Raw genomic sequence first — 57,671 nt, forward strand, 5'->3', positions numbered from 1 at the left:
ATTCCTTTAGACGGATAGCTAGAATGGTTGTATTGTTTCATGATTTTTACTCTGATTCTATTTAAAGATCGATTAATCAACTGGGTGATGTGAAAGCGATCAATAATGATTTTTGCATTTGGAAAAAGCTCTCTTATAAAGTACTCATAAGCTGCGTTCATATCAATCACGATGAGTTTTACCTGCTCTCTCACTTTTAGCGGATACTTTTGAAAGTGAAGTTTGAGATAAGCTTTTCTTCTATCAGGAAGGATATCGATCACCTCATGTGTATCGCCATCGGCGTAAATGAAGCTCATCGAACCTTTCACATTTTTGACTGATTTGAATTCATCGAAAAGCAAACAAGGCGGTAAAGATTGGAAGTCAGGGTAATAGACTTGGGCGAATGTGCTAATCACTCGCTTAACGGTGGAAGGTGATACCGTATGTTCTTCTGCTATATACTTCATAGAAAGATCTTCTCTTGATTGAAAGCCGATGTGTTGCTTTACTTTCTTAGAAATAAAACAATGTTCTTCGACTTCTGAGGAATGAGCAGAGAAGGTCTGTGTACAAGACTTACAATAGAAACGTTGTTTCTTTAGATAAAGGCGCGTTGGATACCCAGCCACCTTATTCCAGACCATTTTAGTTAGCTTGGTTCCGTACTTAATAATGTTATAATCGGCGTTTTTAACACCGCACTTAGGACAATAGCCTGGTGTATAAGTGATTGTCCCACTGACAATATTGGTTAAAGTTCCTTTTAGGGTTTGACGATCGATCTGAGTCAATGTGATCGATTCATCTTGGATATGAAGCAATTTTTTGATATCATTAGATTCAAGCAAGCGAGATTCCTCCTATAGATTTGGTGTGGTAACTATAGTCTATCAGAGAATCTCGCTTGTTTCATTTTACATAAAAATAGTGTTGGCGAATTCTCACCAACACCAAATATTATAGAACCAAAAAAACTAGTATACTGTTTCTTTACAAAAGCAATATCTCCAAAATATAAGAATAATAACTAAGACTATTAATGATCTTAGCTACTTGACCGATAGTATTAAGTGTAAGAGCCTTATCATAGAATTTAAACAAGTCTATTTGTACTATTATGCAGCTTTAATAAGTTGAAATCAGTTATGATCATTTATTCAAAACATATACCAGTTGGTTGTTTACGAGTTTATTATAGCTACATGTGTTGTTATTTATCTTTATTTACATAAAATATTTAGCTGGGAAAGATATTCACAAACGATCAATGATAAATGGTCATTTTTAAAATTTTAATGATGAGTAGACAGATAAGAAAGCTTATTTTTATTTTGATGAATTCTTGCTGTTTTAATTGAAGTACATAGTTGAAAACACTAATTCTAATAGGATTTACCTCTTTGAAATAGTTAACTGAGTAAGTATGCTTTTTGTCAGACAAAGAGTTATAGAGGAGTATGAAGTATGATGATGGTATTAATCAATAAAATGACGGATCAGCTATCTAGCGAAGTGATTTACTTCAGCTGGCTTATATTCATAGGGGTTTTTTTAGTAACTTTACTGTGGCATTATAGAGGTAAGCTGAATGAAAAAAAACTAGAAATAATCAGTTTAACGAAGGAAAAAACTGATTTTCAAAAAGTATTCAATAATGATCTTGCATTTGTTTGGGAAATCGATAAGAACAAGCAAAATTTATTGGCTTCTATAAACGTTTGTACAGTGCTTTGTTTAGATAAAGCGGCCTATCCAGGATTACTAGAAAATTGGAAAAATAGCGTACACCCTGAAGATCTGCCTAAGTTTATAAACTATATCGAACAATTGGAAGATAAGGTAGGTACCCCTTATGCCGTTAGAGTTTATGATGGTAACAAAGAAGTAAAATGGTTAGAAACATTTGTTAATATTATTTATAACGAAAAGGGAGAAATCAAGAAGTACATTGGAACAGCAGTTGATATAACAAATAGAAAAATTGAGGAAAAACGCCTTAAAGAAGCTAGTTATTATGATCACTTAACCGAGTTACCTAATAGGAAATTATTTTATAAGGTATTTGAAGAAAAAAAGACCAATTTGGGAACAGATTCTGAAATGTCTATCATCTTATTAGATATTGATCGTTTTAAAATAATTAATGAGCTCCATGGAAGAGAATTAGGAGATCAAGTTTTAATCACAGTAGCAGATAAGCTGAAAAGTATTTTAGGTGCGGAAACATTCATAGCCCGAGAGAGTGAAGATGAATTCATTTTATTGCTAGAGAATGCATCGGAGAAAGAAACAAAATTTTTATCTGAGAAAATTATTAATATGTTTAAAAAACCGATTTTAATCGAAGGTCAAGCTTTCTATCTATCTATCAGTATGGGAATCAGTCGTTATCCAGAAACTGCTCAAGATGTATTAGCGCTCTATCAACAAGCTGAAATTGCTATGTATAAAGTAAAAGAAAATGGCAAAAAAAATTATCATATATTTATGACTGATGATGCAGCATTGATTGAAAGAAAAAGAAGAATTGAATTTGGATTGAAAGAGGCTTTAGCTAGAAACGAGCTCTATCTTGTCTACCAACCTAAGGTTAATCTTAGTACAGGTAAAGCTTATGGAACAGAAGCCTTGATTAGATGGAACCATCCCATGTTGGGAACTGTTCCGCCTAGTGAATTTATCCCTATCGCTGAAGAGTCAGGCATGATCAGCGAAATTGGTTACTGGGTCGTATTTGAAGCGATTAGACAAAATAAGGTTTGGCATAAAGAAGGTATTTATATTGAAATTGCTGTAAATGTTTCAGCTCTACAATACGAAGACCCATTTTTTGTTGAGAGAGTGAAACAGACCTTGATTCATCATGATCTTGATCCAAAATATTTAGTGGTGGAAATCACTGAAAGTGTGATGCAAGATGTGGAACACTCAAATAAAGTCATACGAGAACTACACGAATTAGGCGTTAAAGTAGCGATTGATGATTTTGGTACAGGGTATTCCTCTTTAAGTGTGTTGAATAATGTATTTATCGATATTGTTAAAATTGATAAGTCATTTATTGATGGTATTATGACTACAGTTAATACAGCTTCACTTGTCAAAACAATGATTCAAATGGGGAAAAGTTTAAGTTTCCATATAGTAGCTGAAGGTATTGAATCGAAGGATCAAGCAGATTTTCTGAAAGAAAATGAATGTTCTTTTGGACAAGGTTATCTATTTAGTAAACCGTTAAATCCAGAAGACATTCCGACAAAAATTAGTTAATCCTATCGCTCTTTTAACAGTCTCGAGGTGGTGTTATTTACTTCGAATGTTAAAAGAGCTTTTTTCTTGAGCTTAATTTATTTTAAGTGGAGGTCAATGGCTCAGTTTCAATTACATTAATAAGAATTGAAACTAGATAAACAGTTTAACTTAATTTCTACTTAATGTTACAGTAGTAGTGTTGATGTATAAAAGATGTATATTAGTACGATTTTAACGGTTTTTATAAATATAAATTTATTTTATTGACATCATAATTTAATAAAGTTAGAATTATTAAGATGGCTTATCCGCTAATAAATTCTTATAACAAGAGAGAAGGTCTACAAATGTTATCGAAAAACAAGCAAATAATTACTTGGATAATTTTTTTACTAATCTATCCAACAATATTTGTCATTTCTTCCTTATCATTTCCTGTATCCTTTCTTACCGAATTTTCTTTTTACTTATATATTATCTTAGGTATGGTCGTCTCTTTTTTTCCTATAAATATAAGAGGTACAACGATCTTCATGATTAGTGCTGTTGCGATGGCTATGTTTATGTCTTATGGTATTTTTGCTGAGATGATATTAAGTTCTATCTCTATTCTAGTGGTCATGATAAAAATAGGCATTACAAAACAAGATCTGTTCAGAGTGCCTATAAATCTTTTAATATTTCAAATTGTTTCAATAACTTCTGGCTTGTTTTACTTCGCGATAGATCCTTTCGTGCCAACAGCCTTTAACCTTAGATTTAATTTATTGTCCTTAACGCTCTATTTGTTGTTCTCGTTGTTTATGAATCGAATATTAATATATATGTTAGAGAAATTTTGGTACAAAATTCCACGCACTAAGTTATTTGATTTCGAATTATCTTTTTCCATATTATCAATCTTCTACGCTACACCTATTGCCGTTATGTTGAATTACCTGAGAGACAATTACACATTTGCAGGAATTCTGATTGCCTCTTTACCCTTAGTTACCTTGTCTATTGTATTTAAATTTTACTTCATTAGTAAATCTCAAAATAATCTTCTTTTAAGAATTAATAGACTGGCTATGGAACTCACCGGAGAATATTCGCAGCAACAAATAATTGAAAAGTACTTGAAATCTTGGTCTGAAATTTTTTCTGCTCAGACAATCAGTTATTATGAAACAACCAAAGATCTACAATTGGTCAAATTATATGAGTACCAGAAAGCTACTAATTCGTTGGAGCTTATAGAACCTACGTATCTTTTATGCCCGAGTGTCATTGAAGAATCATGGTTAAGCAATAAAGTTGTCTGTTACAACTCCTCAAAAGAGTGGAAATTGGACTTTGAGATGAATTATACGGTAGAAAGCGTACTTGTATTACCGCTTAGAAGAGGGAAGAAAATTGTTGGATTCATTATGATGACAGACTCTAAACGTAATGCTTACAAAAATACCGATTTGCTGCCATTGATGACCGTTCTTCATAATTACTTCAATATTGCACTTGAAAATGCTTATAATTTTGAAAAATTACAAGTAAATAGTCATACAGATCATTTGACGGGCCTGACAAATCTCAGAGCTTTTGAAAGTGAACTGAATCAATTTCACACAGAGCATGTTAACGAAAGATTTTCAATAATTATTATTGATCTTGATCATTTCAAAAATGTGAATGATACTTATGGTCATCAAGCTGGTAATGAGTTATTAAAACAAGTATCCATTTTGTTAAGTACCTTTGTTTACCAAGAAGAACGATTAGCTAGATATGGAGGAGAAGAATTTATTTTTTTCCTTCCTAGAAAAACAACTAGTGAAACATTGGCTTTAGCCGAGGAAATACGTGGAAAAATTGAAGAGACTGAATTTAACACACATAATTACCTCTCAAATCGAGAATTAGTCCAAGTCAATATGACTGCTAGTATTGGTATTGCATCCTATCCAGATGAGTGCGAGTCAATTAAAGATTTAATAACACTAGCGGATAGGGCGATGTACATCGGTTCTAAACAAAAAGGAAGAAATCGGGTTGCATCCTTATATGAAGGAGAAAGTAAGAATCTAAAAAGTAATATTTAAAAATTTTTAAAAAAATAATCAGAAAATACACCGTCTACTAGTTAATAAGAGTATCTAACTATTTTGTTAGAAAGAGGCGTAAAAGCTTATATATCATACTGATTGTGTTGTATGACTTTATATGAGTACACGAAGCCTTATATATTAATACAGTTAGGAGGGAAAATTAGATTGAGAAAGCGAATGAAAAAAATTAGTATAAAAGAAGAACGCCTAACATTCTTAAAAATAGCCATCACGCCTTTTATTTTAGGCTTTATTATCCTGATTTTTGCTTTTTTTGTTCAAAATAAGGAAAAAGATGCAAAGAAAAAATCTTATAGAGCTGAAGAAATGCTCATGATTGATGCTGCAAGATTATATGACATTGAAAATAATATTGGGTCGGAAGGTGTTAGTGTTGCAGAACTTAAAAAAGCTGGTTATTTAAATTATAAAGAGAATGATTTCTTCTTTAGTGATAAAGTAATGATAACTGTTACTAAAGAGGGAAGTACTCAGAAGAAATACGTTATGTGTTAACTTTCACGAATTATACAGCCCGATAAAAGATGTAGTAGAATCTTTTCTATTGAGGAGCTCTATATAATGCACATGGTTACAATTTTTTTATTTTTTGTTTATGGTTTAGTATTTGGCTCTTTTTATAATGTTGTTGGGTTACGGGTGCCAAATAAGACATTTTTACTTACTAAGCACTCACATTGTTATATTTGTAAGCAAAAATTAGGCTGGATTGAGTTGATACCAGTTGTTTCATTCCTCTTTCAAAAAGGGACATGTAGAAGCTGTGGAAATCGTATTTCATCCCTTTACCCAATAATAGAACTACTTACAGGTTTCTTATTCGTTACGGCCTATAGTTTATATGGTTGGACAACAATGACAGTTTTTTGTTTGATTATCATTTCATTGATCATCATTGTCACAATATCTGATATCGTTTATCAAAAGATTCCAAACAAGGTTTTATTTTTTTTCCTTATCCTACTTATTGTGTATAATCATTTCATGAATATAACATCATGGAGAACATCCGTCATCGGTGCGGTAGTAGCATTTTTTCTGGTACTGGTCATTATTATTTTTTCAAAAGGCGGTATGGGAATAGGTGATTTGAAGTACTTCACTTTATTTGGTTTTGTTTTTGGTTGGTCATTATTTTTGCTCCTATTTTTCTTATCCACCCTATATGGCGCACTGATCAATGGTCTATTACTGGCAACAAAGAAAGTGAATCGAAAAACAAAAGTAGCTTTTGGCCCCTATATTGGAGCAGCCGCTCTAACCGTTCTCTTTTGTGGAAACAAATTGTTGGCTATCTATTTGTCCTTATTTTAGAGCCTTCTATTTCGGACAACTAAAAAGTGGCTTCAAAAGGTCTATAGTCTACTCTTTATTTTCACGATTATCTGATTTAAACAAGTTAATTTAAACGCCTATATTTTTAGGCGTTTTTTATTATGTAGAACCGAAGAGGGCATGACGAATGGCATGAGGTATGATAAGATAGGAAGAGTGTTTTTACAAGAAAAATTAGTGCCAATGATGGCATCAGGAGGAGAAAGCATGTCTTATTCTCAGAAAATGATTGATGCTTTACAAAACGAACAATTGAAAGAAGCCAACCAGTATCTTGAACAAGCAATCCAAAACGATAAAATTGATGATCTTTATCAATTAGCGGATTCTTTGTATCAACTTGGCTTTCTAGAAGAAACAAAACGTGTTTTACATCATTTACTTGATCAGTCGAACGATGATGAGATTAAAGTGAATCTAGCTGAAATCGCCATCGAAGAAGGTAATGAATTAGAAGCAATAGAATGGCTACAAGCCGTAGATAAAAACAGTGAAGTATACCCACAAGCATTGTTAGTTTCTGCCGATTATTATCAAGTTTTGGATCTACCAGAAGTCTCCGAGCAGAAGCTGCTTGAAGCACAACAAATCCTACCGAACGAACCGGTCATTTTGTTTGCTTTAGCTGAGTTACACTTTACAATGGGTAAGTATGCTCAAGCTATTAGAGAATATGAGCAGTTGTTGACAGATGGTGAAGACACTGTTGCAGGTATTCACCTTGTTACACGTTTAGGAAGCGCCTATAGTGCCTTAGGAGATTGGGAAAATGCGATTGGCTATCTTGAAGAAGCGGTAGAAGTAGATGACCAGATCGATACGCTTTTCCAATTAGGATTCACTTATTTCCAAATAAAAGAATTCCAGCGTTCGAATGAGTCTTTCAATAAAGTAAAAGAGATGGATCATTCTTATACTTCGGTCTATCCTTATCTAGCTAAAGGACTTGAGGAAGAGAATCAAATCGAGAAAGCTGCGGAAGTTGTTAATGAAGGCTTACTGCAAGATAAAACGAATTATCAACTCTATTTGATTGGTGCAGAAATAGAGATCAAACGAAATGATAGTGAAAAAGCTGAAGCTTATTATAAAGCTGCAATGGCTCTAGATCCGGAAAATGAATCTATCTCTTTGCAATATACAAACTTCTTGAACCATCAGGAACGGTATGAGGAAACGGTTGAATGGATACAAAAAGCTTTGACTGAATTGGATGCAGATCCTCAATTTTACTGGAACCTAGCTACAGCGCAAGACGCACTTGAAGAGTTCGAAGCTGCAAGCAGAGCTTTTGAGAAAGCTTATCCATACTTTGATACGAACGCTACATTCATGAAACAATACTTCTTTTTCTTAAGAGAAGAAGGAAAAATGACTGAATCTCGAAATATCGGAAGACAATACCTTGAATTAGAGAGTAATGATTTGGAAATTCAAGAAATCTTAAACAATGAACAGTCTGATTTAGAATGATTTTTGTTATACTGTAGATAAGCATTCCTTGACTATTTAATGCGTCTGATCTACAAGGAGGGAAGTCAAATTGAATAATCGAGTGCAATTGAAAGATAAGAAGAACTTTTTGAAGTGGTATTTACAGAGATACCAAATGAAGCGTAGGGAGTCTATGTGGATTTTAAACTATTTACTCAATCATGATATTGTTTTGAACAAGGCGAAGTTTGTAGAACATGCTGAAAAAACCCCTAGAGGGATAAAAATGGCAGCAGTTGGATCAGAACAAGAAGCTTTCAAATTTTACAAAGACGGTCATTCATTCGACAATCCAGAGCAAGCATTTCACGAGGTTAGACTCAACTGGCATACTGATCTTTATATTGAACTACTATTTTCCGATTCATGGATGTCAGCGGAATATTTAGCGGTTCTTGAGGATAATCCGTTTGCAAGTTGGAATGACACGATTTCTGACGAAATGAATGTTGAAGTCAATGATGCCATTGATTACTTTCAGTTAAGTGAGAAAAGAAATGAACTGATTAGAGAAATAGACCGAGCACTTGAAAACGATGAAAAAGAAGCATTTTTAGCATTAACAAAAGAACTCAAAGAAATTGAGGATCATATGAGTAGTGAAATGCATTACTAGTGGTTAAATAAAATGGTGGAGTACGATTTCAATGATCAATGAGTTGGTCGTACTCTTTTTTATTTTGATGGAGAGGTTGGATCATATGACAGATACAAAAGAAATGCAAAAAATAGTTGATACATATATTAGGCAGTTCAAATCAGGATATTTTTCACCTTTAGGTCAATTAGCAAGACTGACTGAAGAAGTCGGAGAGTTGGCGAGGGAAATCAGTCATACGCATGGTGAAAAGCCTAAAAAGACCACTGAAGAAGAGAAAAAAATCGAAGAAGAACTAGGGGATGTATTATTCGTTTTGATTTCACTAGCTAATTCACTTGAGATAGATCTTTCTGAGTCTTTTGAGCTTACTATGAATAAATTTAACACTAGAGACCATCATCGCTTCGAAAGAGTTGAAGAATAATCGATATGGTCGTGTTCAAAAAGGAGAGAATGGCTAAGCAGTTTACGCTGATGAAGGCCGTTAAACTATGAGGAAATCCTTACCATTGAGTGCCGTTTTTCTAGAAGCACTACCCGTATTAACTAAATTAACGCAAGCAGGTTACGAGGCATATTTCGTAGGAGGAAGTGTCCGAGATGCTTTACTAGGAAAGACTGTTAATGATGTCGATATCGCTACTAGTGCTTTTCCAAATGAAATTAAAGCATTATTCAATAAAACGATCGATGTCGGGATTGATCATGGTACTGTAATGGTATTATGGAATGATCTAACTTATGAGATTACAACTTTCAGAACCGAATCTACCTACCAGGACTATCGACGTCCAGATTCGGTAACATTTGTGCGCTCTCTTTCAGAGGATTTAAAGCGTAGAGATTTTACAATTAATGCACTCGCAATGGATAGTAATGGGAACGTTACTGATCTTTTTCAAGGCATAACCGATTTAGAAAAACAGACGATTCGCGCTGTAGGTAAAGCAGATGAACGGTTTGGCGAAGATGCTTTACGAATGATGAGAGCTACTCGCTTTGCAGCACAGCTGGGTTTTGAGATAGAATCTAATACCCATCAGGCGCTCTCTCATAATGCTCATCTTTTAAAGCATGTTGCTGTGGAACGTATTCAAGTAGAATTCATCAAAATGTGTTTGGGTCTATACAAAAATAAGGGGTTACCTTATTTCATTGAATCAAATCTTTACCAGTTTTGTCCGTCACTGCAAGAGAAGCCTTTAAAGCAACTGGCAGAACTAAAAACAATCATCGAAAACGAACGACAACTATGGTCTCTTTACTTACTATTTTCTGAATCCACTGACCAAGAAATCAAACAATTTATGAAAAAATGGAAATTGTCAAACAAACAAATCCAGCAAGTAACAGCCTTGATTTCTTCTGTTCGATTTAGACTTGATCATCCTGTAAGTAGACCCTATATTTATCATCTTGGGTTAGATCTCGCATTAGAATCAGAAAATCTTTTGCAAATGATTGGGAGAAGATCAGATAAAGAAAAAATTAAAGAAACGTATGATTTGATGCCCATCTATTCTAAACAAGACTTAGCAGTAACAGGAAAAGATTTGCTTCGACTGACAGAAAGTAAAGCTGGACAATGGCTAGGAGATGCACTTAATGCAGTTGAAGAGGCTGTTTTGTCTGGTTCACTCAATAATAATAAAAAAGACATTGTCGATTGGTTATTAAAACAATCATTCGTACCCAAACAGTGATAGTGTAAATTTATTTACTTTCGGAAAGGAGGCAATGATGAAAACAGATCAGATATATGCAGTAGTAGATATTGAATCAACTGGTGGCAGTATCGGTAAAGATAAAATGATTCAGTTTGCATGTGTACTTGTTAAAAATGGTGAAATACTCGAGAAATTCGATACGTTTGTTAACCCATCAAAAACGGTTCCTCAACGCATTCAAGAATTAACAGGTATTCATCCGAAAGAATTAAAAACAGCACCTTATTTCGAAGATATTGCGCCCTTATTACATGCTATGCTCGAACAGACCATTTTCGTTGCACACAACGTTGGATTTGATTTCCAATTTTTAAATGAAGAATTTCGTAACATTGGCTTACCTGAATTGACAATTCCAGCGATGGATACCGTTCAGTTAGCGCAAGTCATTTTTCCGACAGCTAGTAGCTATGCTTTACAGGAAATCGTCGATTGGTTAGGATACGATTTAAATCGACCGCATAATGCTTTATTTGATGCTGAAGCGACCGTTTTCCTGATGAATGAAATGAACCAAAAGTTGCGCACGCTACCCTTAACGACCATTGAAAAATTAGCTGAACTATCAAATTATTGTATAGCAGAAACTAACTTATTTTTTGGACATGTGCTAGAAGAGATGAAAGCTAATCCAGTTGATTTACGTGAGGATTTAATCATCTTAGATGGCGTAGCTATTAAAGACCCCTCCGCCACACGCAAAGCGACACAGTATCGTATGGATAAGCACTATCCATTGTCTTCTGATGATAAAGTAGATTTATTAGACGCCTCCTATTTAAAAAGAGAAGCGCAAGAAGAAATGATGAATCAGGTTTATCAGTATTTTAAAAAAGCTGCCCCTAATGCTGGATTGGCTATAGAAGCGCCACCAGGTTCAGGTAAATCACTAGGTTATCTTTTACCTGCTTGTTTTGAAGCGACGAATGAAGAGCCGATATTAATTAGTACTAAAACAACTGTATTGCAGCGACAAATGATGGAAGAAACGCTCAGTTATCTTGAACAGCTCGTACCATTTGAATTAAGTGTTGCATCTGTCAAAGGTAAACAAAACTACTTATCACTAGCTAACTTTGATTATAAATTAAGTCATATCGATACAGATGATATCGAGTCGCTTTTTAGCATGAGAGTGCTTGTCTGGTTAACTGAAACAGAAACAGGTGATATCGATGAAATGGGTGCTGGGGGAAATAGTAGTCATGAATTTTGGACGAATATTCGTACGGGGAGTTCACAACTATCGAGTCACTTTTTAGAAAAATGGTTATCCTTTGATTTTTATTTGCGAGCTGAAAAACAATTAGAAGCCGCAGCAATTATTGTGACAAATCATGCTTTTCTAGTGCAAGACTGGAAAAAAGAAGTGCCTTTATTTAGAAATGTGAAGAAGCTTATAGTAGACGAAGCGCACTTTTTTCCTGATGTTATTCAGCAAGCAGCGACCGTTTCTATCTCGTCATCAACTTTTTCAAAACAGTTAAAGAAAATAGGTAACTTAGAAAGAACTGATTCTATTCTGTCGACGTTGAATCAATTGGTCAACAAAGAATTGATTCGTCCTTATCAACTGAATGCTATTGAATCTAACAGACAATTGTTTGAATCCGAATGGGCGGATTTTATTGAACAGTGGATAAATAAACTTGGTATTGAAATGAATACTGATCCTAGCGTTTTGAAATGGCATGAAATTGAAGTCTCTTTAGCTAAACTAAATTTATCATTGAAAAAACAATTAAAGGAATTGACAACGTTAATTTACGAAATTGTTTATGTAGGCAATCATATTATTCAAAAAACCGATTTAGCGCATGAACAACTTTCTGTTAATGAAAGATTCAATTTAACTGTGTTTAAAGATATTCTTCAAGATATTACTAGTGACGCCCAGACATTGAAAGCTGTTTTCAATCAAAACGAACAAGCTGACTACTCATGGGTAAGTTATTTTTCAAAAAATCCACAGCTCAGTTTAACGTTTAAACGTGCTAGTTACTTTACGCAAGATATACTACAAGAGAAATTACAGCAATATACGCACACGGTTTTTACGAGTAGTTCATTGTCATATGATGGATCGAGTGACTTTTTCAAAAACCAAATAGGGGCGCAAGAATTAGAGTACGTTTCCCTAACAACACCCTATCAATACAAAGAGCAAGTGAAAGTATTTGTTCCGGATCATTCTTCTGCTTATACCGACTTTACAAAAGAAGAGTATGTTCAATATATGATTGAATCAATAGAAAAAATCGTCAAAGATACATCCGAGAATGCACTGATTCTTTTTAGAAGTAACGATACGCTACAAAAGGTTTATCGTGGCCTACAGAAAAGAAAAGGACTTGATAAAAAGTTGATTCTTGCGCAGAATCTATCGGGTACAAAAGCCAAATTGATCAAACAATTCAAAAAAAGCAAGAATGCCTTACTCTTAGGAGCAGATACGTTTTGGGAGGGAGTAGACTTGCCAGGTGACGCCCTTAAGATTGTGATCGTCACCAAGTTACCTTTTGATTCTCCTGACCAACCTAGTGTGAAATTGCGATTAAAAAAAATAGCAGATCAAAATCAAAATGCTTTTATTCATGATATGCTCCCTAGAGCAGTGATGAGGCTCAAGCAAGGTTTTGGTCGATTGATCCGGTCTGAAAACGATAAAGGTGTTTTTGTTATTCTCGATCATCGATTTGTCCATTCGAGTTACGCCAAGGCAATGAGGCAATCTTTACCGGATGAGTTGCAAATTGAAGAAATAAACTGGGACGAGATTTCTGATGAAGTACGTTCCTTTATAGAAAAAGAGTAATAAGAGATGATAATGTTAAGGCGGATATTTATTTCTATCCTTTAATTTGCTATACTAAAAGAGTTGAAAATCTAGACTGTGAGGACATTGCTGTGAAAAAATTTTTTATAGGGCTCTCTGTATTTCTCATTGTATTGATTGTCGGATCAGTTGTCATATACAGACGTTCGGTTGCAACATACAACGATACTGAAGAACAGGCGATTGCATTCGCAATTGATCATTCGGACATTGTCACTGCTAGCGAATTTTATTGGTACAATGATTCAGAAACTTATTTCACTGTAGTAGGTGAAACCGAACAAAATGAAAGACTAATTGTTATAAAAAATCAGGAAACTGAAGAAATAATTAGTTTGAATGAAGCAGATACTTTATCTAAACAACAGGCTGTTCAAATGACTCGAGAAGCAAGACAACCGAAAAAAATCTTGGAAGCTCGAATCGGCATTGATGATGATAGACCAGTATGGGAAGTTAGTTATCGTAATCAAAATGGTCGTTTAGGATATTACATTCTTTCATTAGAAGACGGAGAATGGATTCGCACGATTGATAATATTTAATTAAAAATTGTTTTTGAGGATAAGGAGATTGTACATTGAAAAACATTAGAATCATTGAAGCGGCAAAACATGTCGGTGAAACAGTTAAAATTGGTGCTTGGGTCGCAAATAAACGTTCCAGCGGAAAAATCGCTTTCTTGCAATTGAGAGATGGCTCAGCATATTTCCAAGGTGTTGTTGTTAAAAGCGAAGTTGAAGAATCTATTTTCGATCAAGCAAAAAACTTAACACAAGAATCCTCTGTATGGATCACGGGTACGATTCAAGAAGACACCCGTTCAAAATTCGGTTATGAAATTCATGTGACTGATATTGAGGTGATTGGAGAATCTAAAGATTACCCGATTACACCTAAAGAACATGGTACTGAATTTTTAATGGATCATCGTCACTTATGGTTACGTTCATCCAAGCAACATGCCATTATGCAAATTCGTAACGAAGTGATTAGAGCGACATATGAGTTTTTCAATAAAGAAGGTTTTCTAAAAGTAGATCCACCAATTCTAACAGGTAGTGCTGCAGAAGATTCTACAGAGTTATTCCATACTCAATATTTCGAATATGATGCCTACTTATCTCAAAGTGGTCAGCTGTATATGGAAGCTGCCGCAATGGCACTCGGTAAAGTATTCTCATTTGGACCGACATTTAGAGCTGAAAAATCTAAAACACGTCGTCACTTGATCGAGTTTTGGATGATTGAACCTGAGATGGCTTTCATGAATCAAGACCAATCATTAGAAATTCAAGAGCAATACGTTGCTTACCTTGTTCAAAATGTGTTAGATCACTGTGACATGGCACTAGATGTGTTAGATCGAGATAAGGAATTATTGAAGAAATACACGGCCTTACCTTATCCTCGTATTTCTTATGATGAAGCAGTTGAACTACTTCAAAAAAATGAATTCGATACGACTTGGGGAGAAGATTTCGGATCACCTGAAGAAACCTTTATTGCCAATCAATATGATCAGCCAGTATTTATATTAAACTATCCTAAAGCCATTAAACCATTTTATATGAAACCACATCCTGAACGTGAAGATATCGTTTTATGTGCTGATATGATTGCGCCAGAAGGGTATGGCGAGATCATTGGAGGAAGCCAGCGTGAGGATGATTTTGAAGCGCTAGAAGCAGAGCTTGAAAAACATCATTTAGCGATCAAAGATTATGAGTGGTATTTGGACTTACGTAAATATGGTAGTGTACCTCATTCAGGATTTGGGTTGGGACTTGAACGTGTAATCACTTGGTTATCTGGAACGGAACATATCAGAGAATCAATCCCATTCCCACGTCTATTGAACAGAATTTACCCGTAATAAGCATCGAAAGGGTGTAAGCAGTGAATGAAGCATTAATGAAAAAGTGGTTAAAGTCAAAAAATGTTTCGATTTCTACCCTTTTACTCGAGAATTACAAAAAAATCGGATTAAACAATGATCAATTGCTCTTCTTGATTCAATTGAAATCTTTCGTCGATATAGGTGAGCATTTTCCAGATGTATCTTTAATCGCGGAACGAATGCAAATGACTAGAGAAGAAGCCTTTAAACAAATTCACGCTTTAATCAATAAAGGGGTATTATCCATTAATACACTTACTGATGATGATGGAAAAAGCCAAGATGAACTATCTTTTGATCTCTTATGGGAAAAAATTATGTTATCTATGAAACAAGAAGATGAACGTGAGACACAAGAAAAGGCTGAACTTTCTTCAAAAGATTTGTACAGTTTATTTGAACAAGAATTTGGCAGACCCTTGTCTCCTATTGAGATCCAGACGTTGAATATGTGGATCGATGACGATCATTATGAACCTGAATTAATCCAAATGGCTTTAAGAGAAGCCGTTTTAAGCCAAGTGTATAGTTTAAAATATATTGACCGTATACTATTGAGTTGGGAAAAGAAAAATATTAAAAGTAAAGATCAAGTTCTTAAAGAAACACAAACCCATCGCAACGCTCAGCATAATGCTAGTCAAACTAATCGTGAAGAAAGTCGTTCATCTAAACCAGTGCCTATGTATGATTGGTTAAAAGAATTTAAAGACTAATACTATCTAATTGTTTTAAAGAGGAGTGGACCATGGCTGAACAAGAAGTGTTATTGAATAGCAAAGAGACTACCAAATTAATAGAAGCCATGGGGAAATTATTTCCAAATGCTAAGGCTGAGCTTATCCACCGCAATTCATTTGAATTGTTGATTTCTGTTATCATGAGTGCTCAAACGACTGATGTTGCAGTCAATAAAGTAACCCCTGCTTTATTCGAAGCATATCCAACACCAGAGTTGATGATGGAAGCGCCGCTTGAAGATATTATGGAAAAAATCAAAACCATTGGTTTGTACCGTAATAAGTCTAAATTTATTAAAAATTGTTCTCGGGAATTGATTGAACGCTTTGATGGGGTTGTTCCTTCCACACATAAAGAATTAGAAAGTTTACCTGGTGTCGGCAGAAAAACGGCTAATGTTGTTATGAGTGTGGCTTTTGATAAACCTGCCATCGCAGTCGATACACATGTAGAGAGAATTAGTAAGAAATTCAATATTTGTTCTCAGCAAGCAACTGTCAGACAAGTAGAAGATAGTTTGATGGAAAAGCTGCCAGAAGAGTTGTGGAGCATTGCACATCATAGAATGATTTTCTTCGGTAGATATCAATGTCCTGCTAGAACGCACGATCACAATTTATGTATTGCTAAAATAAAAGAATATTTATAAATGCAAGGTAGAGTATTATATACTCTACCTTTTTTCATTCAGTTTTATCTTTCAAAAACGTTTACATGATAGTTGATTATACGCTATACTTAATGTATTATTTTGCTATTTAAGGAGGATTTTCATGCAAGACGAACCCTATACATCTCGACTAGAACAAGTACGTGAACAATACAAGGCCTATGAGAGTAGACCTTTTGATATTACGATTGCACGTGGAATTCCTTCTCCGAAACAGTTGGAACTGTCAAAATCACTTTTAGATACAATGGAACAAACAGACTGGATGAGTGAAGATGAGCAAGACATAAGAAATTATGGAGGTCTTTTAGGCATTCAAGAAGCCCGTGTACTATTTGGCTCGTTGCTTGGTACTACGATAGAAGAGACACTGGTTGCTGGAAACGCAAGCTTACAAATGATGTATAGCGTGCTCATCATGCAAATGTACACTGGAAAGGCAAATTGGCACAGTGAAGGCGAGATTAAGTTCCTTTGCCCAAGTCCTGGTTATGACCGCCATTTCTCTATGTTAGAACGCTTAGGTATCCAAATGATTCCAATTGAGTTAACAGGTTCTGGCCCCGATATGGAAACAGTAGAGAAGTTGGTTTCTCAAGATTCATCAATCAAGGGAATCTTTTGCGTTCCTACGTATAGTAATCCAACAGGTGAAACTTATTCAGATGAAGTTGTAGAAAGACTGGCCGATATGCATACAGCTGCTGAAGATTTCATCATTATGTGGGATAACGCTTATGTCGTTCATCATTTATATGAAGAACAAGAAGAAGTTTTAAATATACTGGAAGCCTGTAAAGAAGCTGGTGTACCTGATAGGCCCTATATGTTTGTCTCAACCTCTAAGATGACTTTCCCTGGAGCAGGTGTTGCGGCAGTAGGTGCCTCCGAAACAAATATCTTAAGATTAGCTGAAGAATTAAGTAAGCAGATCATCAGTTTTGATAAATTAAATCAGAAACGTCACGTAAACTTTTTGAAAGATAAAGAAACGATTCATCAGTTAATGGCGCAACATGCAGACCTTTTACGTCCAAAATTTGAATGGATTCAAGCCATCCTAGAAGCATACTTTGGAGGCGAGCGAGGTAAATTTTTACAATGGACTGAACCAAAAGGTGGATACTTTGTTCACCTGACAACTGCAAATGGTTGTGCAACCGAAATAGTGGACAAATTGAAGCAAGTTGGCATACAATTAACACCAGCGAATGCAACTTATCCGTATGGAATCAATCCACTAGATAATAGTATAAGACTAGCACCAAGTTTTATTGGATTAGATAAACTGGAGGTTGCTTTGGAAGCCCTATGTACTTGTGTTGAACTTGTAACACTAGAAAAATACGGGGAAGAATTTTAGGAGGCGGAAAATAATATGTCAAAAGGAAGTTTTAGTTTAGGAATCATTTTAGGAAGCGCAATAGGTGCTGCTTCAGCTTATTTATTAGCCCAAAAATCTGGAGAAGAACTTCAGGGAGATATTAAGGATAAAGCTACTGAGCAAAAAAATAAAATGATTATTAAGCTAGATGAGATGATAGAAGAAGCAGAAATCAAGTTAGATGAAAAACTGACTGATGGAGAGTTTTACAATCCACCTGTTGCTTATGAGGTGACACCAGAAACTGTCGCTGCGCCACCCGAGCATAATGCGTTAGAAGACGATCCGATTGTAGTTCCCGATGTAAAAATTTAACGATAAATAGTAGTTCTTTTCGCAATGTTTAATTGATTAAACAAAACGGAAAGAACTATTTTTTGTTTAAAATTACATTTGAATGTATATAAATCCATTTTCAGTAGTTTTTATTGAATCTTTTACCAATTGTTCTATTTGATTGTTTTTCTTGTCTAAAGGCTTTATTATAAGGGTTGCGACTACTGATAACTGGAGGATAAAAAATGAGTATGATTTTCGATGTTAAATCCGAAATCAGCAAATTAAATGCTGTATTATTAAAACGACCCGGTAAAGAAGTAGAGAATTTAACACCAAACACGATGCATGACTTGTTGTTTGATGATATTCCTTATTTACCAATTATCCAGGAAGAACACGATGCCTTTGCTGATGTTTTACGTAATAATGGGACAGAGGTACTTTATCTCGAAAAACTTGTAGCAGAGGCGATAGATGCCGCTGGGATCAAAGAAAATGTGATCAAAGATTTCATTGCTGAATCGGGATTGAATGTACCGGATATAAAAACTGAATTAACGAAGTATCTAATGACTTTTTCATCTGAAGAACTCGTGGATAAAATTATGTCAGGTGTTCGTAATGATGAATTTGATATTCATGCGCGTTCATTATCTTGGCTCGCAGATCATCAAAGTAACTCTTTATTTTTGATGCAACCCATGCCAAACTTGTATTATACAAGAGACCCAGCAAATATACTGGATAACGGTATATCCATCAATAATATGACGTACCAAGCTAGAAAACGTGAATCTTTATTCATGAGTATCATTGTTAAACATCACCCTTTATTCAATCACTCTAATCTAGAAGTGTGGAGAGACCGAACGGTATCAACTTCTATCGAAGGTGGAGATGTTTTGGTGTTGAGTGAAGACGTATTGGCAATCGGTATTTCTCAAAGAACTTCTGGTCAAGCTATCGAAGAACTAGCACAAACCCTTTTTGATAAGCACGCGACCTTTACAAAAGTTATCGCGATTGAAATTCCTAGAGTTAGAGCAATGATGCATTTAGATACTGTATTTACGATGATCGACTATGATAAGTTCACGATTCATCCTGGTATCCAAGGAATGGATGGTGAAATGTCTGTTTATGTACTCGAACCTGGGAAAGAATCTGGCGATATTCGAGTCAAACATCATACTGATTTAACAGAAGTGCTCAAACAAACATTGAATTTGCCTGAAATTGCGATGATACCTTGTGGAGGGGGAGATCCAATCGCTGCTCCTAGGGAACAGTGGAATGATGGATCTAATACTCTAGCTATTGAGCCCGGAGTGGTAGTTACCTATAATCGTAATTACGTTTCTAACCAACTGATGAGAGAACAAGGTGTAAAAGTTCTTGAAATTCCATCAAGTGAACTATCTAGAGGTAGAGGCGGACCAAGATGTATGAGCATGCCCTTAAATCGCTCTTAAAAAAATAAGCGCAGTGCTGGGAAACAGCATAGCGCTTATTTTTTATTGTCTTTTACCTTCTTTGGTATAAGTGATTACAGACGACTCTTTATTCGAAGCTATCGCTTTTGCTCTGTCAATCGCTTCTTTCTTGGAATGATAGGTTGAATCTGGCTTTTGTGCACCTTTGGTTTCAACTTTCCATTCATCATCGGCATAGTAAACAATCACATCATTGTCTAATAAATCACTGTTAGTATTGTTATCGTGGGCATCATGCTTAGTCGGTTTCTTTTGATACTTAAAGGAATCAATCTCGCCTGAATCAGATTTATCGTACCAATCCTCAGCTTGACTAATGGCGATCGGTATCGCTCTGTCTTCAGGATAATCATTATCAAGTAATGCATTTCCAATATCAATTGCTTTTTTACGAACCACATTGTCTAAATTTTTCATTGCTGCTGGATAGTCCTGTGTATCCCATGGCATATAAATCATCCTTTCATAATTTCTAATTTCGTTATATCATGAATATAGATTAATGACGAAGATTAAGACTTGTTGATCTAAAATAATAAATGCGTTAAAGAAGAGGTTAAGATGAAAAAAATTGAAAAATCTGCGCAGTTTCTCGAATCAAATCGAATGCTGTTCCAATGCCCAGTTTGTGGTAAAGGATTTACTCAAGTAAACAACAATCAATTTATTTGTGAATCAAACCATTCGTTTGATTTATCAAAAAAGGGCTCTATACATTTCCTATTAAAACAGCCTCATAATGACTATGATACAGATATGTTAAAATACAGAAGAATCGTTGCACAAGATGAACTATGGCATCCGATGTTGGCAGAAGTAAGTAAGTACATCACTAATCAGTCAGGGGTGCATCTTGATGTAGGTTGTGGAGAAGGGTCCCACTTGCATCATCTACAAGCGTTAGGATTAAAAGGCACTAGTATAGGATTTGACATTTCTAAGGATGCCATTCAACTAGCCGCTGCACTATATACGGATGTTTTCTGGAGTGTGGCGGATTTAGCGCAATCTCCTTTTGCTACAGCATCATATGACACCATCTTTAATATTCTATCTCCATCTAACTACAGTGAATTCGATCGTTTATTAAAAAAAGGGGGACAGGTGATAAAAGTTATTCCCTCAGAAAATTATTTGATTGAAATCAGAGAACTTACGGGTAAAAACTTGATACCTTATTCGAATCAAGATGTTATTGAAAAATTTTACGAACACTATCCAAATGCTATTAGAACGAGCGTTTCATATAAGCATGAAGTCAAAGCGTCTATCGTTCAACCATTGCTGAACATGACACCGTTGAGTTGGAACAGTAAGCAAAGCTTGGAAGAAATACAGTTGGAAGAAGTATCAATCGATATGGACATTTTGATAGGGAATAAGGGTTGAAAAATCAAGGATTGTACCTTAAAAAAGAAATGTTCAATACTTGTAAACTTTTTTTACAAAATGTTCACAATATTGTTGAACTTTAGCTTAATTTCGAGATTAATTCTGCCATAACCTTGCATATACTATGGTCCAATGTTATTATATGGAACATAAGCTGATTTGATTCATTGGTTTTTATCAGTCAACCCATCAGAAGCTGATAAAAAAATGTGAAATAGCAACGGCTTAATTAACGTATCGCTTCGCAGTGCTTGACACCGAGGCGATACGTTTTTTTGTGTCCAATTAAATAGGGAAAACGATATTTATGTTTTTCAATAAATAGGTTATAATCGATATCGGTAGTTTACATAGAAGAGTAAGGAGGGCTGACCCATGTCGCAAGCTCTGAAAGAAAAGATCAAAGTAAAAGCGCAAGAAATTGGCATTGATAAAATCGGTTTTACACATGCTGAGCCTTTCTACGATTTAGAAGAGAAGTTGTATAAACAAAAAGAAAAGGGTCATACTTCGGGATTTGAGCATGATGTCATCGAAGAGAGAATCTATCCTGAAAAGATTTTTTCGGAGCCGAGATCTATCATTGCGATCGCTGTGGCATATCCTTCTAAGATGGGTACAAAACCGCCTAGAGAAAAAGGTGTGCGACGTGGTGAGTTTGCTAGAGCTTCATGGGGTACAGACTATCATGATGTCCTCAGAGAGCGCATGGATCGTTTAATCGACTATATCAAAGAAGAAACGAGTTCTGAAACGAAGTTTAAGCCAATGGTTGATACAGGCGAGTTGGTCGATGTCGCAGTTGCTCAAAGAGCCGGTTTAGGATTCATTGGAAGAAATGGTCTGCTTATAACCGAAGAATTTGGTTCTTATGTATATTTAGGTGAAATCATCACCAATTTAGAGTTTGATGCGGATGAAGAAGTGGCATTCGGATGCGGAGACTGTACTAGATGTGTCACAGCCTGTCCCACAGGTGCTTTACTTGGTGACGGACGTATGAATGCACAAAAATGTTTATCTTTTCAAACGCAAACCAAAGGCTATATGCCTAAAGAGTATCGTCGACGTATGGGACACGTTATTTATGGTTGCGATATCTGTCAGATCGTCTGTCCCTATAATAAAGGTATTGATTCCCATTTTCATGAGGAAATGGAACCAGATCCTGAAAAAACAATGCCACTTTTAAAGCCCCTTTTAACGATATCTAATCGCGAATTCGAAGAGACTTATGGAGAAATGTCTGGTTCTTGGAGAGGTAAGAAACCATTACAACGTAACGCGATTATTGCATTAGCTAATTATCGTGATAGATCAGCTATTCCAGAACTACTCAAAGTCGTAGAACAAGATCCTCGTCCCATGATAAGAGGTACTGCTGCTTGGGCCATATCAATGATTTTAAAAAAAGATTCAAACCAAGATATCATTGCCTTTTTAGAAGAAGCGTTAGATAAAGAAACTGATCCAGAAACCATACAAGAATTTAAAGATGCTATTTATTTAATGAAAGACAATTTATAAATCAACTAATCTATTTAATCACTAAAAAAGGAGTTTCACATGCCAAATCACATCGTATTATATGAACCATTAATTCCCGCAAACACAGGGAACATCTCTAGAACTTGCGCAGGTACAAATACTCATTTACATTTGATCAAACCGTTAGGATTCAGTACAGACGATAAGCAATTAAAAAGGGCTGGATTAGATTATTGGAATGAAGTAGAGATTACTTATCATGATAATTTAGAAGCCTTTATTGACTATGCAAAATCTGGGAAATTTTATCTGATTTCAAAATTTGCTAATAAAGTTTACGCTGATGAAGATTTCTCTGATACGACCACGGATCATTTTTTTATATTTGGAAAAGAAACAACCGGTTTACCAGAAGCGTTTATGCAGGCTTATGCAGATGACTGCTTGCGTATTCCTATGAACGATGAACATGTTCGGTCACTAAATTTATCCAATACAGCTAATATCTTAATATATGAAGCACTTAGACAACAGAAATTTCCGAATTTGGAATTGACGCACACTTACGAAAACGATAAATTAAAGTAACTGGTCGTGTGGATGGTTGAATAAAACGTGGTCTATAATATTTAGTGTTGGTGAGCATTCGCTAGCACTATTTTTTATCAATTAAAATAGATAATTTCAATGCTATTTTTGAAAGTTTTAGTCATTTGAAATGAACAGGTCATGATACACTGCGGCTCTTAGTGAGTCACGTTAGATTAGACTTGAGTAATAAAAATCAAAAATGAGTAATCGATATGAATATAGTGGAGGAAGAATGATGTTAAGTAGTATCAAAAATGAGTTATTCATGGGGTATGATAAAACCCAAAAAATATTTTATCCAGCATTAATATTGTTACAGATTGTAGTCTTTTTTATAACTAGGGATAATCCAATTGGTGTAATAACAGGTCTTGCCGGTATTATAGCAGTGATTATGGCTGCCAAAGGAAGAATCAGTACTGCTTATTTTGGATTTGTTCAAGTATCAGGCTATCTTTACCTAAGTATTCAAGCCAATTTACCTGGTGAAGTAATGTTAAATATTTTTTATCTAGTAAGTCAGTTCGTTGTTTTCTATACTTGGAAGAACAATCGGAATAAAGCTGAATTGACAGATAAAGCAGAGGAAGTAGAGTCGATCAAGATTACGAGGTTACAATGGGTGTATAATATTTTAGGAATGGTTGTTACCTGGATCGTTTTTACGAAGTTTTTAGAATTCATGGGTGGAAGTAATCCACCAGTTGATAGCATTACGACTACGATGTCTGTATTTGCTCAAATTCATATGATCAAGCGATTAAGCAGCCAATGGGTGTTATGGATCTTAGTTAATGGATTCACAGTGTACCTATGGTTTCTACAAGGAAATGTAACGATGGTTGCTATGTGGACAGGTATGCTATTGAATAGTATATATGCATGGTATATATGGGATAGAAAAGCTAGAAAAGGTAACTCGCAAATGGACAAAGTGATTGAAGCAGCCTAAAGTTTGACAGGTTATTGAATTGGTGGATGTGTAGAAAGCAAGTATAGTAACTTTAAGATTAGCATTCACTATAAGTTGTTAGACCTAAATTAAAATGAATAGCGTATTGAACTTTATGGAGAATATAGTTTGCATTGATTTTTATCGGTAACGATCGTTCATCTACATGATTTGAAAATAAGCAAAAAAGCGTCCCCTTGAGCAGGTAGAAAACCGACTCTAAGGGGACGCTTTTTTTATTTAACAAATTACATCTGATCAGGTGTCTCAACACCTAATATACTTAAATCCTGTTTTAATAATTCCGTTACTGCAAATACTAAGGCTAATCTCGATTCTTTTTCTTCATGTTCATCCAACACACGTACATTAGCATAGAACTTGTTGAAAGCTTGAGACAAGTGAATCGCATGTTTTGCTATAATCGATGGTTCGTATTGTTTATATGCACGAACTAATGTCTCTGGGAATTCTTGAATCAGTTTCACAACTTCCCAGCTATATTGATCCGTCAAACTGTAACTTTCAGTAGCAGGGAAAGCATCTTTTCCTGCTTTTTTCAATATACTTAGTGCTCTTGCACGTGTATATTGAACGTAAGGGCCCGTTTCACCTTCGAATTGAACCACTTCTTCAATGGTAAAATCAAAGTTGTTTAAACGATCATTTTTCAAATCGTGGAAGACTACGGCACCAACACCAACTTGTTCAGCAACCGTTTCTTTATTTTCAAGTGATGGATTTTTTTCTTCGATTTGGTTCAAGGCTAAACTAGCTGCTTCATTAAGCACTTCTTCTAAAAGAACCACTTTTCCTTTACGAGTAGACAATTTCTTGCCGTCTTTAGTGATCAACCCAAATGGAACGTGGTGGATATGATCTGCCCATTCATAACCCATTTCACTCAGGACTGCTTTCAGCTGTTTGAAATGGTTTGATTGCTCTTGCCCAACTACATAAAGTGCTTGAGAGAAATCATAGTTTTCTTTGCGGTAAAGCGCTGCAGCCAAATCTCTCGTCATATAGAGCGTTGCGCCATCTGATTTTTTAATAAGAGCAGGGTTTAAGTTGTATTTTTCAAGATCAACAATATGTGCGCCCTGATTTAAAGTTAATAGGTTCTTTTGATCAAGCAAAGATACTACTGAGTCCATTTTGTCATTATAAAAAGCTTCACCTTTATAAGAATCAAATTGGATATTCAAGCGATCGTAAACGTTCTGGAATTCAGCAAGTGATTCTTCTCTAAACCAAGTCCAAAGGGTGATTGCTTCTTCATTACCGTCTTCTAATTTTTTAAACCATGCACGACCTTCATCTTCAAGAGAAGGGTCTTTTTCTGCTTCCTCATGGAAAGTTACATATAATCTAAGCAATTCTTTGATAGGATTTGCACGAACATCTTCTTCAGATCCCCATTTTTTGTATGCGGAGATTAGCTTACCAAATTGTGTTCCCCAGTCACCTAAATAATTGATGCGAACCGGTTGATAGCCTACGCGCATAAGAATATTGGATAGGGCATTACCAATAACGGTTGATCTAAGGTGACCCATAGACATTGGTTTAGCAATATTTGGTGATGACATATCAATGGGTACATTCTGTCCATTTCCGAGATTGACTGAACCATATTGATCTTTTTGTTCTAATATTTCTTTTAAAACCAATTGACTAATTTGATCTTTTTTCAAGAAAAAGTTCAAATAGGGGCCAACTGTCTGTGTTTTTTCAATAATGGGTGAAGCTATTTTTTCTTCAATATCTTTAGCGATCTGTGCAGGGCTTTTACGTAAAACTTTAGCTAATTGAAAAGCTGGAAAAGCAAGGTCACCGTGTTCTGCATATTTTGGTTTTTCTAACAGTTGATTGATCTCGTTTAATTCTAATTGATCTTTTAAGACGTCGTGTAGCGATTCAGCTACAAGCATTTTGTAATCCAAAAAAATCCTCCTAATTCTATTGTCCTATTTAATGTTCATACACAAATGAGTTGGATGGTTATTCATTAAACTAAATAAATAGTATGAAAGACCGACATTTACGTTTACACATAAGCATTTGTATTATAGCAAAGCTCGATACACCTAGCAACAAGAATTGGCTCAGAAGTGTTTCGAAAGCGTTTTAATACAAATATAGTGAATTTCTATACGCAATCAGTTATAGTAGATAATGACGACTTTATTGAAAATATGTACAAGTAGGAGTGTAAAGATGAAAAAGTCTGAAAGACAGATGATGATCAAGCAAATGGTTCTAAATGAAGAAATCGGTACACAAGATGAGCTCCTGATCAAATTAAAAGAAAAAGGCTTAGAAGCGACTCAAGCGACGATTTCTAGAGATATCAAAGAATTAAATTTAGTGAAAACCCCAAGCTCTAGAGGCGGCACCAAATACACTATCTATCAAAACAATCAATTGACGATGGAAGATAAGCTATCATCGACGCTAAAAGAAGTGGTCGAATCGATCACGAGAGTACAGTTTATGAACGTTGTGAAGACTATACCCGGGAATGCGCATGTAGTCGGTGCCTTAATGGATGATATTAGCTTTTCGGAAGTCGTTGGAACGGTTGCTGGAAATGATACGATTATGATTATTTCAAAAGACGAAGACACTTCAATCAATATGTATAATTATTTAGCTAAACGTGCAAATCTTAATAAAGAATAAATTAAAAAAACCACCGAAAATCAAGAGCCATTATGCTCTCGATCGTCAGCGGTTTTTAAATATGACTATTTTGGATTCCATACCCATTCATGGCCATCTTTAGCTAATAACTCATTCGCTTCTTCTGGTCCTACTGTGCCCGCTTCGTATTGCGCCAATTTCTCGTTAGATTGATCCCAAGCTTGTCGAATGGCATCAACGTATTTCCAAGAATTGGAAACTTCTTCCCAATGTGCGAAATGTGTTCTGTCACCATTCAAACAATCTAATAGTAATTTTTCATATGCTTCTGGGCTTTCTTGAATCGTTCCTTCTGATCTTAAATGATCAAGTTTCATGATTGTTGTATCCATGCTCATACCAATTTTCTTTTCATTCAATGTCATTGAAAATCCTTCACTAGGTCCAAGGTAGAGTGTAATAATATTTTCTGCAGTTTCTTCAGTATCGTAGAGAGGTGACGCTGACTTTTTAAAAACGATACTAATTTGTGCTTCTTTTTTTGCCATACGCTTACCAGTTCTGACGTAAATAGGCACACCAGACCATCGATCGTTCTCTAATTCTATTTTTCCAGCAATATATGTTTCAGTACTAGAATCTTTATCGACATTTTCTTCTTCTAAATAACCATTTAAAGATTTTTTATTTGAATGAGCATATTGCGCGCGAACGAAATTTGCTTTTACATCTTCTGCTGATAATTGTTTTAAAGAAGTGAGCACATTCATTTTCTTCTCTTTCACTTCTTGAGAATTAAATGAAGCGGGTGCTTCCATTGTTAATAAGCTAAAGATTTGCATAATATGGTTTTGAACCATATCTCTAAGGGCACCACTCGTATCATAATACCCCGCACGTTCTTCAACCCCTAATTCTTCACTAAGTGTGATTTGGATATTCGAGATAAATTGTTTGTTCCAGACCTGTTCAATAAGTGGGTTAGAAAATCTAAATGCCAGGATATTCTGAACCATTTCTTTCCCAAGGTAATGATCGATACGATATAATTCTTCAGATTCAAATGCTTCAAGAATTTCGTCGTTCAATGCTTTAGAACTTTCATAATCCGTTCCGAATGGTTTCTCGATGATGACTCTATTAAAACCTTGATCATTGACAAGATTTTGACTTTTTAAGTGACTGGTAATCGTTCCAAAAAAGTTAGGGGACATTGACAAGTAGAAGATACGATTGCCACCGATATCATATTTTTTATCTAAATCATCTGAAAGATCTCTGAGTGTATTATAATGCTCAGTATCTTTTACATTATGAGATTGATAGTAAAAGTGACGAGAAAATGCCTCGACTTGTTCTTCAGAGCCACCCAGTTTCTTAACCGAGTCTCTAACGATTTCTTGATAATGTTCATCTGACCATTCACGTCTTGCTGTACCAATAACTGCGAACTGTTCTTCTAAAAAGCCTTTGATATATAAGCGATATAGCGAAGGATATAATTTACGCTGGGCTAAATCCCCAGTACCTCCGAAAATAATGAAGAGTGCTTTATTCGACTGAGACATACTTTCCCTCTTTTCTATTTATACAAGTACGTATAAAGGTTACTGTATACTATTTTACTTTTTGTTCCTAATTCAAGCAACTATATTGTTGGAAATACAATAAAATTGTTTTTAAATCGCACTATAAATGGAATAGTTTTTGATTCAAGTTCATTTGATTTACATAAAAATGATTTAGTAGATTTTAATAAATCATTTCAATTTCATCAGAAATGTGCCAATATTAAGGATATTTAATGAGAATGATAGCATAAATCTAGATTGAACTACTGTGGTTTGGTACAATATCCTAGAATTAAAGAAAGAGGCGAGAAAATGACACACCCATTTGAACAATACAATATAAAAAATTTCTTGATTGAAGCAATTAAAGAAATTGGATTTGATGAACCAACTGAAATACAGAAAAAAGTCATTCCTGAAGTAAAAAAAGGAAGAGACATTATCGGTCAATCACAAACAGGGTCTGGTAAAACACATGCATTCCTGTTGCCTTTATTTAATAAAATCAAACCAGAATTAGAGCAAGTTCAAGTTGTTATTACAGCTCCGAGTCGTGAATTATCTGATCAGCTTTTTCAAGCGGCCAGCCAATTAGCATCGTTTTCGGAAGAAGAAATTATCGTCCAACAATTTATCGGTGGAACGGATAAGCAAAGACAAGTCGATAAACTTGCACAAAAACAACCGCATGTCGCTATTGGAACGCCAGGACGTATGTTTGATTTAATCAGCCAAAATGCGTTACTGACACATACTGCTCATTATATGGTTGTCGATGAAGCTGATATGACATTAGACATGGGGTTTTTAGAGCAAGTTGACCAAATCGCTGCTCGTTTACCTGAGAAAGGGCAAATGCTTGTTTTCTCTGCAACGATTCCTCAGTCATTACAGCCTTTCTTGAAAAAATACATGAAGAGCCCAATCGAGATCAAAATTGAGAATCAACAAATCATTTCTGACACAGTTGAGAACTGGTTGATTTCTACTAAAGGCAAAAGACGAATCAATGTTATTCATGAATTGTTGACGCTCGGTCAACCTTACTTGGCACTTGTATTTGCGAATACGAAAGATAAGGTCGATGAGATCGCAAAAGGTCTTAGAGATAAAGGATTGGATGTCGCAGTTGTTCACGGTGGCATTTCATCTCGAGAACGTAGAAGAGTCATGAGACAGATCCAAAATCTTGATTATCAATATGTCGTAGCCTCTGATTTAGCTGCTAGAGGTATTGATATCAAAGGCGTCTCTCACGTGATTAATGCTGAAATTCCACATGAATTAGACTTTTTCGTTCACCGAGTGGGCAGAACAGGCCGTAATGGTATGGACGGTATCGCTGTGACGCTATACTCACCTGGAGAAGAAAAAGAGATTGAAACGTTGGAAAGCATGGGAATTACATTCCAGCCCAAAGAAATTAAAAATGATGAAGTGATCGATACGCATGATCGTAATCGTAGGGAACAAAGAAAAGACCAGAATAATAAAGAATCATTCGATTCTGAAATCCATGGTATGCGCAAAAAAGCTAAAAAGAATGTTAAACCTGGATATAAAAGAAAAATTGAACGTAAAAAAGAAGAAAAAAGAAAAAAAGCAAGAAAACTTACTCAAAATAACCGTAAGAGTCGTAAGTAGCAAAAACCACCGAGCCTATGAGCTTGGTGGTTTTTTTTCTTATTTTTCTTTTACAGTAGGTGCCATTTTTTTCATATCTTTAATTGCGAGATAGAATAGATAGAGAGATAATCCGATTTTTAATTCGAAAGTATAGGCTGATAAAATACCGAAAAATGTAGCGAACTCAATTGCGATAGTAGGTAAAATAGAAGCTAATACTGCAATTCTAAGATTTTCTTTAAATCTTAGTTGAGATCTTAAAATTTTAGAAAGTAAATTAGCAAACAATAGGATAAAAATCAATTCAAATAGTGTAATTAGTCCGATACCCAAATACGTAAAAATAAAAGTAAATACATAAGTCAGAATGGAAAATGAGCCAAAACTATTTAAGAGTGTTCTGAGAGACTCTCCAGTAAAAGTACCTAGTTGATCGTAGGGTGTTTCAACACCGTAACCTTGAAAACTTATATAGAAGTCGTTTTGCAGTAAACCAATTCCCACAGGAACCGTTAGACGCGTTAAATTTTTATCAATCTCTTCAGTTGTAAATTGATTGTCTGGTGCGAAGAACAACAAGAAAGAATCAGTTTGATGGATATAAGATTCTTCATCAGGAGCACTGAGCATACCGTCTACTATTTCAAAATCCGGAATTTTTTCTGCTAATTCCTGTCCGTCTGTCTGTATGGAGGAAATAATAGGGACAACACGCAGAATACTAATAGCGGTAATAAATAATGTAATCACTGCAATAACTAAAGCAACCTGCCTTTTTTTCATTGCTCTTCCTCGATGAATTTTCTTCGGGTTAACAAATGCTTGTTTCAAATAATACATGAATAACATTCTTCCTTTATAATGAATTTTACAATTAATCGCAACTCATTTCATTTTACCTTTTAAAGTATGAAAATACAACGCTTGCTTTTTATGAGATTTTTAACTTATTTACAATCATTCTCACTGTTCATTTAGATGTGTACAAGAATTGAACACATCTTGTCTCATTTCCTTTAATAAATTTCACTTCAATGGTAGAATAAAGGAAGTAAATAGAATATCAACAGGAGGAATGTTTAAAATGGCTTATACTTTGCCTGAATTACCGTACGCATATGATGCACTAGCACCACATATTGATGAGGATACTATGCACATTCATCACGATAAGCACCATGCGGCTTATGTGACTAAAGTGAATGCTGCTTTAGAAAATCATCCAGAGTTAGCTGAATTAAGTATCGAAGAACTAATGATGAAGTTAGATTCAGTTCCTCAAGATATTAAATCAGCCGTTCAAAACAATGGTGGTGGACACGCAAACCACTCTCTATTCTGGGAAATTTTATCACCAAATGGCGGAGGACAACCTTCTGGAGCTTTAGCTGAAGCGATTGATTCAACATTTGGAAGCTTTGAAGATTTCAAAGAAAAATTTAGTACAACTGGCGCGACTCGTTTTGGTTCTGGTTGGGCATGGTTAGTCGTTACTGATGGTAAACTTGAAGTAATGGATACTTTAAATCAAGACTCTCCATTATCTGAAGGTAAAACACCTATCTTAGGGTTAGACGTATGGGAACATGCTTACTACTTGAACTACCAAAATAAACGTCCAGATTATATTTCAGCTTTCTGGAACGTCGTTAACTGGGAAGAAGTAGCAAAACGTTACGAAGCTGCTAAGTAAATATGACTTTGAAGTGTCGGATAAATTTATCCGGCACTTTTTCTTTTGATAAGAAATACATAAGAATAACCTCTTTCACAGAATATTACTTTTTATGATATGGAAAAACGATCATCTATTTGGTAAACTAATGGCAGCATCCTAAACAGTAAGTATCGTATTAAAGTGTACGATTAATAAAAGCTCAACTTTCAACGGAGGTAATTATTTTTGAAAAAACCAACAAAAAAAGTAAAAGAAAGAAAAAAATCGCATATTCCTTTCAGACTAAATTTATTGTTCTTTATCGTATTTATCCTATTTTCTACATTAATTTTAAGATTGGGCTATTTACAAATCGTACGAGCTGACGAATATCGAGCTGAAGTTGAACGAACTGAGCGAACTACCCTAACGGGTGGTGTTCCTAGGGGTGAAATATTTGACGCGAACCTCAAGAAACTAGTGGGTAACGAAGCACGAAATACCATTACCTACACTAGAGGAAAAAATACATCAAGCACTAAAATGGCCGAATTATCTTTAAAGTTGGCTGACTATATAGATATGCCGAGTGTTTCACCATTCGACAGCGATAATAATCGCGATATTACGATCAGAGATATGAAAGATTATTATATTTCTATGCATTTAAAAGAACTTAATGATTCTTTAACAGCTGAAGAAAAGAAAGTGAAGGACGCTGACTCTTATCAAGTTCTGCTAGATAAGGTTTCTGAAGAAGATATTTCGACTTTTAGCGAAAAAGAGAAAACAGCTACTGCCATCTTCAAAAAAATGAATGCTTCTTATGCACTTAGTACAGTAAATATAAAAAATGAAGATGTCACCCAAGAAGAGATTGCCAGGGTAAGTGAGAACCTGTTAGAACTTCCCGGTATTGGTACAGGAACGGACTGGGTTCGTGTGTATCCCGAAGAAAATATGTTGAGAAGTATATTGGGTGCCGTGACTACCGAAGCTCAGGGTATTCCTAGTGATAAGGTCAGTAAGTACCTTGCTATGGGTTACTCTAGAAATGATCGAGTGGGACGAACTTATTTAGAAGAGCAGTATGAAACGGTTCTAAGAGGGACTAAATCAAGTATTGAAACGGAAACTGATAGTCAAGGAGAGATTATCAACCAAATCGAGAAGTATTCTGGAAGTAAAGGATCAAATCTCATACTGACTTCGGACATTGATTATCAGAGAACAGTAGAAAATATTGCTAAAGATTCACTGGCTAAACGTCAAGGTCGGAACAAAGAGATATACATTGCAGCTATGAATCCTAAAACCGGTGATATTTTAGCAATGACTGGGCAAAGGATAAATGATAAGGGAGAAGTTGTGGATGACGCTTTAGGGGTCGTTTCAAATGCATATATTCCTGGTTCATCTATAAAAGGTGCTACTATATTGTCAGCTTATATGGACGGAGTACTAGATTCTTCGAATAATTATATAGTGGATACACCATTGAAATTTAGAGGTTCTGAACCTATTCGATCAATTTTCAATCAAAATGGTTCTGTCGGCTTAGATGATATTACTGCATTAGAAAGATCGTCAAATGTTTATATGGCAAAATTGGCTATGAGAATGGGTGGGCAATTTGATACAGATCAGAAAACATTATCTTTTGATGGAGACGATATCTTAAAAAAACAAAGAGAATACTATGCTCAGTTTGGATTAGGTGTGCAAACGGGTATTGATCTTCCATTTGAAGGAACAGGCTATAAAGGAGTCAAACCGGAAGCTGTTAATGGTTTATTTAATGCTTTCGGACAATATGACACATATACAACATTGCAACTTCTACAGTACGTTTCAACCATAGCCAATGATGGTGTACGCGTAGCACCAAAACTCGTATCTGAAATTAGAGATACTGACCCTGAGACTGGTGGGGTAGGTGCATTGAAGACGGAAGTAGAAACTAAGGTATTAAATACGATTCCAGTCTCAGAAGATGCTATGAACCGTGTACATCAAGGTTTCTACCGAGTTGTAAATGGAACTCAAGGTACTGCGCGTTCATATTTTCAAGGAACCCCTTACGTTTCAGCAGGAAAGACTGGTACTGCGCAATCTGATTGGACTGACCCTGATACTAAAGAATATGAAAAAACTGTCAACCTGACATATGTTGGTTATGCTCCATATGATGATCCTGAAATTGCTGTAGCCGTAGTCGTTCCATTTCTACCTCTTAGTTCTTCTCAAAGAACAAACCACGAAAACACTGTAGCTGCAAGAAGAGTAATGGATGCCTATTTTAAAGTGGGAGAATTTGAGAATACTGATTCGGATAATGGTGAAACGGTAGAAGATGTTCAGTCTTCTGCTATGGAAGATCAAGGTGAAGAATAATAATATCAAAATGATAGTAAAAAGCCCCTCCGGTACCTTTATAAAGATACCGGAGGGGTTTTTTTTAGTTGCGATAAATAACATACAAAAAGCCAGAAGATCAACTTCTGGCTTTTAAAACGTGATTATTTAGTTTCACGGTGCAATGTTACTTTTTGCTCTCTCGGGCAATATTTTTTAACTTCTAAACGTTCCGCATTGTTACGTTTGTTCTTAGAAGTTAGATAGTTGCGTTCTTTGCAATCTGTACATTCTAAAGTTACGTTAACTCGCATTATGGTCCCTCCCAATCTTACCTGAATTAAAGACTAACTAAGGTGTCTAGTCTTTCGCCTTGACTAGGATACCATGTTTTTGAAAAAAATGCTATCCTTTTTAGAATTCAAAACGTATTTTATACTATAAATGTTACGTTTCAAAATAATCTTACTTTTCAATCATATTACATTCTGACGGAATAGGCAACGAGTTCTTCCTGTTTATTTAGGATTATGGTAGAATTTATAAGGCAAGAAATCTATAGGAGGATCAAAATCATGGAATTATGGATTATTATCGGCATACTATTTGGAGTATCGGCAATCTTAATGGTTGTTTCATACCTGAAGAAGGAAGAAAGAGACCAAACGTATAAAGAGTTAGAAGATGTATCATTAAATTTAGTACAGATCATATATGGACTGAATAAGCGCGTGCAACATTTAGAAGAAGAATTAAAAATGGAAAAACCAGAACAAACTTTTCCTGACCGCGTAACGAATATGACTCAGACTCATATTTTGACTTTATTTACACAAGGTGTGTCTGCAAAAGAAATTTCAGAGCACTTACATGTATCTGAAGCATCCGTTCAACATACTATTGATGCTTATATAGCTGATGGTATCAACTAAATTTAATTACTTACTGAAAGGAAGAACTCAATGTCTAAAAAAAATATCCGAATCTTAGCGCTAGGATTTTTCTTATCTGGACTCATTCTGGTACTCTCTATTTTAATTGTCCCTACTAACTCTGAAGCAGATGCTCAGAATCAAGAAGAAGTAAAAACATTAAAATCAGAAGTGTCCTATCTGCAAAATCAAATTGCGGAAATGGAAGTTGCACAAGCAGATACTCAAGAAGCGGCTGCGCCTGATGAAAAGTCAGAAGAAGAACCTGAAGCAACCAATGAGGATGCAGAAGACGAAAACGAAGAAGAGTCTGAAGAAAATCCAGAAGAAGATGCAGAACAGCCATCCGATGATGAAGAGGAACCTGTAATCAGTACAACAGTAACGATTGGGGACGGTCAACCAAGTAGTGTCGCAACAACACAATTAATGGAACAAAATATTATTGAAGATCGTTTTGATTTTGATAAATTTTTAGAAGATAAGGACTATGCACCATTGGTTCGACCTGGTACTTATGAGATTAATAGTAATATGAATTATGAAGAAATTGCTCAAGCGCTGATGGGTCGATAATTGTTTTAAAAAAATCGGGCATATAGTTTCTAATAAACTTTCTATTAGTATATGATTAACTTATCAATGATACGAGAAAGGTTGATTAGGAATGAGTAAAATGTCCAAAGTCAGTATGACAAATGGGGAATTATACATGATTCAGTTAACACCTCATGAAATCAAAGATGCCATTGAAGAAGCAAGTTCGGAATTGCCAAAATTTGAATTAAAATCCGGCGAAACGATTTACTTACACGCCGCACATATCGTTTCAATTGAAAGTACAGGGGAAACAACTAGTTTAACCGACTCGTTTGACACAGATCATGTAGCGTCAACGACGGAAGAGGATAAAAAAAACAAAGCCAATCAAAACCTTGAGGCTGCTAAAGCATTTAAAGATGACCTCGGAGGAAATATGGAATAAATATAATCTTGACCAAGACAGATCAAACCAATCTGTCTTGGTCATTTTTGTATGATACCGGTTTAATTTGTCCTCTCGAAAATGCTGAGAGTATGCTATACTGGTACTAAATATTTTAAAAAGGAAGATCAAGAGATGAATCCTGAAATGAAAATGTCACTAAGACGGTGGCAGAGAAAACCATATATAACCTATGGTCTGATACTAATAACGATTCTTATGTTTTTCCTGCAGACGATAAAGGGAGGTAGTCAGAATCCATATGTTCTTTATGAACTAGGTGCTAAAGTCAATCAATCGATTATTTTAGGAGAATGGTGGCGATTGATAACGCCGGTTTTTCTGCACATCGGTTTTGAGCATATTTTATTAAATGGTGTCATTATATACTTTTTAGGTATTCAAGTAGAGAGTATCGTAGGACATTGGCGCTATTTCTTATTATATATGCTTAGTGCACTTGCAGGGAATGCTGCTAGTTTCGCATTCAATGATGCTATTTCAGCTGGTGCGAGTACAGCTTTATTTGGACTTTTTGGAGCAACGCTTGCTTTACCAAAATTGTTTCCTAATAATTACCGTATAAAAGAGATGTCTCGCAGCTTTATGCTATTGATTATCATCAACTTGGCTTTCGGCTTTTTCAGTACTAGTATTGACATGGCTGGACATATCGGTGGAATAGCTGGTGGTTATTTATTGACTTTTGCGCTTTCAGCACCTAATGCTTGGATGAGCGGTTGGAAGGTTCAAGGGAAATATGGAGCCATCTATCTCGTCTGCATCATTGCTTTAATTGCAGTAGGTTTCATGACAACACGCTTATTTTAATATATTATTCGGAGGGTTAAAACATGCTTGAAAAGAAACTAATTGGAATTGATCTAGGCGGTACAACGGTTAAGTTTGCTATATTAACCACAGACGGAAAGGTCCAGACTAAATGGAGTATCGTAACAGATAATTCAGATAATGGGCAAAAAATCGTTCCGTCTATTATTGAATCAATCACGCATCACTTAGAACTTTATGGTATGAAAAAAGAAGATTTTTTAGGTATTGGTATGGGATCACCTGGAAGTGTGAGTCATGCTGAAGGGACAGTAATCGGTGCCTATAATTTAAATTGGCGTACAACTCAGAACCTCAAAGAAGCCATTGAATCGGGTACAGGTATTCCTTTCTTCATTGACAATGATGCAAACGTAGCTGCTCTTGGTGAACAATGGATGGGCGCTGGTAATAATGAGCCAAACGTAGTCTTTGTAACACTAGGTACCGGCGTTGGCGGTGGGATTATTTTAAATAACGAATTAACACGCGGAGCGTCTGGGGCTGCTGGAGAAATTGGGCATATCGTTGTTGATCCTCATGGTTACGATTGTACTTGTGGCAATAAAGGATGTCTTGAGACCGTTGCAAGTGCTACAGGGGTTGTTAGACTTGCTAGAAGTATGGCTGAATCTTATGCTGGAGATTCATCATTGAACGAAAGTATTGATAACGGTGATACGGTTGATGCTAAGACGGTATTCGATGCTGCAAAAAATGGAGATACCTTTGCAAATCGAGTAGTGGATGAAGTATGTAACTATTTAGCACTTGCGTGTGGTAATATCGCTAACACGCTGAATCCTTCTACAATTGTTATTGGTGGAGGCGTATCAAGAGCCGGAGAGTTTTTAGCTGAAAAAATTAGAGAATCATTTAAGACTTACGCGTTTCCGCCTATATATCAACATACTAAAATCAAAATTGCTGAATTGGGTAATGACGCCGGTGTAATCGGTGCTAGCTCTTTAGTATTGAATCAATCAACTGTGGAGATATAATACGTGATAATCAAACCTTTCTTGTGCTAGTATGTTAATATACTAATACTTGAGTAAAGAGGGTGATCAATATGCTGAGAAAAAATAGACGAATTTTTCGCTGTTTAGCTTTAGCATGTTTGATCATTCTTTTTTTGTCTGCTTGTAGTCCTAAGAAGGTCTCTGAAGATAGTACGCAAGAACCCGAAAAAGCAACGTTTCATCAGATTGACGGGTCAAAGGAAATGGTACAGAAAATTGTTGGGTGGTTAGATAATCAAACGATCCTTGTACATCTTGGAGATCAAAAAAAGCAAGCGTTAATTAAATTAAACGTTGTTACTGGCGATCAAGAATTGATTTACGAGACAAATCAACATATGTTAACCATTCAATTAAACACATCATTGGAAAAAATCATCGTGCAAGAAGGGGCGGAAACAGCTGTAGATCTAGTGTTGTTGTCAAGTAAGGGTAGTGAACTAAATCGTATGCCAATTGATTACGCTGGATACGTCAACTTGGATTGGAATGCTGTAGATGAATCCTTAGTTTTTATATCTCACTATCAATTTGATCAAGAAACAGAGATCGAGTCTTCGAAAGTGATGATTTGGAATTTAACGGATAACTCATTAATTGATTTTGATCTCGATGCGATTAAACCTAGTTGGTATTCTTCACACTTATACTTATATATCAATGAATTTGATGGCAATCTATATGTTGGTGATACAAGATCCGAAGAGGGAGATCAAATGATTAGTAATGAGACGATCGACTTCTATCTTCATAAAGACACTTTTATTTCTCTAGAAGAATCAGATATCAATGAATCTCAAGTTCATCTAATGAAAGATCATCCTTTTCTTGTTCACCAAGGTGTCTTAACGATTCCAAAAGTTATTCGAGGGGATTTCATTACGAAACCTTTCCTATCACAAAGTAAAAGAGACGGATTGGTAGTGGGGGTCATTGCCGATGAATCAGTAGACTTGAATAATGAATTGGGTCAGTTTAGCTTATGTCTTCTTGATTTCGATTATAATAAATTAGAGAAGTATACTCAATTACCTGATAACGCACCAATTTTGTTATCTCCTGATGAGCAATATGTACTCTATGGCTGGCAATTAGAATATATCATTGATTTAGATGAGCCAAATGAACTATTTCCTTTAATTTCTGACCCTGCTTAAATCTATACTAGAAAAAAACGCTTTTCTAATGTAAACTATATAGATGAGAAGAGTTAGAGAGGAAGTTTGAAGGGTATGCCGACAATTATTATTGTACTTTGGGTTGGATTAATCGCATGGGGGATTTGGGAGCTGATCCAGTACTTTAGACGGAAAAATGCAGCGACTATCGTTTCAAAGGAAGTTTTCAAAGAGAATATGCGTAAATCTCAAATCGTTGATGTAAGAGGTAAAGATGAGTTTGACGCCGGACACATCCTCGGTGCGCGCAATCTTCCATACTTGCAAATGAAGCAAAGAGGGAATGAATTGCGTAAAGACCAACCGATTTATCTTTATGATGAAAAGAAAACGCTCAGTTCCCGGGCAGCTATTGCATTGAAAAAACAAGGTTACACAAACTTGTACATTCTTAAAGGCGGTTATGCTGAATGGGATGGGAAAATCAAACGTAAAAAAAATTAAAACATAAAAAACAGCTGGCTATTTTATTTTAGCCAGCTGTTTTTTTAATGTTGTGCTTGAAATGAATTGACAATGATTGCAGCAGTCTCTTCAATTGATTTGTTTGCTACATTAATAATTTGACAATCTAGTTTTTTGTACAAATTCTCAGCATATCGAATTTCTTTTTGAATGCGTGCTGTACTTGAATAAGGGGTGTCAGGGTTCATGCCATAGGAAATCATTCTTTCTCTACGAATATTCGAAAGGATACTTTCATCATTTGTAAGCCCTACGATTTTTCTGGAATCTACTTTCCATAATTCTTTCGGAATTTCAGATTCAGGCATGAGTGGTAAATTAGCAACTTTATAATTTTGGTTGGCTAGATAAATACTCAATGGTGTTTTAGAAGTTCTTGAAATACCCAAGATAACAATATCAGCTTCTAGGAAACCTTTTGGATCTTTACCATCATCGTAAGTGACTGCAAATTCCATAGCGCCAATTCTATCAAAATAATTTTCATCTAATTTATGCATAGCGCCAGGTTTGGCTTGTGGTTCTAAGCCAGTTCTCGCACTAATCTCTCTAATAATCGGGTTTAAAATATCTAAACAAGTCATTTCGTTATCGCTGCAATAAGAATGAATTGTTTCAATAAGTACCTTATCGACAAAGGTATGCAGAATGAGCGCGTTCACTTCTTCAGCCTTGTCTAAAATACTCAGCAATTGCTTTTGCTCTCTAATAAATGAAAATATTTTGAAGTTACAGTGCAAATCGGGAAATTGCGAGAGGGCAGCATTGCTAATATTGCTGGCAGTACCCCCAACGGAGTCTGACAATACAAAAATAGCTAATGGTTCATGAGATGCCATATTTTTTCTTCCTTTCATATTTCTTTATCGTTAGTATACATGACAGTGTACAGTAACGAAAGTATCACATCATCTTGATATTTTAACAATTATTCGCTATGATTAACTAAACTAATTAAAAGGAAGCGATCGCTTGACTGCTTTTGAACAAGCCGTAACGACTTTAAAAAAGAATGGCTATAAAACGACTGGAAAAAGACAAAAACTTCTAGAATTACTTTATAATGAAGATAAATATATGTCTGCTAAAGAAGTTCAAGATCATCTTAAAGAACTTTTTCCTGGAATAAGTCCAGATACGATTTACAGAAACTTGAATACTTTTGTTGAATTGTCAGTAGTAGAAGAAACAGAGTTAAATGGCGAAAAATTATTCCGTTTCAACTGTGACATGTGTGGTCATCATCATCATCATTTTATTTGTACAAACTGTGGCAAAACGATTGGTTTGAAAGACTGTCCATTAGATATGTTTGCAGACCAATTACCGGGTTGTAAAGTTGTTTCTCATAGATTTGAGCTTTTTGGACTTTGCGACGAATGTGTTGCGAGTTAGGAGATAATAAACTACCTGAATGGAAACTAGTGCAAAAAAATTATTTTTTTTCTAACAATGTATTGACGTAAAATAGCATCTTGTATATAATGAGCAAGAACTGTTTTTATGCATGTACAATGTATATGAAATCAGTTACATCATTTATTGATAGGGAAGACCAATTGTGATTAATAAACTTACTCAACAATGGAACGCCCTGAACGTACGAGGGGAGGGGAAGAACGATGACTAAAACAGATATCAAGAACGGTGAGAGTCTTGATGATGCTCTTCGTCGCTTCAAACGTTCCGTTTCTAAAACAGGCACACTGAAAGAAGCCCGTAAACGTGAATATTATGAAAAGCCAAGTGTGAAACGTAAAAAGAAATCTGAGGAAGCTAGAAAACGTAAAACTCGTAAATTCTAATCATGAATACACGTATTTTATGCTAGTCCTACGTTTTTATTACAAGTAACACCACTTTTCTTTAAGAAGGTGAACTGTTTGGCTATACTAGAAGAACTGAATCAGGATATGAAGGTCGCGATGAAAGCTAAAGACCGTGAACGTCTGACAACTGTGCGCATGCTAAAATCTGCTCTACAAAATGAACAGATCAATAAAGGTGATGCACTTACTTCGGACGAAGAACTTACGATTATAGCTCGCGAGAAAAAGCAGAGATTAGAATCTTTACACGAATTTCAGGAAGCAAACCGCGAGGATCTTGTTGAAAAACTCGAAAAAGAATTATCTATTGTCGATAGCTACCTTCCAGAACAATTATCTGAGGAAGAGATTGCTCAGATCGTTCAAGACGCTGTGGCTCAGACAGGTGCTACCTCAATGAAAGATATGGGGAAAGTAATGGGTGTTGTTTTACCGAAAGTAAAAGGTAAAGCAGACGGAAGTCTGGTCAGCTCACTCGTCAAGAAAGAACTAAGTAATTAAAGAGCAGGAGTTGAGATATTAATCTTGACTCCTCTTTTTTTCGAATTTTTTATAGAATATTTTTTTAATACTTACTGTATCAAAGGTTTTAGTCAGCTAATATCCTTCTATTGATAGAGATTAGACTGTATTTATGCTATCATTTGTTTGAAGAGCCTGTACTATTAATATATTCAAAGGAGTTGGCATTTGTTTGACTGACAATGCACATAAAAAAATTCGCATTTTCGAAGATTCAGAAAAAGCGATCCAATTATTTGGAGCACAAAATATCCATCTTAAATTAATCGAAGATGAACTAGCTGTTATCATTAACAACCGAGGAAATCAGGTTGAAATTAGCGGAGAGACAGAAGCAGTTAATTTAACGGATCACATTTTGAGCGAACTGGAACAATTATCTGATCGTGGAAATAGAATCAAGCGCTCCGATATTCTTTCAGCCATAAGAATGGCCCAACAAGGAAAATTATCGCAATTTTTAAAAATGTATGAAGAAGAAATTGGAAAGGACCGAGATGGTCGACCAATTAGAATCAAAAATGTGGGTCAGCGAAACTATGTTCATTCCGTTAAAAATAATGATATCGTATTAGGGATCGGTCCTGCTGGTACAGGTAAAACCTATGTAGCAGTTGCAATGGCCGTTGCCGCTATGCGCAAAGGTGAGGTAAAACGAATCGTGCTCACAAGACCAGCTGTTGAAGCGGGCGAAAAATTAGGATTTTTGCCAGGCGATCTTAAAGAAAAGGTTGATCCCTATCTCAGACCGCTATACGATGCGCTCTACAGCATTTTCGGGACAGAGCATACGAATCGTTTGATGGATAGAGAAATCATCGAAGTTGCCCCCTTAGCGTACATGAGAGGACGCACGTTAGACGATGCCTTTGTTATTTTAGATGAGGCACAAAATACAACCGTCCAGCAAATGAAAATGTTTTTGACACGTTTAGGATTTGGATCAAAAATGATTATCAATGGGGATAAAACACAAATAGATTTGCCCGCTGGTACGACAAGTGGATTAATTCATGCTGAACGTGTATTAAGCGGCGTAACAGGTATTGGACATATTCATTTTGAAGCTGAAGATGTCATTAGACATCCATTAGTCGCAAAAGTCATTAAAGCATATGAAAAAGAAATGGATCTGAAAAAATAATGGAAATAATCTTATATGATGAAACAACTCGTTTGAAAGCTGAAGAAGAGCAATTAATTACAGAGTTATTGGATTTCGCAGCAGAGAAGTTGTCTTTAGAGCCAACAGCAGAAATTTCTGTAACTATCGTAGATAATAAGAGGATACAAGAAATAAATAAAACATATCGCAATAAAGATTATGCGACGGACGTTATTAGTTTTGCGATGGAAGATGAGCATGAGGATGAAGAAGCATGGATCATTCCTGATGAAGAAGCTTTCGATTTACCAAGGGTTCTTGGTGATTTATTTGTTTCGATAGACAAAGCGATTGAACAAGCAGAAGAATATGGTCATTCTTTCAAAAGAGAATTGGGCTTTTTAGTCGTCCATGGACTGTTACATTTAAATGGATATGATCATATGACAGACGCTGATGAAAAAGAGATGTTCGCTTTACAAGAGGAAATTTTAAAGGAGTATGGTCTTGAAAGATAATAAGCAACTACCTCAAAAAAACAGACGCTATAGCGAATCTTTTCGTTACGCATATCAAGGAATCAAAACGACTTTCCAGGAAGAGCGCAATATGCGCACGCATGTTATGGCTGGTGCTGTAGCGCTTCTTCTAGGAGTCTTTCTTTCGCTGTCTATTACTGAGTGGTTGTGGATCATTCTTGCATCCTTCCTAGTCTTTGTGATGGAGATTTTGAATACGGTAATCGAAAATCTTGTGGATCTTGTAACCCAAGATTTTCATCCTCTAGCAAAAAAAGTAAAAGACATGTCAGCAGCCGCCGTGCTAAGTACAACCGTGTTTTCTGTGATAACGGGTATACTTATATTTGCGCCTAAACTGTTCAACTTGTTTTTTTAACGAAGGGACTATTTTAATATGACAACTAATAATATAAAAGGATTGGTCCAGCAAGCTAACCAAATGTTGGAGCGGGCTTATGTGCCTTATTCACATTTTCCAGTAGGCGCAGCTCTTTTAACTAAAGAGGGCACAGTCTATACTGGTTGCAATATTGAAAATGCGTCATATGGTTTGACGAATTGTGCTGAAAGAACAGCTATATTTAAAGCTGTCTCAGAAGGAGAGAGAGACTTTGAATATATTGTCATTACTGGAGATACCGAAGGTCCCATTTCTCCTTGCGGTGCTTGTCGACAAGTGATGAGCGAGTTCTTTGCGCCAGAGATGAAAGTATTACTAACAAATAAAAATGGACTGGAACAGGAAACAACGGTAAAAGCGTTACTTCCTGGAGCTTTTCAATCAAAGGATATGGTTTAATAATGTCAGAAGAAAAAGTACACAAATCGGGATTCGTCTCATTGATCGGTAGACCAAATGTAGGTAAATCAACTTTGTTGAATCGTATGATTGGTCAAAAAATTGCGATTATGAGCGACAAAGCGCAAACAACTAGAAATAAAATCCAAGGTATTTATACTACTGACAACGAACAAGTCGTATTCATTGATACTCCTGGGATTCATAAACCAAAACATCGTCTTGGTGATTTCATGGTGGATTCTGCATTGAGCACGTTCAATGAAGTAGATGTTGTACTCTTTTTAGTCAATGTAGCTGAAAAACGCGGTCCAGGAGATAACTTTATTATTGAAAAGTTAAAGCATATCTCTACACCAGTATTTTTGATTCTTAATAAAATCGATCAAGTTCATCCTGATGAACTATTACCAATTATCGAAGATTATCAATCTCAATATGATTTCGACGAAATGATTCCTATTTCCGCTATTGACGGTAACAATGTAGACCGTATGTTAGATGTCGTCATTAAGTATCTTGACGAAGGTCCACAATACTACCCAGAAGATCAAGTTTCCGATCACCCTGAGTACTTTATCGTATCAGAGTTAATTCGTGAAAAAGTTTTGGAATTGACAAGAGAAGAAGTACCCCATTCAGTAGCTGTTGTTGTAGAGCGAATGGTTCGCGACGAATATGATAAAGTAAAAGTAGATGCGACGATCATCGTAGAACGTAAAAGTCAAAAAGGCATCATTATCGGTAAAGGCGGTAAGATGTTGAAAGAAATCGGGACTCGCGCTAGAAAAGATATCGAACGTTTACTTGGAGATAAAATTTATCTTGAGACATGGGTAAAAGTTCAAAATGACTGGCGAGATAAGCAAACTTATTTACAAGATTATGGTTATAAAAACGAAGATTATTAATGATAAAAAAAGAATGGACGTTTTCTATCAATTGATAGAGCGTCTATTCCTTTATTCAGGGGTGTAAGATGGCTCATTTAGAAGAGGTCGAAGGGATTGTCATATCTGTTCGTAAGCATCGAGAAAGAGATTATCTCGTAAAGCTATTCACAGATCGTTATGGGAAAATGATGTTTTTCGTAAGAGGAACAAAGAATCCAAACAATAAGTTGAAGAGAGCGATTCAACCATTTTCTCATGGGACTTATATTGCCGATATTAGAGATCAAGGGCTTAGTTTTTTGCGAGATGCTAAAGATATTGCACCTTATTCAGAAGTGCAGTTGGACATTTTCAAAAATGCCTATGCAACATATGCTTGCGGTCTAGCAGATGCTGCACTAGAAGACCGCGTACCAGATTTCAACTTATTTACACAACTAAAAGAAGGTCTTTCTTTGATGGATGAGTTAGAAGAACCAGAGATTATTTTAAATATCTTTGAAATTAGATTTTTAAGATATTTCGGTGTTATGCCCGAACTAAGAGGTTGCGTCATTTGTGGTAAAACTGAAGGTGCTTTTGATTATTCTAGTAAATATAATGGATTACTTTGCCCAAATCATTATTTTGAAGATGAAAGAAGATTTCATGCTAGTCCTAAAGCAATCCATTTTATTCGTCTATTTTCGGTCTTATCATTCGATAAAATTGGTACGATATCAATGTCTGCAGAGACCAAAAAAGATATACGATATGTGATTGATATGCTTTATGAGGAACTTGTTGGACTTAAATTAAAAAGCAAACGTTTCATAGACCACATGCATGAATGGGATGGCGTATTGAAAAGACCAGAGGAACCAGATAAGGAGGATTGAATGAGAAATCAAATACCTTTAACGATTGTCATTATCTTTTCACTCATTATTATTATTGTTCAAATATATCAAATAAAACAGATTATTATACGGCAAAAATTTAGTAAAATCGAAAAAATTTTTGTATATATTTTTTCAATTTTACTTTTGACTTTCTCAGGTCTCACTTTTAATACCTTTCAGGAACAGATGATGTTTGTGTTATTAGTGATCAACCTTAATTTAGTCCCCTATGTCCACGGTTTTACTGAAAAGGGTGCACGTATTATTCATCAAGGAAATGTCAGTAGACAATACTTATTCAAAAATACGAGTGAATGGATTCTCTATCGTCAAAAGCATAAATTAAAGTGCAGATTCATTTACAAAAAACCTAGTGATTCCTTTGGAGACGTTCAATACTTATATTTTATGAAAACAGATGAAAAAGCCATTATATCTTTGCTTGAAAGGAAAAATTTTTATGTAATAGTTGAAAATGAACAATAGATTGTAAGCGCAAATTTGTACTATCGCAGTCAGGACATTTTAAATTGTCATTGCAAACGATTCTTGATTTGTGTAAGATATAAAAATAAGTTAATACTTACTATGATGGAAAAAGTAAGCGTGTTTGATTCATTTAGCGATCTTGGAATAGTGGAAGCCAAGAGATAGAACACCCTGAAAGGCATCCTGAGTGAGGAAATAAAGCGCTAGTATGATTTAAATACTAGAAGTAGGGTGGAACCGCGAGTGAACTCGTCCCTATACTGATTGGATAACTGTCAGTATAGGGACGAGTTTTTGTATGTTTATGATAGAAATGAAAAGACATTTAATAAAAGGAGAACTAAACAATGGAAAAAACACTAACGTTTCAAGAAATAATCCTTACATTACAACAATATTGGTCTGATCAAGGGTGCATGTTGATGCAAGCGTACGATACTGAAAAAGGTGCGGGTACAATGAGCCCTTATACGTTCCTTAGAGCAATCGGCCCTGAACCTTGGAATGCTGCTTATGTTGAACCATCAAGACGTCCTGCAGATGGTCGATACGGTGAAAACCCAAACCGACTGTATCAACATCATCAGTTCCAAGTCGTTATGAAACCTTCTCCGGACAATATTCAAGAATTATACTTGAAAAGTTTAGAGCTATTAGGAATCGATCCGCTTAAACATGATATTCGTTTTGTAGAAGATAACTGGGAGAACCCTTCACTTGGATGTGCTGGTTTAGGTTGGGAAGTTTGGCTTGATGGGATGGAAGTGACACAATTTACTTATTTCCAACAAGTCGGTGGACTAGAAGTTGATGCGGTAACGAGTGAATTGACTTATGGCCTTGAACGTCTAGCTTCTTACATTCAAGATGTGGAGAGCGTATACGATATCCAATGGGCGCCTGGTGTTAAATATGGTGAGATCTTTAAGCAACCTGAATACGAGCAATCTGCATACGCATTTGACTATAGTAATCAAGAGATGTTGTTCAATCACTTTAAAGAATACGAAACTGAGGCGCACGCTTTAATAGAAAAAGGCTTAGTGCATCCTGCTTATGATTGTGTACTAAAATGTAGTCACTCATTCAACTTGTTAGATGCTAGAGGAGCAGTATCCGCTACTGAACGTCCAGACTTTTTGAGACGTATCCGCAGAATGGCACATAGTATCGCGAGAGCATTTGTGTCTGAACGTGCAAAACTAGGGTTTCCGTTATTAAACGAAACAGAAAGTCCCGCTTGGATAGAACGTTACGCTGAAAAGGAGTCGAATTAACATGTCACACACATTCTTATTAGAACTTGGGTTAGAAGAAATGCCTGCTAAAGGAATCAAACCATCTGTTGAACAACTAAAAGATAAAGTCGCTACCTTCTTAAATGAGGCTAAGCTGGATTTCCAACAGATAACAACTTACTCAACACCTAGAAGACTTGCGTTAATGGTCGAAGGATTAGCAGAAATGCAAGCGGATGAAGTAGAGATGGTAAAAGGTCCTGCTAAAAAAATCGCTTTAGATGCTGAAGGCAACTGGTCAAAAGCTGCGATTGGTTTTACTAGAGGCCAAGGTGCAACGCCAGAGGAAATTGTTTTTAAAGAAATCAAAGGTGTCGATTATATATTCGTTGAGAAATTTACCAAAGGTAAGCGTGCTGAAGCTATCCTTTCAGAATTATCATCGACAATAGCTTCCCTTACTTTTCCCGTTAGTATGAAATGGAGCACGCATAGCTATAAATTTATACGACCATTACATTGGTTAGTCGCTATGCTTGACCAAGAAGTGTTACCACTGACTATCTTCGATGTGCAATCAGGGAATAACACTATTGGTCACCGATTCCTAGGAGAAACGATTGCGATAAAAGATGCTGGAGATTATGCTAAGGCTTTAGAAGGGCAATTTGTTATTGCAGACAGAGAAAAACGTCAGCAAATGATCAAAGATCAAATGACGGCTATTTGTGAAGAAAAAGGATGGAAAGTCCCCTTAGATAATATTGAATTATTAAACGAAGTAACGGATCTTGTAGAATATCCAACAGCATTTTCGGGTTCTTTTGATCAAGCTTATCTTAGTGTGCCAGAAATGGCACTAGAAGTTTCGATGGCAGATCATCAGAGATATTTTCCTGTTCGTAAAAATGATGAAACCATGGCTTTCTTGCCAAACTTTATCGGCATCAGAAATGGTTCAGATGAGTACATCGATACAGTTGTAAGAGGAAATGAAAAAGTCTTGACCGCTAGATTGGCGGATGCAAAATTCTTCTACGAAGAAGATCAGAAAATAACGATTGATGCATTTGTAGAAAAACTAAAACGTGTTTCTTTTCACGAAAAATTGGGATCTATGTACGATAAGCAACATCGTGTGTCATTAATTGCTCAATCAATTGCCGATCAATTTTCACTAAGTTATGAAGAAAAAGAAGCATTGAAGCGAGCAGGCGAGCTATTTAAATTTGACTTAGTAACAGGAACCGTCGTTGAATTTACAAAACTACAAGGCGAGATTGGTGCGATTTTAGCAAGTGAAAAAGGTGAATCGGCATTAGTCTGTTCAGCAATCGCTGAACAATATAAGCCTACATCTGCGACTGGAGCTGTGCCATCAACTAAAGTAGGAACGGTTCTTTCCTTAGCGGATAAATTTGATACCCTTGCGATGTTTTTCGCTATTGGTCAAATTCCTTCAGGATCAAATGATCCTTTTGCTTTGAGAAGACAAGCGATGGGGATCGTTAGAATGATTCAACATGCGGGTCTTAATCTCGAATTGTCTAGTATAGTAGACCAGATTGAAGAAACGTTAACAGTCAACGTAGAGTTAAAGGCTGGACTTGCTCAAAATAAAGAGAATTTACTCAACTTCTTTAAAGATCGAGTGGATCAGTTAATGCAATCAACAATGCATAACAACCAACCGATTTCTCATGATATTAGACAAGCTGCTTTGAATGCAAATCAGGCAGATGTTGTTTCAATGATGGATACGGCTCTTGTATTAAGTGAAGCAAGTGAAGAAAATAATTATAAATCTGTCATTGAATCATTGAACCGTGTTGCGAATCTTGCTCAAAAAGCGTCTGATGAAGGTCAAATTAGTGTAGAATTGTTAAAATCATCTTCTGAAAAAACGCTCTATGATAGCATGTTGAAAGTTTCTCATCAATTTGAAACTACAAAAGATGCTAATTCACGTTACGAAGTGCTTACTAACATGAGTAACGATATTGATGCTTTCTTTGAAGAAAATATGGTTATGGCAGATGATGAAGCAGTTAAAGCAAATCGATTGGCTTTACTAAAAGCCATTGATGAAATCACTAAGGGTTTTGCAGATACAACACAGTTAATTATAAAATAAGTACAATAAGATCATTGTGGGATAAGATAGCAATCATTTCTTATCCCACTTATTGTTCTTTAGGCAGCTTAGTGTGACGATTTAACTAATAAAAAATGGAGGGCATTTCGTGTTAAAAAAATTTTTTAGCTATTATAAACCATATAAATGGTTGTTTACGTTAGATTTTTCTTCAGCGATTATTGTCGCGATATTGGAACTTGCTTTCCCAATTATTGTTCAACGGGTAATCGACACGATTCTACCAACTGAAGAATGGCCAGTTATTGTATGGGTATCTATAGGATTATTGTCTATTTATGTGATCAATACTTTTTTACAATTTATTGTTACTTATTATGGTCATCGACTAGGTACGAATATCGAGACCGATATGCGTCAAGATCTTTATAAACACATACAGAAACAGTCATTTAAGTATTTTGATAACCGAGAAACTGGTAAGCTCATTACACGATTAACTTCAGATTTGTTTGAGATCGCAGAACTGGCTCACCATGGTCCGGAAGATATTTTTATTACGATTTTTACATTACTAGGTGCTTTTGCCTTGATGATGACTGTTCATGTGAAACTAGCTATCATGACTTTCTTGCTTGTGCCGCTGATCGCGGTAGCAGTTATCTTCTTTAATAAGAGAATGACGCACGTAAATAACCGTATTTATGATGACTTAGCCGGATTTAGTGCAGGTATTGAAGCGTCAGTAGGTGGTATTCGAGTTGTGCAGGCTTTCGCTAATGAAGATTACGAAGACCAACGGTTCAAAGTACTGAATGAAGCATACAAAAAATCAAAATATTTATTTTATAAAATGATGGGTATTAGTAGTTCCTATAATTATTTGCTCATGCGTCTTATTAGTCTATTCGCTATGTTTTTCGGCGCGTATTACACAATTCAAGGTGAATTGAGTTATGGTGATTTTGTGGCCTTTATATTATTTGCCAATGTTTTTGTAAGGCCGATTGAAAGAGTCAATATCATGATTGAAAGCTATCCAAAAGGTATTGCTGGATTCAGAAGGTTACAGGAAGAGATTGCTAGAGAGCCAGAAATCCAGAACTCTCCTCATGCATTAGCTGTCGATTCATTGATTGGGAATATAGATTACACCGATGTCACTTTTAGCTATGAAGAACACAACCCCATACTCGATAAGGTCAATCTTTCTATCAAAGCCGGTGAGACTGTTGCGTTTGTCGGACCAAGTGGTGCAGGAAAAACCACTATTTGTAACTTATTGCCACGTTTTTATGAAATCGATTCGGGTAGTATTGAAGTGGACGGACACAACATTCACGATTTGACTGTTCAATCGTTAAGAGAACAAATCGGTGTGGTCCAACAAGATGTCTTTTTATTCCCAGGATCAATAAAAGAGAATATCTTATATGGGGATCTCAATGCTAATGATGCGCAAGTAAGAGAAGCCGTTAAGTTAGCGAATCTTGAGGACGTTGTTGCATCTTTACCTAATGGCTTGAATACTGTGATAGGTGAACGGGGAGTCAAGCTCTCTGGAGGACAAAAGCAACGTTTATCTATTGCTAGAATGTTTTTGAAAAATCCGCCTATTCTAATACTGGATGAGGCAACTTCTGCATTAGATACAGAAACAGAGCAAGCCATTCAAGAAGCACTAGACTCGCTATCTAGAGGCAGAACAACTCTGATTATTGCTCATAGATTAGCCACTATCAAAAATGCGGACCGTATTGTTGTTGTCACAACAAAAGGTATTGAAGAGGAAGGCTCTCATAGTGAGTTGATGGCTCAAAATGGTGCTTATAAACGCTTATACGATGCTCAATTTGCAAATTAAGCAATAAACGAAAAAAAGGCACTTGTGATGAGTGCTTTTTTTTGTATACACTAGGTTTAATGACAACCCAAATAAGGAGTAGGGAAAGGAAGCGAAACGATGGACGCAGAAATACGTAGAGAGCAGATACTAGCGATTCTTTCAAAAACGGATGAACCTATCATTGCTAGAAAATTAGCTGAACAGTTCACGGTCAGTAGACAAGTGATTGTTGGTGATATCGCACTACTAAGAGCTGAGGGACATGATATTTTATCCACACCTAAAGGCTATATCAAAAAAATAGAAATGAATCGATTAACGAAGCGAATCGTTTGTCAGCATAACTACGATCAGACATTGGAAGAATTGTTTACGATTGTCGATCATGGTGGGGAGATTTTAGATGTGATCGTAGAGCACGCCATCTACGGAGAAATCGTTGGAGGATTGAATATCTCTAACAGAATGGAAGCCACCGCTTTTTTAGAAAAATTAAATAAAAACCATACATCTTTGCTAGCAGATTTGACAGACGGACTCCATAGTCATACGATTTCTGCTAAAGATGAAGTCACCTTAGCAAAAATCGTAGAAGCGTTAGAAAAGAAAAATCTCATTTACAAATAAAAAGATTGAAATATTTCTTGATTAGATTATACTTGTAATGTGTAAAGACACCTGTAAAGTTATGGTGTAAAAAAAGGAGTGTTTCATATCAAAAAGACAAATACACTAAGGCTGACAATCACTGCACTATTAACAGCCATAGCCATCGTTATTCCGTTAGTTATGCCAATAAAGGTTTTAATTGAACCTGCTTCATTTACATTAGCGAGCCACGTACCCATTTTTTTAGCAATGTTTTTCTCACCAGGAATCGCTGTAGCCGTTTCAATAGGTTCTGCAATAGGGTTTTTACTGGCAAGTTTCCCGATTGTTATTGTATTGAGAGCACTAAGTCATGTAGCTTTTGCCTACATAGGGGCTAAAATTTTAATGAATCGTAGAGAAGAAATCTTGAATTCTCCAACTAAAAGTCTTTTATTCTCATTTGGAATCGGTGTAGTACATGGGGCGGCTGAAATGTTGATTGTTTCGTTGTTCTTTTATGGTGCCATACCCGGAACGTCTTATACAGATGGCTTTTTCTACGTTGTCTTCTTACTAGTCGGTGTAGGAACCGTTGTTCATAGTATGGTTGACTTTTTATTAGCTCAATTCATATGGAAGTCAATGGGGAACAGAGTGATTAAGTTAGACAAGAAAATGTTTAATTGAAAAAACATCAACTTGTTTAATAAAATCTTGAGTATAAAGCAAATTCTTTTTCTAACGAGAGGGAATTTGCTTTTTTTACTATGTATGATATACTATTGGTTGATTATTATAGGCTTATTCTGTCTAGCAATTATTATTTTAATAAGGTTACTATTGAATAAATTGTGGAGGGGAGGCACCAGAATTGGTACGAATTCCAGAAGAAACCATTACGCGGATTAGAGAAGCGTCCGATATCGTTGATGTTGTTTCACAGTATGTTCAATTAAAGAAATCAGGGCAAAATCACTTTGCTCATTGTCCCTTTCACGATGACAAGACACCTTCGTTTTCAGTTAATGAAAAGAAACAAATCTTCCACTGCTTCAGTTGCGGTAGAGGGGGGAATGTTTTTTCTTTTTTACAGGAAATCGAAGGTGTATCTTTTCCAGAAGCTGTTATAAAGTCTGCTGAGATAGCTGAAGTTGAGATAGACGAAAAACTTGTAGAACAGACCTATCAGTCTCGACCGAGTGGAGACAGTCGCTATGGGAAATTGCTTGAAATCAACGAGAAGACTCAAGCTTTTTATCACCATGTTTTGATGAATACGCAGGTTGGTGAGGCGGCATACGATTATTTAATAGCCCGAGGAATGACGAAAGAAACCATTGAAGAATTCAAACTTGGATTTTCACCGCCACAAAGAAATGCTCTAAAACTCTATTTGGATAATCAAGAAGAACTAGATCAATCTTTGTTCCCACAAACAGGCTTATTTTCTGATCGTGATGACGGACAATTGCTTGATCGGTTTTCTGGGCGAATACTTTTTCCTATTAGAGATGATAAAGGAAATACGGTTGCTTTTTCAGGAAGGATTTTTGAAGATCCTAATAGGGAAACAACCGGAGACAAACCTTTTCATTCTGCTAAGTATGTTAATAGTCCGGAGACAGAACTATTTAATAAGAGACGTGTGCTGTTCAATTATGATAAAGCTAGGGCAAGTATCCGACGAGAAGGTGAAGTTTATCTTTTTGAAGGGTTTATGGACGTTATATCTTCTTGGCAAGCAGGGATTAAAAATGGTATTGCTTCGATGGGCACCAGTTTAACCAATGAGCAAGTTCAATTAATGGACAGAGTAACTAATAAAGTGGTTATAGCTTATGATGGTGACCAAGCCGGTTTAGATGCGACCAAACGAGCAACCGAGTATTTTTTAGATCAGACCCATTTTGATATCGACATTGCGAGTTTTCCAGAAAAATTAGATCCTGATGATTATATTAAATCTAGAGGTAAAGAAGCTTATAATGAATTTCTGATCCACGGACGAGATACGTTCATGAGTTTTTTGATGAAATACTTTAGAGCGGGTTTGAATTTAAAGAATGAAAGTGAACGTTTAGCTTATATCGAAAAGGTTTTGAAAGAGATGACGGTTGTCAGCTCTCCAGTCGAAAGAGAACTATACTTTAATCAGCTCGCTTCGGAATTTGATGTTTCTCAGGATACGTTGAAAGAACAATTCCAACAGTATCTTATGGAAACGCAAAAGAACCGAACGAAAGAACTTAAGCAACGTCAGGAAGAAAGACAGGCTGAAAACAAAGCACCTGCTGTTTCAAGACAAAATAGAGTGAAAAGAACCACGACCGAGCAAGCCGAAAAGATGTTGTTAAATAGACTTTTCTATCATGATGAGGTATGGTATACATTACAAGGCTTATCTTATGAATTTTCCTTTCCGGATGAGCATTATCAGATACTCTATTTGTTGTATGAATCTTATTTTAAAGATAAAGGTGAGCACAATGTTGAAGCTTTTCTGGATTTTATAAAAGATCCAGAACATAAGAAAAAAGCTACCGAAATTTTTTGGATGGACCTTGGAGAAGAACTTGTTCCAGGTGAGATTGAAGATTATATTGACATGCTGTCAAATCGTTCGCCGCTCGTTACAAAGCTTGAATCTAAACGTGAAGAATTAAAAGCTGCTGAACGAAGTGGCGACAAACAAAAGCAAACATCGCTTACTATTGAAATCATTAATTTAAATCGTCAGCTAAAAGCTGCGAAAGAAGCGTAAAGCAGGAGGCATAAACCTATATGGCCAAAAAAAGTGAAAAAGTAAAAGCTACACCGAACAAAGCATATGATGCTGCTGTAAAAAGTCTGATTAAAGATACAAAAAAGAAAATGGATCAAACGATTTCTTATGTTGAATTAACAGATAAATTAGCTGAACCATTTGAGTTAGAAAAAAATCAAATGGAAGAACTAATCCAAAAAATCGAAGACGAAGGAATCGGTGTCGTTGACGAGGACGGTAATCCACTAGCCAAACAACTTGATAAAGAAGAAGAAGTTGTTGAAGAAGCTAAAAAAGAAGAAATGATTGCACCGCCAGGTGTTAAAATCAATGATCCTGTGAGAATGTATCTTAAAGAAATAGGTCGAGTAGATTTGTTAAGTGCCAAAGAAGAAATCGCATTGGCTAAACGTATCGAAACTGGAGATATCATCGCTAAACAAGAATTAGCAGAAGCCAACTTACGACTTGTTGTATCAATTGCAAAACGTTATGTTGGTAGAGGAATGAGCTTCTTAGACTTGATTCAAGAAGGTAACATGGGCTTAATGAAAGCTGTTGAGAAATTCGATTATGAAAAAGGATTCAAATTCTCAACTTACGCAACTTGGTGGATTCGTCAGGCAATAACCCGTGCTATCGCCGATCAAGCTAGAACGATTCGTATCCCGGTTCACATGGTAGAAACCATCAATAAACTGGTTCGTATTCAACGTCAATTACTTCAAGATTTAGGTAGAGAACCAACACCAGAAGAAATCGGTGCTGAGATGGATCTTCCAACTGAAAAAGTTAGAGATATCTTGAAGATTTCACAAGAACCTGTTTCACTTGAGACACCTATTGGTGAAGAAGATGATTCACACCTAGGTGATTTCATCGAAGATAATGATGCAACGAGCCCTTCAGATAATGCTGCTTATGAATTATTGAAAAGTGAGCTTGAAGATGTACTAGACACGCTTACTGATCGTGAAGAAAATGTATTGAGACTACGTTTTGGTCTTGACGATGGACGTCAGAGAACATTAGAAGATGTTGGCAAAGTATTTGGCGTTACAAGAGAACGAATCAGACAGATTGAAGCAAAAGCTTTAAGAAAATTGCGTCATCCTAGTCGTTCTAAACAATTAAAAGACTTTTTAGAGTAGTCTATACTGATTAAAGATAGAAAACATTAATGGATGTTTTCTATCTTTTTTACTTGATTTCATTTTATTATGCGTTTGCTTTTGTAATACGTGCGGATATTTGGTATAATACTTATGTTAATGCATAGAAATATAATAAGTTAATTACTTATAATATAATTTGGAGAGTGAAATAAATGAAATTATCAGCTACTAAACGTACTGAAACAGGTACATCAGCATCAAAGAAAGCAAGAAATGAAGGAAAAGTACCAGCAGCAATCTACGGTAAAGATGTAGACACTGTTTCTGTATTGCTTAACCAAAAAGAATTAGAAGATACTTTACGCGAAGTTGGATCTAACGGTGTTTTCGAAGTAGACGTTGAAGGTAAAACTTACCAAGTATTCGTTAAAGAACAAAAAACTGCAGCAATCAAACCAATTCTATTCCATGTTGACTTACTTGCCTTTACTAAAGGTCAAAAAGTTACTATGTCTATTCCAGTATACGTTACTGGTGAAGAAGAAATTGATGAAGGTTATGTTTCTCAATCACTTTCTGAACTAGAAGTTGAAGTAGCACCTGCTGAAGCACCTTCTGAATATACTGTAGATGTTTCTAAATTGACTATCGGTGATAGCGTATCAGCTAGCGATATCAAATTAGATGCTGAAACTACTTTATTAACTGATCCTGATTCTACTGTTGTATCTATCTCAGCACCTGATGCTGTTGAAGAAGAAACAACTGAAACTTCAGACGAAATGCCTGAACCAGAAGTTATTGGTGAAACAAAAGAAGAAGACGCTGAGTAATCTTTTTTTAAAAATGACAATGAGTAGCCTACAAGTGGTTTATAACCTCTTGTGGGTTTCTTTTTTTGATAATCGTTTTTTTAATCTACATAACCTGTTAAACTAATAGGTATAAGAAATCAAAAGAGGTGCATCATGGAATCCATACAATTATCAAAACGCTTAAAGCGCGTAGCTTCTTATATTCCCAACAATGCAAGGCTAGCAGATATCGGCTCTGATCATGCTTATTTACCGTGCTCATTAGCGTTAAAAGGTGACCTCGAGTTTGCCATCGCTGGTGAAGTTGTTAAAGGACCTTATGATAAAGCATTAAACGAAGTACAGTCTAGAAATCTTGAAGAAGTCATTGAGGTTCGTTTTGGGGACGGTTTGGAAGTGATTGAATCAAGCGATCATATCGATACTATAACGATTTGCGGTATGGGTGGTGCTTTGATTAGAGATATCCTGACTAGAGGACTTTCCTTAAATAAATTAAACCGTACTGAAACACTAATCTTACAACCGAATGTTGGCGAGAAAACACTTAGAACATTTTTAATGAGCGAGCAGTATAAGATTGTTGCCGAGGAAATTATCGAAGAGAATGATAAAATCTACGAAATCATTGTAGCCATTCCAGTTGAAGAAGACATAGTGTATTCAGATCATGCCTTA

General features: G+C 35.7%; 57 protein-coding genes (1 of these 57 running past the window's edge). 50 read left to right on the plus strand and 7 right to left on the minus strand.

Translation table 11 applies throughout. The annotated features are described in order from the left end of the window. The coding region (locus tag J5J05_RS07655) for an ISL3 family transposase (protein WP_208559039.1) at window positions 1-833 on the minus strand (833 nt) is incomplete at its 3' end. A gap of 616 nt (window positions 834-1,449) precedes the next feature. On the opposite strand from J5J05_RS07655, the gene J5J05_RS07660 reads away from it, so the two are divergent. The 16 genes from J5J05_RS07660 (at window position 1,450) to arcA (ending at window position 19,781) form a co-directional block, all read left to right on the plus strand. Next, the gene (locus J5J05_RS07660; RefSeq protein WP_208560100.1) at window positions 1,450-3,255 is read left to right on the plus strand and encodes a bifunctional diguanylate cyclase/phosphodiesterase; all 1,806 of its coding nucleotides are present in this window, start codon (window positions 1,450-1,452) and stop codon (window positions 3,253-3,255) included. Between the two features lie 515 nt (window positions 3,256-3,770). Then, the gene (locus J5J05_RS07665) at window positions 3,771-5,315 is read left to right on the plus strand and encodes a sensor domain-containing diguanylate cyclase (RefSeq protein ID WP_208560101.1); all 1,545 of its coding nucleotides are present in this window, start codon (window positions 3,771-3,773) and stop codon (window positions 5,313-5,315) included. Between the two features lie 171 nt (window positions 5,316-5,486). Continuing rightward, window positions 5,487-5,837 (plus strand): hypothetical protein, encoded by a 351-nt coding sequence (locus J5J05_RS07670; RefSeq protein WP_208560102.1) that lies wholly within the window; start codon window positions 5,487-5,489, stop codon window positions 5,835-5,837. A gap of 66 nt (window positions 5,838-5,903) precedes the next feature. Beyond that, window positions 5,904-6,656 (plus strand): prepilin peptidase, encoded by a 753-nt coding sequence (locus tag J5J05_RS07675; protein ID WP_208560103.1) that lies wholly within the window; start codon window positions 5,904-5,906, stop codon window positions 6,654-6,656. Between the two features lie 228 nt (window positions 6,657-6,884). Continuing rightward, entirely contained in the window at window positions 6,885-8,150 is a 1,266-nt protein-coding gene (locus tag J5J05_RS07680) for a tetratricopeptide repeat protein (protein WP_208560104.1), read from the plus strand. A 70-nt stretch (window positions 8,151-8,220) separates the two neighbouring features. Beyond that, on the plus strand, window positions 8,221-8,787 hold the full coding sequence (locus J5J05_RS07685; protein WP_208560105.1) for a ReoY family proteolytic degradation factor: 567 nt from the start codon (window positions 8,221-8,223) through the stop codon (window positions 8,785-8,787). Window positions 8,788-8,872: 85 nt separating this feature from the next. Next, the gene (locus J5J05_RS07690) at window positions 8,873-9,196 is read left to right on the plus strand and encodes a nucleotide pyrophosphohydrolase (RefSeq protein WP_208560106.1); all 324 of its coding nucleotides are present in this window, start codon (window positions 8,873-8,875) and stop codon (window positions 9,194-9,196) included. A gap of 67 nt (window positions 9,197-9,263) precedes the next feature. Then, window positions 9,264-10,475 (plus strand): CCA tRNA nucleotidyltransferase, encoded by a 1,212-nt coding sequence (locus tag J5J05_RS07695; RefSeq protein WP_208560107.1) that lies wholly within the window; start codon window positions 9,264-9,266, stop codon window positions 10,473-10,475. Window positions 10,476-10,512: 37 nt separating this feature from the next. After that, on the plus strand, window positions 10,513-13,314 hold the full coding sequence (locus J5J05_RS07700; RefSeq protein WP_208560108.1) for a helicase C-terminal domain-containing protein: 2,802 nt from the start codon (window positions 10,513-10,515) through the stop codon (window positions 13,312-13,314). Between the two features lie 92 nt (window positions 13,315-13,406). Beyond that, window positions 13,407-13,880 (plus strand): cell wall elongation regulator TseB-like domain-containing protein, encoded by a 474-nt coding sequence (locus tag J5J05_RS07705; RefSeq protein ID WP_208560109.1) that lies wholly within the window; start codon window positions 13,407-13,409, stop codon window positions 13,878-13,880. Window positions 13,881-13,915: 35 nt separating this feature from the next. Then, on the plus strand, window positions 13,916-15,211 hold the full coding sequence (gene asnS / locus J5J05_RS07710) for an asparagine--tRNA ligase (protein ID WP_208560110.1): 1,296 nt from the start codon (window positions 13,916-13,918) through the stop codon (window positions 15,209-15,211). Window positions 15,212-15,234: 23 nt separating this feature from the next. Beyond that, window positions 15,235-15,951, plus strand: coding sequence for a DnaD domain protein (locus J5J05_RS07715; protein ID WP_208560111.1), 717 nt, complete (start codon window positions 15,235-15,237; stop codon window positions 15,949-15,951). Between the two features lie 32 nt (window positions 15,952-15,983). After that, the gene (gene nth, locus J5J05_RS07720) at window positions 15,984-16,625 is read left to right on the plus strand and encodes an endonuclease III (protein ID WP_208560112.1); all 642 of its coding nucleotides are present in this window, start codon (window positions 15,984-15,986) and stop codon (window positions 16,623-16,625) included. 124 nt (window positions 16,626-16,749) lie between these two features. Continuing rightward, a complete protein-coding gene (locus J5J05_RS07725) occupies window positions 16,750-18,009 on the plus strand; it encodes an aspartate aminotransferase type Ic (protein WP_208560113.1) in 1,260 nt (419 codons plus the stop codon). A 15-nt stretch (window positions 18,010-18,024) separates the two neighbouring features. After that, window positions 18,025-18,345, plus strand: a complete 321-nt coding sequence (locus J5J05_RS07730) for a YtxH domain-containing protein (protein ID WP_208560114.1) — start codon at window positions 18,025-18,027, stop codon at window positions 18,343-18,345. Window positions 18,346-18,551: 206 nt separating this feature from the next. After that, a complete protein-coding gene (gene arcA / locus J5J05_RS07735) occupies window positions 18,552-19,781 on the plus strand; it encodes an arginine deiminase (protein WP_208560115.1) in 1,230 nt (409 codons plus the stop codon). Window positions 19,782-19,823: 42 nt separating this feature from the next. On the opposite strand, the gene J5J05_RS07740 is transcribed toward arcA, so the two are convergent. Further along, window positions 19,824-20,252: a DUF2188 domain-containing protein gene (locus J5J05_RS07740; RefSeq protein ID WP_208560116.1), complete on the minus strand. Its 429-nt coding sequence runs from the start codon at window positions 20,250-20,252 to the stop codon at window positions 19,824-19,826. A gap of 111 nt (window positions 20,253-20,363) precedes the next feature. Here J5J05_RS07740 and J5J05_RS07745 point away from each other — a divergent pair, with 111 nt between their 5' ends. From J5J05_RS07745 to pnuC, 4 genes are all read left to right on the plus strand, one after another. Continuing rightward, a complete protein-coding gene (locus J5J05_RS07745; RefSeq protein ID WP_208560117.1) occupies window positions 20,364-21,191 on the plus strand; it encodes a methyltransferase domain-containing protein in 828 nt (275 codons plus the stop codon). Window positions 21,192-21,569: 378 nt separating this feature from the next. Beyond that, entirely contained in the window at window positions 21,570-22,721 is a 1,152-nt protein-coding gene (gene queG / locus J5J05_RS07750; RefSeq protein ID WP_208560118.1) for a tRNA epoxyqueuosine(34) reductase QueG, read from the plus strand. A 39-nt stretch (window positions 22,722-22,760) separates the two neighbouring features. Continuing rightward, window positions 22,761-23,270 carry a tRNA (uridine(34)/cytosine(34)/5-carboxymethylaminomethyluridine(34)-2'-O)-methyltransferase TrmL gene (gene trmL, locus J5J05_RS07755; RefSeq protein WP_208560119.1) on the plus strand — a complete coding sequence of 170 codons (510 nt, stop codon included), beginning with the start codon at window positions 22,761-22,763 and terminating at the stop codon, window positions 23,268-23,270. A gap of 238 nt (window positions 23,271-23,508) precedes the next feature. Beyond that, the gene (gene pnuC / locus J5J05_RS07760; protein ID WP_208560120.1) at window positions 23,509-24,225 is read left to right on the plus strand and encodes a nicotinamide riboside transporter PnuC; all 717 of its coding nucleotides are present in this window, start codon (window positions 23,509-23,511) and stop codon (window positions 24,223-24,225) included. Between the two features lie 248 nt (window positions 24,226-24,473). Here pnuC and argS read toward each other — a convergent pair whose 3' ends face one another. Further along, window positions 24,474-26,168, minus strand: a complete 1,695-nt coding sequence (gene argS / locus J5J05_RS07765; protein WP_208560121.1) for an arginine--tRNA ligase — start codon at window positions 26,166-26,168, stop codon at window positions 24,474-24,476. A gap of 274 nt (window positions 26,169-26,442) precedes the next feature. Here argS and argR point away from each other — a divergent pair, with 274 nt between their 5' ends. After that, window positions 26,443-26,907: an arginine repressor gene (gene argR, locus J5J05_RS07770; RefSeq protein ID WP_208560122.1), complete on the plus strand. Its 465-nt coding sequence runs from the start codon at window positions 26,443-26,445 to the stop codon at window positions 26,905-26,907. Window positions 26,908-26,972: 65 nt separating this feature from the next. Here argR and zwf read toward each other — a convergent pair whose 3' ends face one another. Further along, window positions 26,973-28,436 (minus strand): glucose-6-phosphate dehydrogenase, encoded by a 1,464-nt coding sequence (gene zwf / locus J5J05_RS07775; RefSeq protein ID WP_208560123.1) that lies wholly within the window; start codon window positions 28,434-28,436, stop codon window positions 26,973-26,975. Window positions 28,437-28,751: 315 nt separating this feature from the next. On the opposite strand from zwf, the gene J5J05_RS07780 reads away from it, so the two are divergent. Further along, a complete protein-coding gene (locus J5J05_RS07780; protein WP_208560124.1) occupies window positions 28,752-30,083 on the plus strand; it encodes a DEAD/DEAH box helicase in 1,332 nt (443 codons plus the stop codon). 39 nt (window positions 30,084-30,122) lie between these two features. On the opposite strand, the gene J5J05_RS07785 is transcribed toward J5J05_RS07780, so the two are convergent. After that, window positions 30,123-30,905, minus strand: a complete 783-nt coding sequence (locus J5J05_RS07785; protein WP_208560125.1) for a DUF1189 domain-containing protein — start codon at window positions 30,903-30,905, stop codon at window positions 30,123-30,125. 244 nt (window positions 30,906-31,149) lie between these two features. On the opposite strand from J5J05_RS07785, the gene J5J05_RS07790 reads away from it, so the two are divergent. Together J5J05_RS07790 and J5J05_RS07795 are read left to right on the plus strand one after the other, a co-directional pair. Beyond that, on the plus strand, window positions 31,150-31,758 hold the full coding sequence (locus J5J05_RS07790) for a superoxide dismutase (protein ID WP_208560126.1): 609 nt from the start codon (window positions 31,150-31,152) through the stop codon (window positions 31,756-31,758). A gap of 210 nt (window positions 31,759-31,968) precedes the next feature. Next, window positions 31,969-34,116, plus strand: coding sequence for a peptidoglycan D,D-transpeptidase FtsI family protein (locus tag J5J05_RS07795; protein WP_208560127.1), 2,148 nt, complete (start codon window positions 31,969-31,971; stop codon window positions 34,114-34,116). A 125-nt stretch (window positions 34,117-34,241) separates the two neighbouring features. Here the strand turns inward: J5J05_RS07795 and rpmG are convergent, their stop codons facing one another. Then, complete coding sequence (rpmG, locus tag J5J05_RS07800; RefSeq protein WP_072694965.1) at window positions 34,242-34,391, minus strand: 50S ribosomal protein L33; 150 nt, start codon at window positions 34,389-34,391, stop codon at window positions 34,242-34,244. 261 nt (window positions 34,392-34,652) lie between these two features. On the opposite strand from rpmG, the gene J5J05_RS07805 reads away from it, so the two are divergent. From J5J05_RS07805 to J5J05_RS07835, 7 genes are all read left to right on the plus strand, one after another. Then, on the plus strand, window positions 34,653-35,009 hold the full coding sequence (locus tag J5J05_RS07805; RefSeq protein WP_208560128.1) for a helix-turn-helix domain-containing protein: 357 nt from the start codon (window positions 34,653-34,655) through the stop codon (window positions 35,007-35,009). Window positions 35,010-35,039: 30 nt separating this feature from the next. Next, window positions 35,040-35,585, plus strand: coding sequence for an MltG/YceG/YrrL family protein (locus J5J05_RS07810; RefSeq protein ID WP_208560129.1), 546 nt, complete (start codon window positions 35,040-35,042; stop codon window positions 35,583-35,585). A gap of 91 nt (window positions 35,586-35,676) precedes the next feature. After that, complete coding sequence (locus J5J05_RS07815; protein ID WP_208560130.1) at window positions 35,677-35,994, plus strand: hypothetical protein; 318 nt, start codon at window positions 35,677-35,679, stop codon at window positions 35,992-35,994. Window positions 35,995-36,129: 135 nt separating this feature from the next. Next, on the plus strand, window positions 36,130-36,825 hold the full coding sequence (locus J5J05_RS07820) for a rhomboid family intramembrane serine protease (protein ID WP_244244668.1): 696 nt from the start codon (window positions 36,130-36,132) through the stop codon (window positions 36,823-36,825). A 23-nt stretch (window positions 36,826-36,848) separates the two neighbouring features. Then, complete coding sequence (locus J5J05_RS07825) at window positions 36,849-37,826, plus strand: ROK family glucokinase (RefSeq protein WP_208560131.1); 978 nt, start codon at window positions 36,849-36,851, stop codon at window positions 37,824-37,826. 224 nt (window positions 37,827-38,050) lie between these two features. Continuing rightward, window positions 38,051-39,004, plus strand: coding sequence for a YqgU-like beta propeller domain-containing protein (locus J5J05_RS07830; protein WP_208560132.1), 954 nt, complete (start codon window positions 38,051-38,053; stop codon window positions 39,002-39,004). Window positions 39,005-39,079: 75 nt separating this feature from the next. Next, window positions 39,080-39,469, plus strand: a complete 390-nt coding sequence (locus tag J5J05_RS07835) for a rhodanese-like domain-containing protein (protein ID WP_208560133.1) — start codon at window positions 39,080-39,082, stop codon at window positions 39,467-39,469. Window positions 39,470-39,513: 44 nt separating this feature from the next. Here the strand turns inward: J5J05_RS07835 and J5J05_RS07840 are convergent, their stop codons facing one another. Further along, the gene (locus tag J5J05_RS07840) at window positions 39,514-40,329 is read right to left on the minus strand and encodes a pyruvate, water dikinase regulatory protein (RefSeq protein WP_208560134.1); all 816 of its coding nucleotides are present in this window, start codon (window positions 40,327-40,329) and stop codon (window positions 39,514-39,516) included. A gap of 133 nt (window positions 40,330-40,462) precedes the next feature. On the opposite strand from J5J05_RS07840, the gene J5J05_RS07845 reads away from it, so the two are divergent. From J5J05_RS07845 to J5J05_RS07935, 19 genes are all read left to right on the plus strand, one after another. Beyond that, window positions 40,463-40,885, plus strand: a complete 423-nt coding sequence (locus tag J5J05_RS07845; RefSeq protein WP_208560135.1) for a Fur family transcriptional regulator — start codon at window positions 40,463-40,465, stop codon at window positions 40,883-40,885. Window positions 40,886-41,112: 227 nt separating this feature from the next. Further along, window positions 41,113-41,295: a 30S ribosomal protein S21 gene (gene rpsU, locus J5J05_RS07850; RefSeq protein ID WP_208560136.1), complete on the plus strand. Its 183-nt coding sequence runs from the start codon at window positions 41,113-41,115 to the stop codon at window positions 41,293-41,295. Window positions 41,296-41,373: 78 nt separating this feature from the next. Then, a complete protein-coding gene (locus tag J5J05_RS07855; RefSeq protein ID WP_208560137.1) occupies window positions 41,374-41,820 on the plus strand; it encodes a GatB/YqeY domain-containing protein in 447 nt (148 codons plus the stop codon). A 193-nt stretch (window positions 41,821-42,013) separates the two neighbouring features. Beyond that, on the plus strand, window positions 42,014-42,985 hold the full coding sequence (locus J5J05_RS07860; protein WP_208560138.1) for a PhoH family protein: 972 nt from the start codon (window positions 42,014-42,016) through the stop codon (window positions 42,983-42,985). Beyond that, a complete protein-coding gene (gene ybeY / locus J5J05_RS07865) occupies window positions 42,985-43,464 on the plus strand; it encodes an rRNA maturation RNase YbeY (protein ID WP_208560139.1) in 480 nt (159 codons plus the stop codon). Before J5J05_RS07860 ends, ybeY begins: the two co-directional genes overlap by 1 nt. Further along, window positions 43,448-43,843, plus strand: a complete 396-nt coding sequence (locus J5J05_RS07870; protein ID WP_208560140.1) for a diacylglycerol kinase family protein — start codon at window positions 43,448-43,450, stop codon at window positions 43,841-43,843. The genes ybeY and J5J05_RS07870 overlap by 17 nt, the downstream gene beginning before the upstream one ends. Window positions 43,844-43,861: 18 nt before the next feature. Continuing rightward, window positions 43,862-44,266, plus strand: coding sequence for a cytidine deaminase (locus J5J05_RS07875; RefSeq protein WP_208560141.1), 405 nt, complete (start codon window positions 43,862-43,864; stop codon window positions 44,264-44,266). 2 nt (window positions 44,267-44,268) lie between these two features. After that, entirely contained in the window at window positions 44,269-45,177 is a 909-nt protein-coding gene (gene era, locus J5J05_RS07880; RefSeq protein WP_208560142.1) for a GTPase Era, read from the plus strand. Window positions 45,178-45,245: 68 nt separating this feature from the next. Next, window positions 45,246-46,037 carry a DNA repair protein RecO gene (gene recO / locus J5J05_RS07885; RefSeq protein ID WP_208560143.1) on the plus strand — a complete coding sequence of 264 codons (792 nt, stop codon included), beginning with the start codon at window positions 45,246-45,248 and terminating at the stop codon, window positions 46,035-46,037. Beyond that, entirely contained in the window at window positions 46,038-46,526 is a 489-nt protein-coding gene (locus tag J5J05_RS07890; RefSeq protein ID WP_208560144.1) for a hypothetical protein, read from the plus strand. It begins immediately after the preceding gene. A gap of 350 nt (window positions 46,527-46,876) precedes the next feature. Beyond that, window positions 46,877-47,806 (plus strand): glycine--tRNA ligase subunit alpha, encoded by a 930-nt coding sequence (gene glyQ, locus J5J05_RS07895; RefSeq protein WP_208560145.1) that lies wholly within the window; start codon window positions 46,877-46,879, stop codon window positions 47,804-47,806. A gap of 1 nt (window position 47,807) precedes the next feature. Continuing rightward, complete coding sequence (gene glyS / locus J5J05_RS07900; protein WP_208560146.1) at window positions 47,808-49,901, plus strand: glycine--tRNA ligase subunit beta; 2,094 nt, start codon at window positions 47,808-47,810, stop codon at window positions 49,899-49,901. A gap of 109 nt (window positions 49,902-50,010) precedes the next feature. After that, on the plus strand, window positions 50,011-51,726 hold the full coding sequence (locus tag J5J05_RS07905; RefSeq protein WP_208560147.1) for an ABC transporter ATP-binding protein: 1,716 nt from the start codon (window positions 50,011-50,013) through the stop codon (window positions 51,724-51,726). A gap of 99 nt (window positions 51,727-51,825) precedes the next feature. Beyond that, window positions 51,826-52,335, plus strand: coding sequence for a transcription repressor NadR (locus tag J5J05_RS07910; protein WP_208560148.1), 510 nt, complete (start codon window positions 51,826-51,828; stop codon window positions 52,333-52,335). 87 nt (window positions 52,336-52,422) lie between these two features. After that, entirely contained in the window at window positions 52,423-52,986 is a 564-nt protein-coding gene (locus J5J05_RS07915) for a hypothetical protein (protein ID WP_208560207.1), read from the plus strand. A 184-nt stretch (window positions 52,987-53,170) separates the two neighbouring features. Further along, a complete protein-coding gene (dnaG, locus tag J5J05_RS07920; RefSeq protein ID WP_208560149.1) occupies window positions 53,171-55,060 on the plus strand; it encodes a DNA primase in 1,890 nt (629 codons plus the stop codon). Between the two features lie 20 nt (window positions 55,061-55,080). Next, the gene (gene rpoD, locus J5J05_RS07925) at window positions 55,081-56,214 is read left to right on the plus strand and encodes an RNA polymerase sigma factor RpoD (RefSeq protein WP_208560150.1); all 1,134 of its coding nucleotides are present in this window, start codon (window positions 55,081-55,083) and stop codon (window positions 56,212-56,214) included. A 176-nt stretch (window positions 56,215-56,390) separates the two neighbouring features. Then, window positions 56,391-57,011 (plus strand): 50S ribosomal protein L25, encoded by a 621-nt coding sequence (locus tag J5J05_RS07930; RefSeq protein WP_208560151.1) that lies wholly within the window; start codon window positions 56,391-56,393, stop codon window positions 57,009-57,011. Between the two features lie 135 nt (window positions 57,012-57,146). Continuing rightward, window positions 57,147-57,671 carry the 5' portion of a tRNA (adenine(22)-N(1))-methyltransferase gene (locus J5J05_RS07935; protein WP_208560152.1) on the plus strand. Its footprint extends 177 nt past the window's final position, so 525 of the gene's 702 nt are visible here — the first part of the coding sequence; it begins with the start codon at window positions 57,147-57,149; its stop codon lies off the right edge, out of view.

The organism is Marinilactibacillus kalidii (genome assembly GCF_017599325.1).
Taxonomy (GTDB): domain Bacteria; phylum Bacillota; class Bacilli; order Lactobacillales; family Carnobacteriaceae_A; genus Marinilactibacillus; species Marinilactibacillus kalidii.

What these genes read in the sequence shown, in the direction of transcription:
- J5J05_RS07805 (WP_208560128.1), top strand. Translation starts at nt 34,653, where the DNA reads ATGGAATTATGGATTATTATCGGCATACTATTTGGAGTATCGGCAATC.
- J5J05_RS07665 (WP_208560101.1), top strand. Translation starts at nt 3,771, where the DNA reads ATGATTAGTGCTGTTGCGATGGCTATGTTTATGTCTTATGGTATTTTT.
- J5J05_RS07675 (WP_208560103.1), top strand. Translation starts at nt 5,904, where the DNA reads ATGCACATGGTTACAATTTTTTTATTTTTTGTTTATGGTTTAGTATTT.
- rpsU (WP_208560136.1), top strand. Translation starts at nt 41,113, where the DNA reads ATGACTAAAACAGATATCAAGAACGGTGAGAGTCTTGATGATGCTCTT.
- J5J05_RS07740 (WP_208560116.1), bottom strand. Translation starts at nt 20,252, where the DNA reads ATGCCATGGGATACACAGGACTATCCAGCAGCAATGAAAAATTTAGAC.
- J5J05_RS07835 (WP_208560133.1), top strand. Translation starts at nt 39,080, where the DNA reads ATGCCGACAATTATTATTGTACTTTGGGTTGGATTAATCGCATGGGGG.
- nth (WP_208560112.1), top strand. Translation starts at nt 15,984, where the DNA reads ATGGCTGAACAAGAAGTGTTATTGAATAGCAAAGAGACTACCAAATTA.
- rpoD (WP_208560150.1), top strand. Translation starts at nt 55,081, where the DNA reads ATGGCCAAAAAAAGTGAAAAAGTAAAAGCTACACCGAACAAAGCATAT.
- zwf (WP_208560123.1), bottom strand. Translation starts at nt 28,436, where the DNA reads ATGTCTCAGTCGAATAAAGCACTCTTCATTATTTTCGGAGGTACTGGG.
- rpmG (WP_072694965.1), bottom strand. Translation starts at nt 34,391, where the DNA reads ATGCGAGTTAACGTAACTTTAGAATGTACAGATTGCAAAGAACGCAAC.
- J5J05_RS07820 (WP_244244668.1), top strand. Translation starts at nt 36,130, where the DNA reads ATGAATCCTGAAATGAAAATGTCACTAAGACGGTGGCAGAGAAAACCA.
- J5J05_RS07870 (WP_208560140.1), top strand. Translation starts at nt 43,448, where the DNA reads ATGGTCTTGAAAGATAATAAGCAACTACCTCAAAAAAACAGACGCTAT.
- J5J05_RS07730 (WP_208560114.1), top strand. Translation starts at nt 18,025, where the DNA reads ATGTCAAAAGGAAGTTTTAGTTTAGGAATCATTTTAGGAAGCGCAATA.
- J5J05_RS07780 (WP_208560124.1), top strand. Translation starts at nt 28,752, where the DNA reads ATGACACACCCATTTGAACAATACAATATAAAAAATTTCTTGATTGAA.
- glyQ (WP_208560145.1), top strand. Translation starts at nt 46,877, where the DNA reads ATGGAAAAAACACTAACGTTTCAAGAAATAATCCTTACATTACAACAA.
- J5J05_RS07660 (WP_208560100.1), top strand. Translation starts at nt 1,450, where the DNA reads ATGATGATGGTATTAATCAATAAAATGACGGATCAGCTATCTAGCGAA.
- J5J05_RS07840 (WP_208560134.1), bottom strand. Translation starts at nt 40,329, where the DNA reads ATGGCATCTCATGAACCATTAGCTATTTTTGTATTGTCAGACTCCGTT.
- recO (WP_208560143.1), top strand. Translation starts at nt 45,246, where the DNA reads ATGGCTCATTTAGAAGAGGTCGAAGGGATTGTCATATCTGTTCGTAAG.
- era (WP_208560142.1), top strand. Translation starts at nt 44,269, where the DNA reads ATGTCAGAAGAAAAAGTACACAAATCGGGATTCGTCTCATTGATCGGT.
- J5J05_RS07790 (WP_208560126.1), top strand. Translation starts at nt 31,150, where the DNA reads ATGGCTTATACTTTGCCTGAATTACCGTACGCATATGATGCACTAGCA.
- ybeY (WP_208560139.1), top strand. Translation starts at nt 42,985, where the DNA reads ATGGAAATAATCTTATATGATGAAACAACTCGTTTGAAAGCTGAAGAA.
- argR (WP_208560122.1), top strand. Translation starts at nt 26,443, where the DNA reads ATGAAAAAGTCTGAAAGACAGATGATGATCAAGCAAATGGTTCTAAAT.
- J5J05_RS07725 (WP_208560113.1), top strand. Translation starts at nt 16,750, where the DNA reads ATGCAAGACGAACCCTATACATCTCGACTAGAACAAGTACGTGAACAA.
- J5J05_RS07930 (WP_208560151.1), top strand. Translation starts at nt 56,391, where the DNA reads ATGAAATTATCAGCTACTAAACGTACTGAAACAGGTACATCAGCATCA.
- pnuC (WP_208560120.1), top strand. Translation starts at nt 23,509, where the DNA reads ATGTTAAGTAGTATCAAAAATGAGTTATTCATGGGGTATGATAAAACC.
- J5J05_RS07810 (WP_208560129.1), top strand. Translation starts at nt 35,040, where the DNA reads ATGTCTAAAAAAAATATCCGAATCTTAGCGCTAGGATTTTTCTTATCT.
- glyS (WP_208560146.1), top strand. Translation starts at nt 47,808, where the DNA reads ATGTCACACACATTCTTATTAGAACTTGGGTTAGAAGAAATGCCTGCT.
- J5J05_RS07825 (WP_208560131.1), top strand. Translation starts at nt 36,849, where the DNA reads ATGCTTGAAAAGAAACTAATTGGAATTGATCTAGGCGGTACAACGGTT.
- J5J05_RS07700 (WP_208560108.1), top strand. Translation starts at nt 10,513, where the DNA reads ATGAAAACAGATCAGATATATGCAGTAGTAGATATTGAATCAACTGGT.
- J5J05_RS07690 (WP_208560106.1), top strand. Translation starts at nt 8,873, where the DNA reads ATGACAGATACAAAAGAAATGCAAAAAATAGTTGATACATATATTAGG.
- J5J05_RS07680 (WP_208560104.1), top strand. Translation starts at nt 6,885, where the DNA reads ATGTCTTATTCTCAGAAAATGATTGATGCTTTACAAAACGAACAATTG.
- J5J05_RS07745 (WP_208560117.1), top strand. Translation starts at nt 20,364, where the DNA reads ATGAAAAAAATTGAAAAATCTGCGCAGTTTCTCGAATCAAATCGAATG.
- J5J05_RS07785 (WP_208560125.1), bottom strand. Translation starts at nt 30,905, where the DNA reads ATGTATTATTTGAAACAAGCATTTGTTAACCCGAAGAAAATTCATCGA.
- J5J05_RS07695 (WP_208560107.1), top strand. Translation starts at nt 9,264, where the DNA reads ATGAGGAAATCCTTACCATTGAGTGCCGTTTTTCTAGAAGCACTACCC.
- J5J05_RS07890 (WP_208560144.1), top strand. Translation starts at nt 46,038, where the DNA reads ATGAGAAATCAAATACCTTTAACGATTGTCATTATCTTTTCACTCATT.
- J5J05_RS07875 (WP_208560141.1), top strand. Translation starts at nt 43,862, where the DNA reads ATGACAACTAATAATATAAAAGGATTGGTCCAGCAAGCTAACCAAATG.
- queG (WP_208560118.1), top strand. Translation starts at nt 21,570, where the DNA reads ATGTCGCAAGCTCTGAAAGAAAAGATCAAAGTAAAAGCGCAAGAAATT.
- trmL (WP_208560119.1), top strand. Translation starts at nt 22,761, where the DNA reads ATGCCAAATCACATCGTATTATATGAACCATTAATTCCCGCAAACACA.
- arcA (WP_208560115.1), top strand. Translation starts at nt 18,552, where the DNA reads ATGAGTATGATTTTCGATGTTAAATCCGAAATCAGCAAATTAAATGCT.
- J5J05_RS07830 (WP_208560132.1), top strand. Translation starts at nt 38,051, where the DNA reads ATGGTACAGAAAATTGTTGGGTGGTTAGATAATCAAACGATCCTTGTA.
- J5J05_RS07815 (WP_208560130.1), top strand. Translation starts at nt 35,677, where the DNA reads ATGAGTAAAATGTCCAAAGTCAGTATGACAAATGGGGAATTATACATG.
- J5J05_RS07910 (WP_208560148.1), top strand. Translation starts at nt 51,826, where the DNA reads ATGGACGCAGAAATACGTAGAGAGCAGATACTAGCGATTCTTTCAAAA.